The sequence below is a fragment of the Kitasatospora sp. NPDC058190 genome, from assembly GCF_042883685.1.
Lineage (GTDB): Bacteria > Actinomycetota > Actinomycetes > Streptomycetales > Streptomycetaceae > Kitasatospora.
In genome coordinates, this window is record NZ_JBHVVI010000022.1 from 1 (window position 1) to 44,029 (window position 44,029).

Consider the following 44,029-nt stretch of genomic DNA (forward strand, 5'->3'; position numbering starts at 1 on the left):
GGACGGGCTCGGCCCCGAAGCGGTCCTGGTGCTCGTCGATGAGCTTCAGTACCGTCGCCGGGTCGGGTCGAGCTCCTGGGCGAAAAAAGCCGAGGCGGCCTTGAGGATCTCGCAGGACCGGCGGAGCTCGGCGTTCTCCTTGCGCAGGCGGGCCAGTTCCTCCTTCTCGGCGGTGGTGAGCCTGTCGTCACGCTCGCCCCGATCTGCCTCGTCCTGGCGGATCCAGTTCCGCAGGGCCTCGTGGTGCACCCCAAGATCGCGGGCCATCTGCCGGATAACCGGCTTCGGATCGGCGACCCGGTACATCTCCACCGCGCGCCGGCGCAACTCGGGCGGGTACTTCATCTGAGCAGCCATCACAAAGGCTCCCTTCTCATGACCCATCAGGCCATCTCGGGCAACCTTCCGCACCTCGGGGGAACCTCACTGCGTCGGAACCGGCAGCACCAGACGGGCCCCAGTCCCTTGCGGCACGGGCCTGCACACACTTCGGGCACTCCGGCCGGAGGAAAGCGGGGCTGGATGCGTGGCACTCCACCTGCCAGGATCGCGTCATGGTCGACTGGGAGAACCTGACGCCCTTGAACGCGGACGGATCGCGGCTGGGCCATGCGAGCCGGCACCCCGGGTTCGCGGACCCCGCCTACGTGCGCCGCCGGAGCAGGATCACGGCGACGGCCGCCGGGCACCGGGTGGGAGACCCGTACGGGCCCGTCGCCTACACCCCGGCCGAGCACGCCACCTGGCGTACGGTCCACACCGCGGTGCGGGCCGGTCAGGACGAGTGGGCCTGCCGGGAGGTCCTCGCCGCGCGGGCGAGCGCCCCGGTACCTGCCGACGCCGTACCGCAGCACGCCGAGGTCTCCGACGCCCTGCAGGCCCTTACAGGGTTCCGCTTCACCCTGGCGGGCGGCATCGTTGCGAACAAGCGCTTCCTGGGAGCGATGGCCGAGGGCTTCTTCCACGCCGTGCAGTACGTGCGCCACCCCGCGATGCCCCTCTACACCCCCGAACCCGACGTCCTGCACGACGTGTTCGGCCACGGCATCCACCTCGCCGACCCGTTCTTCGCCGACCTCTACCGCACGGTCGGCGCCGCGGCCGCACGCGTCGACTCCGCCGACGCCCTCGACCTGATCAGCCGCGTGTACTGGTTCACCCTCGAATACGGCGTCCTGCTCGAAGCCGGCAACCCGAAGGCCTACGGAGCGGCGTTACTGTCCTCCTCCGGCGAACTCGCCCGCTTCACTCGCGCCGACCTGCGCCCGTGGAACCTCACCGAGGCCGTACACCTCCCCTACCAGGTCGCCGGCTACCAACCGGTCCTGTTCACCGTCGAGTCCCTCACCCACCTAGCCGACGTCCTCCACGGCTTCCTCGACGACTTCGACGAGAACACCCGCGACCGCCACCGCCTGCCCGCACTACCCGACCGCGGCTTCATGGCGCGCCCCCAGAACCGGTGAACCCGGAACACGAACCGACGCCACTCGCCACCGGCCCGACAACGGCAAGGCCCCAGCACAACAGCCGCCCGTACAGGGCAACACCAGCCAGGCACCCGCGCCACGCCCGCCAACACATCACGCCTTCCGGTCCTTCGCTGGGTAGAGCTTCGCGTGGACCACCCGCACCTCCCACCACGGATCAGCCGGAACGGACACCAGCGCGGCCACCAACTCCCGCTTCGACGGGACCGGCAACACCGCGGCCACCGGACCGGCAACGGGCCCCTGGCGGCCCTGGGAGAATCGGGCAGGCCGTGCGCCGCACTCCATTGCCCGTGGCGCGCACCCCCCATCGGCGTCTACGCCACACCACCGGCGCATGCCCTCGCGGGTAGTCGGCCTGGGTTCCTGGTCTGACGATCAGAATGACGGGTTCTCCAGGTGCCAGCCGCCGCCCCAGGACCGGCCAGTGACGTACGGGCTGCGGTCCTCGTCGCCGGGCCGGGCAAGGCCGGTGGTGTCGTGACCCCAGGTGTTCAGGGCATCGAGAGCCTGCCGGTGTCGCCACCGAATGTCGCAGGTGAGCAGAACGCGGCGGGCACGCTCGGCCAGGCGGGCAGCGAGAGCGCCTCGTACAACACCCGGGACTTCTCCATCCAGGTCCGCTCGAAGACCACCGACCCCTGGACGACGGTCGCCACCGTGACCGGCAACACGGCGGGCACCACCACCCATCCGGTGAACACCACCGCCCGCTACGTCCGGCCGGCGGTCACCAAGCCCACCCGGACCACCGATCCGGCCGCCCGCATCTACGAGTTCGAGGCCTGGGGCCGGTAGCCCCCTTCGTGCGAGGGGACCCTTCCCCGTGCCGGTCACCGCCCTGTTCATCGGTCCCGAGGACGCCCCGCGCCAGCTGCTGCGGGTCACGATCGAGGCCCGGCCGCCCGGATCGCCGTCGGCGGCCCGGGCGTTCGCGGCGAGGCGACCGATGAAATCGCGGCCGCTTCCGAGGTGGGTGCAAAGGGGCCATGCCGTGGTATCGACGCCGTGAGTGCGGACCCGGTTCCGGGTCGAACGGTCCGGGCATTGGCCCCCTACGCCCGGCCCGGGACCGGTAGCGTGCCGGTATGAGAAACGAGTACACACCAGTGACGGTGGAGCAGATCGGTGCGGCCCTGACCGCATTGGGATTCCTCGGCGACCTCACAGCGGCCGAGCACGCCGAGTACGCCGCACAGTTCAGCGACCCCGGCATCGCCCGGGTACGGCTGGTCAACGCCCTGCTGGGCTTGGCGCAGAGGGAGGCGATGCTCGCTGACGTGATCGAGCTGGACGACGAGAACAGGTTCGCCGCGTTGGGCGAGCAGCTGAAGGCCGTCGACGGCTGGGACAACGACCTTGCGGTGCGGATGGCCTTCATAGGCTGGCAGGTCTACCGGGCGAGCATCCCGTTGCAGCTGGTCGCCAGGGACCCGAACTCCGGGCCGATACCGGTCGCCGCCCTGAACGCCGCCGAGGGGATGCACAGCCTGCTGAGCATGATCGGCGCAACCCACGAGGCGGCCGCGACCGGCGACATCGGCGCCTTCGCCCCCTATGCCGAGGAGCTGAAGAGGGGCCGGGAATTGATGCGGGCCGCCATCGAGAACATCGAGATCGTGCTGAACATGCTCGACTCGGCCGGCCTGTAGCCGCCCCGGCTGGCTACCGTCTGTTTGTGGTCGATCGCGAGACGGCGTTCCGCTCCCTGGGCGGGGCCGCGCTGTTCGGCAGGGTCTGCTCGGCGCAGACGCCGGCATCGCCCGCCAGGCTCTGGAACAACCCCGCAGGCAAGCGAAGCGCCGCCTCCAACGACCCCGGGCCGGGAGTTGCACCGCCGGCACAGCGCACCTTCTCCGAACTAGCGAGTGGTAGCGGTCCTCGAACTGCCTGCCGAAGTCCGCGCAGCCGGGCGCGGCGAAAGCGCTGCAGGAGATCTACAACGCTGAGGACCGCGCCCACGCCGAGAAGGCCATCGAAAAGTTCGCCCGCACCTATGGCGCCAAGTGGCCTAAGGCCGTCGCGAAGATCATCAACGACCGGGACGAGTTGCTGGCGTTCTATGACTTCCCGGCCGAGCACTGGGTCCACCTACGGACCACGAACCCCATCGAGTCCACGTTCTCCACCGTCAAGCTCCGCACCAAGGTCACCCGCGGCGCAGGGAACCCGGCCGCGGCGCTGGCCATGGTGTTCAAGCTGGTGGAGTCCGCACAGGCCCGCTGGCGCGATCACCAGAGCCCATCTCCTCGCACTGGTCCGGGCTGGCGCCAGGTTCGACAACGGTGTCCTCGTCGAACGCTCCTCGGACCTCGTGGCATGAATGACGAGGTTGTGTGCGATCGTCGGGCCGTCACACAATGGCTGGGAGGAAACATGCTGGTCACCCTCACCGGAGGAGCCGGAGCAGGGAAGACAACACTCGCCGCGGTACTGGCGGCAACTACCTCCCAGGCACCCGCGCGGGTTCTCCACGGCGACGACTACTACTTCCAGACTCCGGAGCACGGGGTGTGGGCACCCGATGAGTCCGGGATTCCGCGACTGGATGTCGGCGACCCCCGCTCCCTGGACCTCGAAGACCTCGCCCAGGACACGGATGCGGCCCTGGCCGACTCGTCCGTCGTCATCGTCGACGGGCTGTTCGCCCGCCACGTCGCACCGCAGACCGCAAGGGCGCGCTTCGATGTCTTGGTCGACCTGCCTGCCGATCTCCGCCTGGCCCGGAAGATCGAGCGCAAGTGCCTACGGGATGGCTTCCCCCTCGATGTGCTCCTCCGGAACTATCTAAACCACCGACGCGCCGCCCACGACCAGCACGTCGAACCCCTGCGCGACGACTGCGACCTGGTCGTGGACGGAAGCCTCCCCGCCGAGGTGCTTGCTCAACTGGTCTGGACGGCGATCGCGGACAAAGAACTGATCCACAACTCTTGACGATTACTCCCATCAGCGGGTTCCGGGCGAGCTGGGTCACCCACTTTCCTGTGGGGTGTGCGGTGACGCCGAGAACGTGGACGCGCCGGGTCTTGATCTCCATGACGAAGAAGACGTAGAGGCGACTGAGAAAGACGGTGTCCACGTGCAGGAAGTCGCATGCGGGGAGCGTGTGGTCCTGGGCGCGGAGGAAGGTGCTCCACGTCTGCTGAGAGGCGCGCTGGGGTGCTGGTGGCAGACCGGAGCGGCGCAGGATACGCCGGATGGTGGCGGCGGCGATCCGGTGGCCGAGCTGCCGCAGCTCACCTTGGATTCTGACATACCCCCAGGTCGGATTTTCCTTCGCGAGGCGCCGGATGAGCGCGGCAAGCTCCTCGGGCAGTGGTGGTCGGCCAGACCTGGCCTGTGGCTGACGCCATTTCCAGCGCACCAGACACCGGTGCCAGGCCAGCAGCGTGCCCGGGGTGACCAGCCGATGGCGACGCAAGGGGAACGACAGATGCCGTGCGAGAGCGGAGAGCACGGCCCGGTCGGGCCACGACATCCGCGGCCGCCCGACATGCCGTCGGAGGACGGCGACCTCATGGCGCAGAGCGAGGATCTCGGCCTTGTGCGCGGCCGAGGAGCGACCCAGCAGCGTCAGCCAGCCCAGCAGCCGACAGAAGATCAAGTACAGCAATCGCAAACCCACGAACCACGATCACGCCCGGGAGACGACCGCTTGCAAAGCCGCTGCTCAGCCGCCGTGTGGCAGTAAAGACACCCTTCAGGGCCTTCGCGCCTCATCCGTCGGCGAGGCGCTGGATGGTGGCGCTCAGCCAGGCTTGGAGGGCGGCTCGGTCGCCGAGTTCGGATCGCAGCACGCGGCGGCGGGTCGAGACGCCGAGGACGAAGGCGTCGATCGCCGCGGCGCGGCTGTGGGCGTCCGCGTCCGGCAGGCCGGTCTCGCGCAGGTAGTGGTGCAGCGGTTCGAGTGAGTTGGTGTCGAGGAAGTCGGCGAGTGCTTCGGCGGCCTGTGGGCGTTCGCCGGAGGCGCGCTGCAGCACGAGCAGCGGGTCCTGGCCGGGGGTGGCGAACCATCGCTCCACGATGCCGGCCGCCAGGCGCGCGCCCAGGGTGGAGCGGTCGCCGTCGAAGGTGTCCGAGACGGGGATCCGCACCTGGGTCGCCGCCAGGAACAGGCCGTCCTTGCCGCCGAAGTAGCGGGTGATCAGGTTGGGCGAGACTCCGGCCGCGTCGGCCACGGCTTTGACCGTGACCGCCGTGTACCCGTGCTGGGCGAACTGGTGTTGCGCGTGTTCCAGGATCCGCTGCTTGGTGGCGTCGGCATTCCGCTCCATCATGTGTACGAGAATACACATCATGTGTACGCTCATACACATGGATGAGGAGACCCGAGAACGAATCCGGCGGACCCGGCGCGTCGCGAGCCCGTGGAGTAACGACACGACACGCGGTATCACCGGCACCCGCCTCGACTTACTGCTCGACCGCTGGGCGAACGGATACGACTGGGACGTACACCGGCGCCGCATCGACGCACTGCCCTGGGAGACGGTGAAGACGGACGGTACCGACCTGCGCGTGATCCACCAGCGCTGCGCCGATCCCGGCGCCCCGGTGGTCGTCCTGCTGCACGGCTGGCCGGACTCCGTGCTTCGCTTCGAGCGCATCCTGCCCCTGCTCACCGACCTGCACGTGGTGGTCCCCGCGCTGCCGGGCTTCCCGTTCGCACCCCCGCTCACCACACCCGGCATGTCGGCCGACAAGATCGCAGGCATCGTCGGGGACGGTCTCGCCGAGCTCGGCTACACGCGGTACACGGTCTCCGGCGGAGACGTGGGTGGCACCGTCGCGGAACTCCTCGCTGTCCAGCATCCGAACCAGGTCGCCGCTCTGCACCTGACGAATGTCGCCCCGCAGCACGCGCTCAGCGCCGACCCGGCCAAACTGGCGCCCGACGCGGCGGCCTACCTCGGCCGAGCGGCCCAGTGGTTCCGTACCGAGGGCGCGTACATCGCCGCCCAGTCCACGCGACCCACCACGCTCGCCGTGGCGCTCGGCGACTCACCCGCCGGACTGGCGGCCTGGATCACCGAGAAACTCCTGTCCTGGTCGGACCAGTCGGACGGGCCGGCCTTCACCACCGACGAACTGCTGACCTGGGTCACCGCCTACTGGACCACCGGCACGATCGGCACCTCGTTCGCCACCTACACCGAACCGGTCACCCTCCCCCACCGGATCGAGACCCCGACCGTGCTCTCGGTCTTCCCGCACGACAGCAAACCCGAACCGCGAAGCTACGCCGAGGCGTTCCTCGACGTCCGCGCGTACGTGGAACACCATGCCGGCGGCCACTTCGCCGCTTGGGAGCAACCCGAGGCCTACGCCACCGATCTGCGCCGCGCGGTCGGACTCGGCAATTGAGACGGTCCCGCAGAGGCACGACACGACGTGCTTCGACATGGCCTCCAGTGAACTCCCTAGGCAGGGGCGGAGTCACCGCTTCTGCCCCGGCCGTCAGCCATCGAGCGGCCGGCGGGCCGGGGCCTTGTTCAGTTGGAGGAGCGGTCGGGGTGGCGGTTGACAGCCCCAGAGATGCTGGAGAAATCCCCAGGTCAAACGGCTAGTGCAGCGTCATGCCACACCCACGGAAGCCCGAGAGAACGACGTGGAGGATGCGCGTCTTGGCGCCGCTGGGTGAAGGCGCAGCGGGCCGGCTGGCCCGGGCTGGAGGAAGACCAGCGGGACCTGCTCGCGGCGCTCGGCATCGAGGAGGACGCCGAGCTGGCGGCCGCGCGGGCGGCGGCCGCAGCCAAGCCCAAGTTGTCGCGGGCGGACCGCTTCCAGCAGGGTCTGGCCGCGCTCGCGGTTCGCAGAACGGGAAGGGCACGCCCGGGTGCCCCGCCCGCACAAGGAGCCGCTGGAGATCGTGGTGTCGGGGACCGGCGGGGAGGCGAACGTTGAGGTCGTCTCCGTGGGGCTGGGTGCCTTCCTGAACAACACGAAGGCCCGCCGGGCCAAGCTCACCGCAGCAGCTCGCGCACCTCGCCGAGCATGGCGACTCGGTCGCCGCTGCGGCGTTGTTCGTGATCGGCGCGACGCCGCTTCGCCCCGAGAAGGCGCCGGGAGGGAGTGCCGCTGTTCTCGGCCCGTTTCCGGGTCAGGGCTGGCTGGGGCCCGATCCGGTGTGCAGGCCCCGGGTGGAGTTGGCAGCCCCGGATCGTGTCCGGCGTGGTGGTGTCCCACCCCGAGTCCATGCGTCCACGAGTGTGACTGGTTATTTCAGTTGGCCAGATGAGCAACGCCCGCCAGGATTCGGCGCATGACACGCGACGACCTCGCCGAGATGCTCGCCGACCAGACGCCGGCCTGCGGCCCCGCACGCGACGCCCTGCTCTCCGGAGGCACCTTCGATGTCTGGGACGGCCTGGTCCCCGCCAACTGGCACCTCAACACCTACTCGCGGAGGCTCCGGCACACCCAGAAGCGCGGGATCGCGACACTCGGCCTCACCGAGACCGTCGGGATCCTCAGGCAAGCAGGAGACGAAGCCTTGCGCATCGGCATGATCAGGACGGCGGATCGAGCCTGGACATTCATTCTCTTCTTCAACGCCGCAGCCACGACGGTGCTGGCCTGCGCCCGCGGCGGCCGCGTCCAGCCCGAGGACGACTGACAGCGAGCCGAACGCTCAACTGGCCGGGCCGGCTGGGCGCAGCTGCCGGCGGACACGGCCTTCGAGGGCGAGCAGCTCGGCCGGTGGGTGCGGGCGCAGCGGGCCGCGTGGCCGGGAGCAGCGGGACCTGCTGCTCGCGATCGGGATCGAGGAGGACGCCCAGCTGGTGGCCGCGCGGACGGCGGTCGCGGCCAGGCCTCGGGCGTCGCGGGCGGACCCGTTCCAGCAGGGCCTGGCGGCGCTGGCGGCGTTCGTCGAGCGGGAGGGGAATGCCCGTGTCCCGCGCACGCACAAGACCGCGGAGGGGCTGTCGCTGGGCACCTGGCTCAACAACACCCGGGCCGGCCTTCTCCCGCAGCTCCAGCCTCGAACCCGCCTTCCCACCGACCGCCCCGGGCAACCTCGCGCCGAGAAGATGACGGGGTTGCTCTGGAAGGCGGACATCGTACACGAGAAAACCAACACTTCGTTACGGGCTGTCAGGTCGGCGGCGGTGAGTGCTGACACCGGGAGTGACAGCGGACACTCTTATCTTTCGCTTAGAACGTTCTCTTAGCCTCTTGTTCATGATGATGCAACGTGGTGCGGTCGGATCTGTTGTCCTCACGGCCATGACCTTGGCGGCCACCGTCGGGGTGGCCGCCGCGGCTCCCGCCCCCGACCAGGACGCCGCCTCGGTGTCCCGCGGAAAGGTGACGGACAATCTGTACATGTCGCTCGGCGCATTTGAGGATGCGACGTCCGGCAATGACCCCAAGGTCAAGGCCATGATTGACCGTACGGACATCGGCGGCGTACAGGTGGTGGTGCCCTGGAAGGCCCTTGAGGGGAAGAAGGGGGAGTACAAGTGGTCGCGGCTGGACATTGCCCTGAAGTATCTCCAGGAACGCCACAAGAAACTGTTCGTCCAGGTTCAGGATCGGTTCTTCGATGTAGCCATGAAGGACGCCGGCGTTCCCCAATATGTGAAGGACGAGGGCGGGGTCGCGCCGACGGTCGACGAGAACCCTGACAACCCCACCACCCATGGGGCCATGGCCGCGCAGTGGAACAAAGAGGTACGCGCAGACTTCCAGGCCATGCTGAAGGCGATGGCGGAGAAGTTCGACGGCAAGCTCGCCGGGGTGAACCTTCCGGAGACCGCGGTCGAGGTGGACACCAAGAATGATCAGACCAAGTACACCTCGAAGTCCTACATCGATGCCGAGATCGACAACATGCGCTACGGCAAGAAGGTCTTCACCAGGACACAGTTCATCCAGTACATCAACTTCCTGCCGGATGACGACGACCACAAGCGCATGAAGGAGATGTTCGACCTCGCCAGGGGCCAGAAGATCGGCATAGGAGGACCGGACACCCTGCCGGACCGGCAGTACCAGATGGAGAACTCCTACAAGTTCCTCCACGAATACAAGGATTCCTTTCCCCTCGTCGCGATGGCCGTTCAGGAACCCGACATCAACGCCAAAGACCCCATGACCGGTGAGCCGTACACCCGCGAACGGTTCACGGACTTCGCCCACGGCTACCTCGGTGCGCGCCAAATGTTCTGGACCACCGAAGCAGACTGGCTGCAGAAGCCCCAGGCATGACACGTGCACGGGTGCGGCCACTCAGACCGCGTTTGAGATCTGGGTCGGTGGCCTCTCGGAGGGTGCTCTAGGCTCGGCCAGGTGATCTTCGACAGGTTTCCCATCGTCGGCGGCTTCAAGGAACTGGAGTACGGCAGTCCCGACGGGCCGTCGATCCGGGCCGCGGTGCGGACGGCTGCGCCGGAGCATGAAGGCGATCTGGTTCGGTACCTGCGCGCCGGCACGACCCTGGTCGCCACGCCTTCGGCTGTGCCTGACGTGCTGAGCGAGAGTGGCGCCTTCATCGGAGGGCTGCACCTGCTCACGGATGGCCACTGGCTGTGGTACTCCGACCTGGCCCACTATGTGGGGCGCTACCACGTGGAGCTCGACCCAGCGTTCATCGAGCACGCGCGCAGCAATAACTGGACTGTTCCGCAGGTCAGCGACGAGCGTCTCGATACGATGGTGACGTTGCTCATCGGAGACGAAGACGAGCTGGACTGATGTTGCTGCCCACGCCTCGTTATCAGGCCGAAGTTCGCGTCAATGGGCGCCGACCCGCCCGGGAAGCCGGCCCCACACGGGTCAGGCGGCGGACCATGATGCCGATCACCGCCCAGCGGATCATCGTCTCGGAGCGGGCGGGACTGGTCTCGTAATCACGGGCCAGGCGCCGGTGGGCGGTGAGCCACGAAAAGGTACGTTCTACCGCCCACCGCTTCGACTGGACTTGGAAGCCCCGTTGGTCGGGGTCCTTGCGGACTATCTCCAGCTCGCGGCCGAGCACGGTGGTGGTCCAGTCGACCAGGCGGCCGAAGCCCTGGTCTGCCCAGATCTTCTTGACGCTCGGGTGGTCGAGGCGGGTCCACAGCAGCGGTCGGCGAGCGCCGTCTCGGTCCTGGACACTGGCCGCAACGACGTGCACGGCCAGCAGCAGGCCGAGGGTGTCGGTGACGATGAACCGCTTGCGGCCCTTGACCTTCTTGCCTGCGTCGAATCCCCTGGTGGTGGCGGGAACAGTGTCGGCAGTACGCACCGACTGCGAATCGCGCCCAGGCCCGGAACCACCCCGAAGGAGCCGACTCCTACGCGGCCTCCGCCGTCGCCGGACTGCTCGCCGACGCCGGGCGCACCGAGGAGGCCGTCACCGTCCTTCGGCAGCAAGGCCACGCCAACAGTCACGCTCTGGCCGGCTACCTCATCGACCTCGACCGTATCGACGAGGCCCTGGCCATCCTTCAGCGACCCCGCCCCCAGACACCCACTGCCCTGGCCTACGGCCCGTGGCACGACGGTCCCCCGTTCTGAGGTTCTGCCGATCCATTGGGTACCGTCCCGTCACCTGGCGAACAACACGCCGATTGTCCGGGCGTTGACCTGCGTCTTCATGAGACGGGCCGGCAGCAGCAGCGGACCCAAGTCCAGTGCCGTGCGGGCCTGTTCTCCACTCCGGGCGGTCCAGCCAGTCAGGGCCGACCTTCTCCCGCAGCTCCAGCACCGACCACCCCGGCCCACCCGACGCATACAGGGCTCTCATCCAGACTGCGGAAATCCTCACTACATCTCACGCGATCCGCAAGTTCTCAACCAACCACCAAGCCATACAGGTCAAACCGCTCCGACACCCAGCCGGCAACACCACCACACCCGGCCACCGAACACCGAACACCGAACACAACCCCACCACAGCCCGGGCCTTCTCAACCAACCCGTAAACCCCCAGCCCACCAACAACACCCACCAGCGAACCACCCACCCGCCACAACACCAACAGGTCATCGGCGGTCCTTCGCCGGGTTGAGCTTCGCGTGCAGCACCCGCACCTCCCACCACGGATCGTCCAGGGCGGACACCAGCGCGGCCACCAGCTCCCGCTTGGTCGGGGTGGGCAGCACCAGCGGGCCCAGCCCCTCCACCTCCCGATCACCCGCGCACTGCGGGCACTCCAGCCGGTCCGGACCGGCCTTCTCGTGGAGTCCAGCGGGGAGCCCGCCCTCCCGCCGATCGAGCCCCGGCACGTCCAGCACGGGCGCAGCGCGGCGTTCGCCGCCCGGGCGGCCTCCAGCTGCTCTTCGGCCTCCCGTTGCCCCGAGCTCGCCTGTCAGCCCGGTGGTCACGCCCGGGAGGCCCGGCCGCACGGCTGTCAGTGGGGAGCGCTATGTTCACGAACGTCGATCAGACCTGGTGGAGGGGGCATCGTGACGGATCTCAAGAGCGGGACGATCAGTTGGGAGGAGGTGCGCGCCCTCATCGCCGCGCGGGTTCCGCAGGGGGTGATCAAGCGGCTTTCCCCCGTGCCCGCCGCCGAGCTGAGCCATCTGCGTACTCCGCTGCGCAAGCTCCGCGCCGAGCTCTCGCGCGAGCTCTCCTCGGGCGACATGAACCGGTATTCCGCCGCCTACGACCAGCTCGCCGCACTGCAGTTCGCCGGGATCCACTGCGCCGCCACTGCCGCCCAGGCCCTGGAGTGGCTGACGACCCGCCCACTCCTCGACATCACCTGGCCCCTGCCCGGCGGTGGTTCCACCAACCCGGACCACCACGTCCTGCTGATGGCGCTGCTCTCACCGCACCGTGACCAGGCATTCCACCGTGAACTCGCAGTCCGGCTCGCCGAGTGGCTGCCCGCGCGGGGCAACCACGACCGGTGGCTGATCACCCACGGCCTCGCCATCTGGTCGGGCGCCGAACTCCCCACCACCGACGGCTACCTGATCGGCTGGGTGCGCGAGGGCAGCTCGATTCGCTACCCCTACCACCGCGAGATCGGCGAGTGGTTCGCCAAGCAGGGCCTGCGCGAGCCGGTGCCGCACCACGACACCCTGCTCTCCTGGCTGCGCGCCCAGCCCAGGCTGGCCGAGTTCGTCCGCCGTCTGTTCGAAGTCCCGGACGTCGGCGCCGAGTTCACCGATCCCTACGCCGCCCGCTTCGGGCCGGACAACGAATGGCCCAAGGCGCTCACCACCCTGGCGCGCGAGGGCGTGCTCGACCGCGCCGAGCTGATCGACCTCTGCCTCGGAAAACTCCTGCGCGGCGACCGGCCCGGCAACCTGCGAGGGTTCCTCCAGTTGTACGCGGCGCTGGCGCTCGACTCCGAGGAGGTCCTCGCCTGGGCCCGCGATCACGTCCGGCTGGCCGCCAACGGCACACCGACCGCCGCCAAGGCCGCCCAGGCGGCGCTGGTGCCCGTGGACCACCGGCTCTCCGCCGAGGTGTTCACCGAGCTGACGGCCGCCGTTCTGGCCCGCCCGGAGAAGACCCTCGCCACAATCCAGCTGAGCCGCGCCGCCGCCGCCCTGCGCCGCGACCCCACCACGGCGGACGGCCTGCTGCCCGCCGTCAGCGTGGCCTTCGCCCACCCGGCTCCGGCCGTCCAGGAGCGCGCCCTGCGCCTCGCCGCCCAGCACCTGTCCGGCGTCGCTCCGGCCACCGCCGAGGCCGTGCGCAGCGCCGCCGTCGTCCTCGGCCCGGCTCTGCGGCCCGAGGCCCACCGTTTGCTGGCCATCCAGGCCCCGGCGGAGAAGGAAGCCGCCGAACCGCACGCCGTCGCACCGCCCATGGGCCAGGCCGCGCTGCCCGCCGCGCCCGCCGGCCCGCTCGACCTCGCCGAGCGGCTGGCGGCCGTGATGGCCGATCAGGTGCCCGACCCGGGCGAGTTCGAGGTGGTCCTCGCCGCCCTCGTCGCCGAGCACCACCATGACGCCGCGGCCCTCCACGCTGCCCTCGCTCCGCTCACCGCGGGCCGCGACGACGAACCGATCACGATCTGGCAGGCCCACCGCCTCGAGGAAGCACTCGGCTGCCTGCTCGACGCCCTGACCGGCCGCAGCCACCTGGCGGCGCAGCACGCCCCCGAAATACTCGACTGGCCCGCTCACCTTCGTAGTCCAGGGACCATTCCCGTGCTGCGCGTGTTGGAGGTCGCGTCCCAGATCGGGCAGGCGCCGGTGCCGCTGCTGCTCGCCACCCCGACCGCCGCCGATGGCGCCGTCGATCCGGCGGTGTTCACCGAGCGGCTGGCGGCTCACCGAGCCGCCGGGGCCTTGCCCTGGCCCGCCGACCTGGCCCAGTCCCTGCTCCGGCTGCCTCCGGACGCGTTGTCAGCCGCCCGCTCGGCCGCCGCCGAACTCGGCTGCGAGCTCCCGGCCGACACCCCGCCGCCCACGCCGGACGCCTTTCACACCCAGCTGCCGGGGCAGCTCGAGCGGGCCGCCCCGTACGGGGTACTCGACACAATTCCTCGTATCGCGCCGTTCGTCCACGCCGCCGGGCCTGCCCCTGAAGGCATCACCGGACTGCTCCACGCCCTGCCTGACCCGGCCGAAGCCGGTCTGTTCATCGGCATGGCGGCGCCGCGCCCCAGTGTGCTCGCCCAGCTGCCCTGGGTGGCGCCCTGGCATCCGGAGACCGTCGCCGCGCACGGCCTGCCCTCCCTGGTGTCCCAGGCGAACTCCTCCAGCCATCACGTCCTCAACCCCTGGCTGCCCCGGCTCGCCGAGGTCCCGGGTCAGCCCGCAGCGGCGTACCACCTGGCGCTCGTGTACGGGCTCACCGCCGCCCGCGCGGAGAACCGCACCGTGGCGCTGGACGCCCTGCTGGTCCTGAACGCGCGCGGACGGTTGCGTCCCGAGGTGCTCGGCGAGTGGATCGCGGGGCTGTGGCGGCTGACGGCGGCCAAGCCGAACCGGTTCCTGCCCGTCCTGGCCGACGCCGCGCGCAGCGGTGCGGGCCGGCCGGTCTGGGAGGTACTCGCTGCCCTGATCACCGTGCTCGCCGCCGAAGAACCGGGCGTGCGCGGACTGGCGGACGCCCTCGCGCTGGCCGCCGAATGCGCGGCGGCGGACGGCATCCGGACTGCAATGCCCGCCCTCAACGCCCTCACGGCTTCGACCGCGCCCCGGCGTGTCCGGACGGAGGCGGCCCGGCTGACCCGAATACTCGCCTCGTGACGCGCGGGGGCCCCGCACCTAGTTGCACGCCGTTGCCCGACAGCAGCAGCGCTGCCAGGGTGAACCACCTGGGCGGCCGCTGACTCCGCACTGTCGGCGCAGGCGGCACGCAACGGGCCCGAGCACGGCTTCGTCAGGCCCGGACCGTCAGAACCGGCTGCGGCGTACGACGGGCCGGATGGACTGGACCTGCTCGCCGCGCGGCGCGAGGGCCCCGGCACGCCCAGCACGGGCGCAGCGCGGCGTTGGCCGTGCGGGCGGCTTCCAGCTGCTCTTCGGCCTCTTGTTCCAGCCGTTCCTTTCGTTCCTGGTGGCAGGGCCAGCAACGGCTGCCGGGGCGGCGGGTCCACTGTCCGTGGAGCCCGTACTCGTAGGTGCTCTCCTGTTTCGGGACCTGACCGCGATCGGCGCAGGCCAGGGTCTGCATCAGCTCGTGGTGGGCTGGCGGGCCTTCTTCTCGCGGGCCTTCTGGCGCAGGTCGTGCAGCCCTGAAGGTGTCAAAACTCCGATCAGGCCACTGATCTGGGGGCTTCCTGCGGCGGCGGAGAAGGCGTGATCGGCGCGGGACGGTACTCGTTGAGCAGTCCGCCGACTACTCGGCGGCGCCGAATTGCCGCAGCAGGCAGCTGGATGACGTTCGGGCTGTCGTCCGGGGCCCGCAGCTCGGGCACCAGCCGGTGCCAGAACCAGGCCCGGCCGTCGGCACCGGGAACGAGCGTGAAGGTCGCCATCGTCGTCCTCCTCCTGCACGTGTCTTCCGCGCTCTGCCCGACGCTAGCGCTCGGCACCGACACTGCGCCGCCACGAGCCAGGGCGCGCCGGAAAGAAACCGGAGGGAGCGCCGGAGGGAAGACCGGCCGTCCCCGGCGCACCCCGTCAGCCCCGGGTGAACACCCCGCCGTTGCGGTCGTAGAGCCGCTCGGCCTGCGCCGGGTCGGTGTGGTGCCAGAGGCGGTCCCAACCCGGGAACCGGTCGTCCTCGGGCGTCATCGACCAGTTGATGAAGCCGGGCGCGTCGTCGGCCTGCGCCAGCGCCGCCCACAACTCGTGGTCCCGGCAGACGAATCCGTGCTGGAGGGCCTCGCCGATCGGGTCGAGCGTCCCTGCCCGGAAGAGGACGCCGCTGTCCCCGCGGTGGAACTGCCACCACTCGGCCCGCACGTGTCCGCCCTCGTCTCCGTCCTCGTCGCACACCTCGAAGCACTCCAGGACCAGGCCCTCCTCGGCCAGGGCCTCGAACGTCGGGTACTCGTCCAGGTTGTAGGAGGCCGAATAGTAGATCGCCTGGGTGCGCCGGTGTCCCGCCAGCCGGTCGACCGGCGGAAGGTCGACGGCAGCGAATCGAAGCTTCACGGTCGGTGCCCGCCCGAGGTGAGGCAGGAGCCGTTCCAGTCGTCCGCGACGCTCATGGTCTCCGTCGAGGACAGGCCCTTGGCCCGGACGGCGATCTCGACGACGCCCGGCTCGACGTGGCCGGCCCGACCGGCCTTGGGGGTGAGCAGCCAGATGATGCCGCGCTCTCCCAGCAGGTCGAGGGCGTAGTCGAGCGTGTCGGCGAGGTCCTCGTCGTCCTCGTCGCGGAACCAGAGGAGCACGGCGTCGGCCAGGCCGTCCCAGTCCAGGTCGAGGAGGGCCTGGCCGGCGATCACGTCGACACTGTCGTGGAGGCCCTGGTCGATGTGGTCGTCGTAGCCGACCTCCCGCACGACCATGCCGTGCTCGAACCCGAGCCGCAGAGCGCGCTCGGCGAGCTCTTCCTCCGATACGGCCATCGTGTGCCGTCCCCTCCGTCCCGGGGCGCCGATCACCCCGCACACGAGTAGCCAACCAGACACCTACGACAGCGGCCCCGTGCCCTGTCCGGGGAGTGGAATTCCGCCCGCGGCGGGCGGTGCGCGCGACACCGTGGGCAGCGTGATCCTGCAACCCGAGACCGACGACCTCGCCGCCTACCTCGCGGCGGACCAGGCGATCGACCACCGGCACCCCGAACTGCGGCGGATGGCCGCCGAGTTGGCCACGCCCGAGGCGGCGTTCCACCACGTGCGCGACCAGGTGGCACACTCCGCCGACGCGGGCGCGTACAGCGGGGCGGCGACACCCTGAAGGAGCAGCTCGCCGGCTTCCGGTCCATTCAGGACCGGCTCGACGGCAAGTTCGACGATGGTGCGGGCGGGCCGCACTACGACCCACCCCTGGGCCGACGCCCACTGGGCCACGCTGTCCAGCGAGGACCGCGTCGCCGCCCGCAGCCAGCTCAAGCACATCGACGACCCGGCCGAGGAACAGGCCGCGGCAGCGTAGGGGCGAACCTGGCGTAGCGAGGAAGCGGAAAGCGCCGGTCCACCGAACGGTGGACCGCCGCTTCGTTCGCTTCGCTCAGCGCGCCGCAGGCCGGGGCGGTCTCCGCAGGTCGATGCTGTCCCCATTGCCCTGGCTACGCGGAGGTGCACGCAGCCAGATGCGAAAACCTGGGGTGACCTGCCATCACGGGCGCCTACGGTGGTCGGCATGACCGGCGCAGGAGACACGCAGCGGCAGCAGTCGCGGCCCACCCAGGAGGAACTGTCCGAGGCGACCAGCCGGCTGCTGGCCGAGATCGACGCGGCCTTCGCCAGCGACCGCCGGGCGATCCTGGACACGCGAACGCCGCAGGTGACGTGGCGTCTGTACGACGGCGCGGCCCTGCGCTCCTGCGCGGAGCTCCTGCGGGAACTGGCGGCGGCGGTCGACAGCGGGCTCGAGTACGCAGTCCGCTCGCTGGCACGCAGCCTGATCGAGGCGACAGTGTTCTCGCTCTACATCCACTTCGGCGGGTACGAGGCCGTCGTCGCGGTCGGCCAGGTGGCCCGGCACAGCGCCGAAGGCGTCCAGAACGAGCGCGACAGGATCAACCAGGAGCTCGCCGCCAGCCAGAAGGACGCGCAGCGCCGCCTCCGGAAGGTCCGGGCGCGCAACGCCGACATCGCGCGCCGCAACACAAGCCGCCCCGATCTGCCGCCGCAGGAGTTGATCCAGCCGCCGCACGTCCCGCAGCTGTAGCCCAGCCGCGTGGACCTGACCGAGCTCATCTCCGCGTTCGGGCCGATCCAGGCCCAGCACTCCCGGTCTCCGTCATGGTCGACAAGCTGTCCGAGTGGGCGCCGACGCGGGGCCTCGGGCAGGAGAACCTTCGCTGGATCTACCTGGGCTACCGGCAGCTTTCCATGGTCGGCACCCACGCCTCCGTGCATCTACTGGACGAGCTCTTCGAACCGGGCCACTACATACGGATCGCCGCCCGGCCGGTGCCCGACGATGTCGGTCTGATGCTGTGGGACGTCGGCCTGTACTACACGGCCTTCACCGCCGAGTGGGGCGCGGCCGGGTGCGCCACACCGGAAAGCACCCGGATCCGCATCTGGACCCAGCCTGAGCCCAACGGCCGCGCCCCCTGGCGCCAGGACAACTGATCCGCAGGGCGGGTGACAGAAACGTCAGCCAGGCCCTGCGGAGCGACCGTCCCGCGCCGCAGGCCCGCGCGGGACCGCCTGGCCCTACCGCCCGCCGATCGACCGGATGACCCCCGCTGTGTCCCGGTCGCTCCGTAGGGCCATCTCGGTCGCGAGAATCGGTCCCGGCCCCCGGCCCCCGGCCCGGGCCCTGGCACCGTCCTCGCGGGGCCCGTCCTGGGTCCGCTGCCTGTGGCGGGTGCTTTCCGGCCCCGCCCCGCAGGCTCTCCCCGCCCCCTCCGGGAGAGTGTTGGGGGTGGGGCCGCGGTCGTTGCCGGGCCCGGCAATAGCCGTGCCGGCCCGGCCCGGTCCGGTGGCTGGCGCGGCCGCCCCCCCCTGGGTCCCCGCGCCCCGGTCCGGTGGCCGTGAGCGGTCCGTGCGTGGTGGTGGGTGTCCGGGCGGGGCGGCGCCGGGGTGTGGACGTGAGAGCCCGTGGTGCTGGCGTGGGCTGTGTCTACTCGACCGTGGCGGCGATGACGGTCCACGCGTTGGCCGATGTGTCGTCCAGGCGCAGGTCGAAGGTGAAGGTGATGGGCCTGCGTTTGTGCGGGTCACCGCGCAGTACCTGTTCGCTGCGGCGGTCGACTTCGTAGTAGACGCCCTCGGTGCCGACCGTGACGCGGAAGACGACCGGGTCGCGGGAGACCAGCGAGCGCACCGTGACGCGGGTGACGGTGGCCTGGCGCATGACGGTCCGGTGGGCGGTGCGTACGGGCGTGAAGTCGAGGCTGCCGTCGTTCATGGCCCATTCCTCGAGGAACCGCTCGACGGCGACCTCGAGGACGGACTTGTCGAACCGGCCGTCGAGGACGCTCAGGTCGCCGGCGGCGGTGTCGGCGTCGGTGCTCCACGAGATGTTGGTGAGCGACAGGATGTCGCTCGCCTTGGTGACCGTGCTCTTGGCGGCCACCTCGAGCACGGCCTCACGGGCGACCTCTTTCTGGTCCCAGCCGTCCGTCTCGATGGCGCCGCTCAGGTGGTGCGCGCCCTCGGCGGCCTGTTCCAGTGACGACACGATCCACTGCCCGGCCGTGTTCTTGCGCAGTGTCCAGTACTCGACCGGGCGCGTCGAGCCGTCCTTGCGCACGGCCTGCCCGCCGTCGGCGCGGCGTACGTAGTCGTTGAGCGTCGCGGTGATCCGGAAGGTGACGGTGTCGTTCACCTCGCCCGCGCGGTTGGCGACGTCGACCAGTTCGACGACCGGGCCGGAGACGATCTCCACGACGTTGACCTCGCCGCGTGAGGCGTAGTCGTGCAGCTCCTCGGCCCACTTGCCGTACAGCACCGGGGACAGGATCCGCTGCAACGTGGCGTGATCGTGCCCGCTCCAGGCACGTTGGGCCGTCTCGTACAACCACACGGCGCGTTGCTCGAGCGCCGCGCGCTCGAAGGTCGCATCCGTGTCGGCGATGGCGTCGACGCGGGCCGAGATGCGGGCGGCGCGCTCGCGCGCCTGCGCGTCCGCGCGGTGCGCCGTGCGGTCGGAGACGGTGTTCAGGCCCTGTGCCAGTTTTGCCCTGCGGCGCCGGGACCACAGCCACAGGATCAGGAGGAGGACGGCCACGATCACCAGCACGGTGAGGAGCCCGCCGCTCCCGGCCCCGACGCCCGCTCCGAAGCCGCCGCCGAAGCCGCCGCCCGACCCGTGGAAGCCGCCGCCATGGCCGCCCCCACTGCCCCCACTGCCCCCGCCGCCACCGTGGCCACCGAAGCCGTGACCGCCGCCCCCGCCGCGGGCATAGGCGGCCGTCGGGCTGCTCAGCGCGACGGCTCCCGCGAGCACACATATCCACCGGCGGACGCGCACCGGGCCCTCCCTCAACGAACCGGAGATTTTCCGCGCCAGCCTACAAGCCTGGGGTGTTCGGGAGGGTTGGAGGTCAGCGGGCCGCCCGGCACGGGGGGACGGCGGCGTCGGTGCGGTGCGGGTCAGCCGGTGACGGTCTCGGCGCGTGGGTGGAGCGCGTCCAGGAGCGCGGTCTGGTGGTCGGTCAGCTTGCTGGCGGTGCGGGCCGTTGCTTGCTTGCGCAGCCAGGTGCCGGGCCGGAACGCCGGGTCGTCGCCGAGGCCGGTGCGGTTGGCCGGGCCGTCGAGGGTTCCGCCGGCGGCGAGGTAGGCGAGCAGGCGGCGGTAGGAGCGGTTCCAGTCCGGCTCCATCCGCCACAGCTCGTCCAGGGCGTCGAGCTTGGCGACCTGGTCGGGGGTGAGGCCCGCGGCCTTGCGCTGGCGGCGTATCCACGCCCCGACCGCGTAGTCGTCGAGCTTCGCGGTCGCCGGGATCGCCAGGTGGCCGTGCTGGTGGTGGAACGCCGCGGCATAGGCGGCCCCGCGCTCCCAGGCGTTGGCAAGCTTCGACCAGATCATGCCGAGCGCCTCCAACTCCGAGATGCGGGCTGAGTCGAGCAGGCCCTGGCCGCCCAGGTGACGCTGGCGGGTGAGCCAGGAGATCAGCTCCGCGTGGCGGGTCCTGTCGGTGGGGTCGAGGTGGCCGTGCCGGAGGTGGAAGACCGCCGCGACGGCGTGCATCCGCTGCCACTCGACCGCGCGCGGGTTGAACGCGCGCAGCCTCACGGTCTGGAGGATCTGCGCCGCGTGGTGCCGGGCGTTGATCTTCAGCCACTCGATCGGCGACTCCACCGGGGGCGGCTTCTGCTCGCCCTCCCCGGCCTCGGCGACGTCGCCCTCGGCCGGCTTGGCCGCGGTGGTGTGCGCGGTGCCCTGGGAGCGGTGGGCGCGCAGTTCGGTGATCCGGCCGACGACCCGGGCGTCGTGCGCCGCCAGCGCCCGCAGCACTCGCCAGATGGTGCGGAAGCTGGAGGCCTCGATCTCGGTGTCGGCTTCGGCCTTCACGGCCTCGCCGGCGTCGTGACTCCACGGGGACGCGTGTGTACTATCCTCCGACGCGCTCGGTGCCCGGCCGTGCCACGCCACCTCCGCCGGAGGGCGGGCCACCGCGAAAGCGCTGAAACCGTGGTGACATCGCGTCGAACAGGCGTTGTCGTCGAACGTGGAGTGGTCGAATGCCATCACCGGGGCGCCGCAAGGCCCTCCGCGCCGTGTACACCGTCGTCGCGCTCGCGGCTCTGTCCGCGGCGGTGCGCTACGCTGCGGACCGCGAGCCCGGCGCTGACGCAGGGCTGTTCAGCCAGGTGCTCGTCAGCGCCGACGGCCGCACCCTCACGACACCGGTCATGTGGACACCGTGCCAGGAGGCCGAACCGCGGCTGTTCGCGCGCGAGACGTCGCAGGCGGTCGCCGCGGATCTGAAGGCCGGGAACACGGTGGACCTGACCCACGAGTGCCCCTCAGCGGGCCGACTGGTCAGTTTCACGCTCCACGCGCCTCTGGGGACCAGACAGCTGTCGGAGGCCAACACGAGAAAGCCCTTCGTCCCGTTCCCCGCTGCACGGCTCGCCGACGTCGGCTACCTCCCCCCGGGCTTCACAGCGACACCGGACGTCCCCCTGGTCTTCGGTTCCGTGGCCGGACCGTGGACGCCCAATCCGTACAACCGCAGCGACACCGTGCCCTCCTGGACCCGCTACTACGCGACCGCCGGCAGGCCCGCGTTGAGCATCACCCAAGTCCTCCCCGCGGCCGGCGCCCAGGACCCGGCATCGGGCACGCATGCCGGTGCACCGATGTCCGTCAACGGCCACAGCGCGTCCCTCGTGTGCGACACGGATTCCGAACGCGCCCTCACCTGGTCCGACGGCGTCAGCACGTTCACCGTGGTGAGCTTCGACCCGCAACACGCGGCGCTGTCGCCCGACGAGCTCCTTCGGGTGGCCGACGGCCTGCGGAACCCCTGAGGAGCACGAGCAGCCCGCGTCCGTCCTCGATCGGCGGCCCGGGCTGCGGCAGGTTGGGGGCATGAGCGAGCCGACCACACCGCCGCGCCGAACGCTGATTGTGCTGCGCCACGCGAAGTCCGCGTGGCCGCCGGACGTCCCGGACCGGGAACGGCCGCTGGGCCCGCGAGGACGACGCGACGCGCCCGAGGCCGGACGGTGGCGGCGATCACCGGTCCGGTGGCGGCGCGGGCCACCCCGGCGGTCAGGGCGGAGCCGAGCAGGGCGCCGGTGTGTGGGACCCGCGTGCTCGGCTTCGGGCGGATCAGCCACGAGGTGGCCCGCGTCCTGGAGAGCTGCCGGGTGCGGGTCGCGGTGTTCGACTCCGACATCACCCGCCCGGTCGCCGCGCACGAGGAGGGCTTCCTCACCGGCCGCTCACTCGACGATCTAGTGGAGGCCCACCGGCCCCAGCTGGTGTTCGGCTGTGTCGGCAGCCGCAGCTTCGGCCTCGCGCAGGCTCGACTCCTGCCCCCGAGATCGGTCCTGGTCAGCACCACCAGCAGGAACTATGAGTCCGGACCGGACGAGCTACGCGCGGGCAGCACCACCGAAACAGACCGGGGCGTGCTCGGCACCGGCTACCAGCTGGCCGGCGGCCCGGAAGTCTGCGTGCTCAGGCGTGGGATGCCGATCAACTTCCACTACGCCGAGTCTCTGTCGAACCGGTACGTCGACTTGGTCCTGGCCTCACTCGCGGTCGGCGCCGTGGCCCTGGCCAGCAGGGACAAGCGGCTGCGGCCGGGCCACAACCTGGCCGCCAGCAACGAAATCCTCGCCGAGGCGGGCATCGTCGACGACTACTACCGCCTCTACGGCCCGGACACGGGCGGGCGCCGTGGTTGAGCGGATCTTCACGCTCGACGACGTCACCGGCGCGCAAACGTCGTGCAGGTGCCTGAGCTGCCGGCTCGGCGCCGTGTTCGCCGGCCACCTGCGCGCCCTGCGCACCGACTTCCCCGGCCCGGTCACCGTGCCGGGCCACCACGAGGCCGAGCCCAGGACCACCGCGGTGCCGCACCTGCGTGCCGTACGTCTGGGCAAGGAGCTCGTGGACGTCGTGCTGTGGGAGCAGATACGCCCCAACCAGCTGGCCGCCTGGCTTCCGCCCGCCGAGACACAGGCCCGGGTGCCACAGATGGCCGTGCGAGTACCGCTCCTGGTGAGCATCCGCCAGGCCATCAGAACTGGCTCGTTCACTCCATCGGGCAGAGCGGGCGCCGACCTGGCCGCAGGCCGTTACCCATCGTTCCGTTTCCTCGTCGAGCACTGGCACCATCTTGAGAAGGAGTTCACCATGACCGCTTCCTCCTCCGACTTCGCCACCGTCGGCGGCGCCTACGCCGCCTACTCCAGCGGCGGCCGCGGCCGCCTGCGGCACGACATCACCGTCCGCCGCGTGCTGGCCGAGCTCGGCAACCGGCCAGCCCGGGTCCTGGACGTCGGCTGCGGTGACGGGGAGATGGTGCTGCGCCTGGCGGCCGCCGGCCACCAGGTTGTCGGCGTGGAGAAGTCCTCCGGCATGCTCGCCGCTGCGGCCTGGCGGGTCACCGCCGTTCCCGGGATCGCCGAGCGGGTGACGCTCATCGAGGGCGACATCTACACCCTGCTGTTCGAGGACGCGTCGTTCGACGCGGTGGTCTGCCACGGCGTTGTGATGTACCTGCCCGACTCCGCCGCCCCCTTCGCCCACCTGACGCGGCTCGTCGCCGACGGCGGCATCCTCAGCGTCCTGACGAAGAACCAGTTGGCCGTGGGAGTGCGCGAGGCCATGACCGGCCTGTACGCCTCGGCCCGGGCTCAGATCGAGAGCGGGCAGGCCGCCAGCGTAGGCAACCTCGGCATCACCACCCGCGGTGACACCCCCGCCCACCTGGACGACCTCGCCCGGGCCAACGGACTCACGCCGCTCCCCTGGCAGGGCGTGCGGATCTTCCACGATCACCGCACCGACTGGACGTCCACCGAGACGGAGTACCAGGAGGCGCTCGAGACCGAGTGGGCCGCCTCCACCCGCAGCCCCTACCGCGAGCTGGGCCGCCTGGTGCACGCCGTGGCCCGCCGAGAGGCCGCCGCGTGAGCATGCCGGCGGCCATCAGGCCGGTCACCATTACTGACTTCGGCTCGTCAGGGTGACTGTCCCGGTTTGCCTGACGGGCTCGTTGAGGTGGCTGTAGCCGATGGTGTGTGAGATATGCGGATAGGGGCGGGCTGACCGCCGCGGAACGGCTGCGCCGGGAGACGGTGCGGATGCAGGCTACCGAGCCGTTCGAGCAGGAGGTCAAGCCGACGGAAGTGGCCCGACGTCTGCGGGTGAGTTCGAAGTCGGCCTACCAGTGGTACCGGTTGTGGCGCGAGGGCGGGGTCCAGGCGCTGGCGTCACGCGGGCCGGGCGGGTCGCGGTGCCGGCTGTCGCCGCGCTGCCTGGAGAAGCTCGCCGCGTATCTGGACCAGGGCCCGGCGTGCAGAGAGACCCCCGCCCACACGTCGGCCGGCGGGGAGGGCCGCCCTCGGCCGGCCAATCCCCCGTTCGGCGACAGCCCGCATCATCCCGGGCGCCTGACCCGGGCGGGGAGCTGCGACTCGGGCCCTGCCCTACGGCATCCGGATCCGGCGTCGGGATCCGCGTACCCCGGCGTGGAGACAGCCCGGGCCGGCAGCCGTCCGAGATCCTGCGAAGTACCGGGTCGCAGCCGGTGAACACCCGTGGCGCTGCGGCCTCGCGGCGCTCTGCCCTGCCATCTTTGATCCGTGAAGGGAGGTGGTCCGGATGGCCCGTACCGAAGGACCCGCTACGGCCGTGTCGGTGCCGTTGTGTCTGATCGGTACCGACGCGGGGGTGCTCTCGCCCGAGCGCTCCACGGCCTGGCGCCGGATCAGGGAGGCGGCTGTCGGCGGCGAGCTCGCCGAGGCTGGACGGCTCGCTGCCGAGCTGCATCAGGCGGTGCTGGACACCGAGGGTCCCGACCACTTCGGCGCTCCGGCCGTTCAGGAGGTCCGGGCCTATCTGGCCCACCGCGCCGGGGACCACCGGGGTGCCGCCGACCTCTACGAGCGGACGGCTGCGGCATGGGCCTTCACCGGCGCCGGCGCTGTTCGGCCTGCGATCATCAACGCCCGCGCGTGCTGGGCGCTCGCCGGGCACGCCGCCGCCGGCCGACCTACCGCGCGATCACGGGCCGCCGCCCTGCTGACCGGCCGGGCTGCGCGTCGGTGCGCGGTGGTGGCGGTCGCAGGGGTGCTGTCCTGCGGCGCGGTGGAGCCGACGGCCGAGGACCGGCCCCGGCCCGCGCCCGCCGCCGAGTGGATGGAGCTCGCCGCGGCCCCGGTGTTCCAGCTCCTGGTCGAGACGCCGAGCGCCGCGCCCGTCCGTCCCTCCGCCGCCCGGGCGCAGGAGCCCTCCCCGGCCCAGCCGTCCGGCCAGCCGCCGGAGCAGGACCGGGAGCCCGATGGCGCGGCCGCCGACGAGCCCCTTCTTCACCCGCCCGGACGGCCGACAGTCCCAACCGTCCCGTCCCGGCCAGGGCCTGCGCGGACCCCGGCCGGCGTGTCCCCTCGGCCGCCGGTCCGGCCCGCCGAGCAGCCGCCTCCCGCCGGGCCGCCGCCGACGGTGACAGTCGATGTCTGCGCGGAGAGCGGCAAGGTCGGCCTGCCGCCGAGCCTGGTTGAGATCTGCCGCAAGGCGTACGGGCGCTGAACCAGCAGAACACCTGTGGCCCGGTGTGGAGCCTGTGCGTGCCGAAAGCCTGTGTCGCCCTATGCGACCTGCGAGTATCCGTGGATGAGGCCGCCGAGGAGAACCAGGCCGTCGCCGAGATGCTGGCGGCCGTCCCGGTCGGCGCCGGACCTGCTGCAGCGCAGGCCGGCCGCGCCGATCTAGCACCAGCTCAGCGGCCGGGGCGGGCGGGCCTGCGGGGTGGACGGCGCTGTAGAGCGGTCCGGCTGCGGCCGAGAACGTGCGAAAGGGGGCGGGCCGTGCGGCCCCGCCCCCTTTTGTCAGCGGTCACGTAATTCGGCTCTGTCGAAGATCTTGTGATCAGAGTCATGCTGAACCCCGATAGGCAAGGTGCTGCTGTGATCAGCGGATCTTGACGGACCCGCAGGTGAATGTGGTTGTCTCAAGGAACTCTGGCGTCCGGGCGGACCAGCAACACAAGACGCCGCAGCCTGTCGGCGGGGAGGTGGTGGAGCAGCCCCGCGAGGACCGCGCGGTCCGTGTCGGTGAACACCGGCCGCGGCCAGGTGACAAGGCCGCGACCAGGCCGGATGATCTATCGGCAGCCACACCGCCCCAAGGTCCTCACCGATGCCAAGGGCAACACGGCCACCAACACCTACGACCAGTTCGGCAACCTCGTCGAGAAGGACCTGCCGAGCGTCGGCGGGATCACCTGGAAGTGGCTCTACACCTACGACCTCGACGGTGAGAAGCAGTCCATCACCGACCCGGCCGGCGCCCAGACCCTCTCCAGCTACGACGAGCGGAAGCCTCGCCCGCGTCACCGACAAGCCCGGCCACGGCGCGCCGATGGCAGCCCTGCGCCCGAGCCTGGGAAGAATGACCTCCGGGTCCGAGGAGCGGTCCTTCCCGCGGAGTCCGACGTGGTATCGATCACACCCCCACCTCAACCGGAGCGGGTCACGACGTGGGACGTCCCGATGACCGCTCCCTTCGCGTTCAGCGCCCTCACCTGGAAGTACGGTCCCGGGTTGTCCGTCGTGACGGCCGTCTCGAAGCCGGTCCGGTCGGCGTGATCGACGACCACCGACAGGGAACGGGCGTCCGGTCCGGCGAGCACCTGCCAGGCTCTGGTCTCCGTTGAACCGTTCCAGGAGGCGTAGACGATGCTCCGCCCGCCGCTGCCGCCGCGCGCCGCCGCGCTGGGCGGATACCACGGCTTTCCGACCCACTCATGGCGGAACGCCCGGTACGAGATGTCGGAGCCCGGCATCATGGCGTCGTAGAGCAGGTTCTTCGAGCCGTCTCCCTCGGTGTTCCCGGCACCGCTGTACTCCGAGTAGTACGACTCCTGCCCCCACCCGACGAACTCGTTGCCGTTGGTGAGCGCCTGGGTGTCTCCCTGGGACGCGGCGTACAACCCCGGTGCGTGGTAATAGGTCCGAGTCGCGGTCGCGCGGTGGTTGGGGAAGTCGAGATTGAGGATCAGGCCATGTGACTGCTGTTCGGGGGTGCCGTTCGGCTGGTTGCAGCAGCCGTCGTCGAACATGCTGATCCGGTTTCCCGGCCGGAACCGGGCGTGGTGCTGCCAGTAGAAGTCCGCGTTCGGGCCGAAGCTGAAGTCGCTTCTCTTGCCGCCGAGTTGCCAGCGGATGTCACCTGTCTGCCGCGCGACGTCGTAGACCGCCCAGAGGTTCCGGGCCGAGATCAGCAGCTGGCCGTCGGGGCCCTCATCGATCGAGTTCACATGATAGGCGTCCCACACCCCGCCGGACGAGGACGCCGAGGAGGCCGACACCTCGGAGTCCGCCGGATTCACATGGTCCAGGATGTCCCACGAGAAGACGAGCTTCCCGGTCGCGAGATCGACCTCCTGGACCTCGCTGTCCTCGATGGCTCCGTCCTTCGGCCCCCCGTACGGGGTGAGGTCCATCGGAACCGGCTTGGACGCGATGAACAGCGCGGTCCCCCGGCGCGTCAGGAGGAACTCGTGGAAGTCCGGGTAGAAGCCGTGCCGGGCGAAGACGGTGCTGAGCAGGCGGTAGTGGTCGTCGAAGATGTAGAAGCAGCCGCCCGGCTCGGGGGCGCCGCCGGGAAGGTTGGTGTAGTACGGCGGAATCGCGATGGTTCCCTGCCAGAACGTCAGCACCGGCTGTGTGACGCGGGTCCGGGGGTTGTGGTACGTCTGCACCCGGAAGTCGCCGTTCTCGAGGTTCGCGACGGGAAGCGGGCGGAACCAGACCGGATCGCCGGAGTCTTCGAGCATCAGCGCCCCGGTCTGGCCGACCGGCTGGGTGAGGTTGTACGGGGCGACGAAGACGTCCCCCGGGGCCGTGCCCGGTTGTCGCGTGGTCACGGTGACCCGCATGGGATGCAGCTTCGGCGCGGACACGAAGCTCCACACATCGCTGCCGGAGGTGATCGGTGGCGGCACGCTCGTCGCTGGCGGGGCGGGCTGCGTCGCGCACTGGGCACGGTCCCATCCCATCAGGTCGGACGCCGCGGACGTGCCTGCCCCTAGCGAACCGAGTGCCCCAGCCGTCACCATCGCCGTCGCGGCCGCCATCCAGCGCTGCCGGGCACTCATAGCTGCAGGCACGTCCCTCCTCCTTCTGTTGCTCACCCTCACGGAATCGGAGCGATGGCCTCACCGACCTGGCCGTCCTGCCCGGAAGCCGCAGGAAGCCGGCGCCCCACACGAGGTTGTACGGGCCTGCGGCATCCGCCTCGGAGGCCCTCGCCCTCGGTGACCGGTATGGCCCACAGATCGCACCCGAACAGGCCAGACGACCGGCCGGTGGCCGAGCGGTCCCGCTCGGTCGGCTGGATGATGCCCCGCAGTGTCCTCATCCGGCAGGTGGCCAAGGACGTCGACGGGGACGGCTCACCGATCCCCGTGAAGGCCGACGGAGAGGGAATCTGAGACGGGATACGACGAAGGCCCCGACCGAACCTTAGAACGTAACAGGATCTTGAGTGGTCGCGCCTTGGCCTGCCCGAAAGCCCACGGTGCGCGCGGAGTCTCGGGAGATGGTGCACGTGGGGCCCGAGCCGGGCAGGGCTGGCACTGGCTCTTGGTGGAGCGGGCCACGATCAGCGGGGCGGCGGTCGGCGAGGAGGTCGGGTAGGAGCCGTGCCAGCCAGCGCTGGTCTGCCCCTGCGGGCAGGTGACCTCCTTACGGTCGAAGTCTGTGTGGAAGTCGTCGCGGGCGAAGCACTCGCCCCGGCGGTGCTGACGGGTGGGGTTGCCCGGCAACGGTCCGACGGCTGTGGTCCGGTGTTCGCGTTCGGCCTGTTCCAGACGGGGAAGGGAGGTGTAGCCGCCGTCGACCAAGTGCTGGTCGGGCCGCAGGCTCCGACGTTCCAGTCGGGCGTGGATGCCGGGCAGGACCTCGGTGTCGACGCTGGTGGCTGGCGTCGTGGTCACGTCTGTGATCACGATGAGGCCCTCTCCCGAGCAGGTCTCGGTCACATGGGCGAGGTACCCCGTCCACCGGGTGGCCTGCCCGCGGCGTGCGTAGCGGGCCGTCGGGTCGTAGGGCGAGACGATCCGGCTGGCTGAGGGCGGCAGACCGCTGCCGCCGTCCTCATCGCACCAGCGCGCCCGGCCGGCGGGGTCCCAGTAGTGGTTCTGCACCGTGACCTGCCGTAGGACCTGGACTTGGGACTTGGGGGGGCCGCCGAGCACGGGTGGATGGTTCCGGCCGAGATGTTCGAGCAGGCGGCGGGCGTCTTCGCCGGTGGTGTTGACCACGGTCTTGGGTCGGGTGCGGAGGTTACTGCGCGCCAGCCCGGCCACAGTCGCCCTGGTGCTGACCGGGTATCCGGAATCGTAGGTGTGTCGGACTACGCCAGGGGCGGGTCAGCGCGGGAGCGAACGCACCCAATTCGGCCGCTTCCTGGACCGGCCGGACAGAAATTGCATGTACATGGCCGAAAATTGGCCCACAGAAATGCCCCTTGCGGCGCCTTTCGGGATGCGGCCGGTGCGTCGGGCTTGCCGTTCGGTCAACAGGCCGCCAGAGGGCCCTTCTGGGCATTTTGATCACGGCGGTGATCGCTCTGCTGGCGAAACCCTCCCCTTCAGCGGCATGCAGACCACGGCGGCCGGCCGTCCCGCGCCGGGAATCGTCGTCACCGACGCCGCCATCGCGCGCCACCTGGCCGCGGAAGCGGGCAGGCTGTGACGTTGACGCGCTAGCGAGATGCCCGGTGTGAGGGCTTCTGCCGAGGATCCTCCTGGCGCATTTGTCGGGTTACGAGCAGCTGGCGCACCATCTGCTGCAAGGACACCACAGCTGTCACGGGCGGAAGGCCCGCGACCACGGCCGCAGGCATTGTTCTGGACGTGTCGACGATACACAGGAGACTGGCGATACCTGCGAACACCAGGATGACCGTCCAGGAATTCGCCACCTTTCGTCCTCCCAGAGCGGCCCGCAGAACGGAGAGGGAAGCGGCTATCCACGGCCCGTAGACGACGACAGGCCAGTACTGGGACAGACTCCTCGGCAGCTGGGAAAGGGCCACGTCCCGCAGAGGGTGATAGGAGATTATCCATCCGAGGATGCACACCGAAGTGACGATCGTCGCAGTCAGGAATCCGATGACGGATCCCACGATGTCGGACCGGCGGCGCGCCGGGCGTGCGTGACGCTCCCGGCGGTCAGCGATCAGCTGCGGGCGGAAGCCCATGGCCTGCAAGCCGGCTTCCTCTTCGAGCGCTTCCGCATCCGAAGGGTACGACTGCAGGCCTGGATCTACCCAGCCATTGACGGCCGGACAAGCCAGGTCGGCGGACAGCTGCCCGGCGGGCGGCCAGAGGGCGTGGTTGTGCATCACTCCGTCATCGGGGATGAATCCACCTGCGTAATAGGGGTTGAATGCGGTGTTCGTTGACTCGTACAAAGCAACCCTCCTGTTCGCGTCATTGTGGATCTCGGCCGGCGGTATCGATCAGTCTTTCTCTGATCGGTATATCCGCATCGAGAATTCAAACTCGAGCCGACGCAGGACGCGGAACAGTTCGGCCAGCTGGCGTGAGCAATGCGTCAGCGCCACGCGTTCGCCGTTCTTCACGAGATAACCAACTTCCAGATCACCCACGACGTTCCTCCGGCCTGGAACGAATAGCCAGTTGTCGCCGGCAGTACAGATCCTGTCTCGCTCCAGCAGCAATGGAAGAGGCGGCTTGGCTGGTGGACTCATGCCCCGACAACGATGGGCTAACCACCGAGAAATGTACGGCATCCGGGTGTCCTGAAATATGCTCATGCTGCCCGCGCTCAGATCTTTTACGCAGGTCACCGAGCTCCTTGTTCAGGCGTGCAGCGGTCCTGCGGCTGGCCTTGGAGGGGAGCGATCGAAGCGAGCGCCACCATCTCCGCTCGCTCGGCCTCCCCACTGTCCAGGCGTAGTGGTCGCGAAGGGTGCCAGATACTCTGCGATTCTCCCCAACATGGCGCGCCGGCGCGCGGAGCCACAGGCGGCCGGGCATCGGTCGGACGCATCCGTTGCGGCCTTTGCCGTTCAGCCGTCAGATTGACGGAAGCTCAGATTGTCCGAGCGGCACGTCAGTTGTGTGCTCATTCGGGTGACCAATGACAAGACCGTTTGATGCCGCGCCGTGGCCGTCGACATGGGCCATGGTGGCGATCGACGCGGCCGCACCCCCCTTGGTGATCAACTGGCAGCCCCCGTGTCGGCCCGTGGATGACTGGCTGCGGTGTCCCACCGCGACCGCGAAATCTTCGGCTGACCGTGGGTTTCGACCGTCGCGCCCGAAACCCACCCCGGCAACGGGAACGGGAGCGTTCGAGCCGTCCGTCGACCGACTCGAACGAACTTTCCCGCAAGCAGGCGCAGTGGACCCCGAAGATGAGTCGTGTACGAGAGTATTCACACTCTGTTATGGAACGGGTACTCTTGGTCAGGCCATGGCCCAGTCATGGATCAGCCGCCCGGACTCTGGAAGGTCCGGACGGCTCCAGGGGCAGTCGGCGCGACGTCGCTGTGCCAGATCACCCCTCAGGCATCTGGACGCGAAACCGCGCCTGGCAGAAGCGACCGCTCATGATCGCTTCTCATTGTTCGTTCGGCCTTCTTCAACCACCCTGCTCCCCTACGGGGAGGTCTTGACATGACCTAGCAGCAACGAGACGGCTCGGTCCGCACCACCGGACCTTCACCGTCTTCGCGCCAAGCACATGCCTCGGCGTCTGAACGCTTTGCTTCCGCCGTCACTGAGCGCTGCCCAAGTCGACGACGGAATCCACCGCTGCCTCGGCCCATCGGCACACCTGGGATCCTGCGAGAACCTGTGTCCTGACGGGTTGTTGCCTCCTCACACGTCCGTAAGTAGGCAATGCCATTTTGCATCACCGAATCAAAATCTGCCAGCTGCCCCCTGCCTGTGTCCTGGGTCGTCGCTCCATCCGGCTAGGAGAAGGGCACAGAGTCCTCAATGAGCGAAACCTCCAAGGACCTCTCCGATCAGGCTCTCGAGCACGAGTGATCACCGCTCAAATGGAGCCGACCGCGGAAAAAGTCGCCTCGACGACTTTGGGACGGCCGGCGCATCGCTCCCCGGCCAATCCGGGTGTCGATGGGCGGTCGGCCGGGCGGGCCAGGGAAGTGAGCGAGCGTCGGACTTTCGGCGGTGCTCCGTGAGTCCGCGGTACTCGGGCGCCGTCCACACGGAACCGGCCGGGGGGCTCGGGCCTGCTCAAGGGCAGGCGCGTGCGACCGAGCAGGTTCGCCTGCCCGCTACCCGGTTCCCAGCGGCGTGGCTCCGTGACAGGGACTTGACCGGTGACCTGATCCGGGTCGTGACGCTGCTGCAGGACTACGGATGGAAGTCCGGATTGTGCTTCGCCGCTGACGAGACGATCGGGAGACAGCTGGGGCTTTCCCGGGGTGGTGTAAACCGCCTAATCGCCAAGGCGATGGCCAAGAATCTGGTTCGGGCGTCTCGAAATCCTGCCACCCGAACCATGAACCGGCGTGTTCGCCCACCGGCCGACGATGAGCTGGCCGTGTGCGTCGGCTCATATGCTCGGGCGCATCTGGCCGGTACTCGGTTCAAGGTTTATGCATTGCTCTCCCTGCGGCAGCAGTTCACCGAATCGACTCCCGTCGCGCGAATCGCACGCGAGTGCCAGATGAAGGAGGACACGGCCCGCGAAGCGGTGGCCGAACTCCTGGTCCAGGGCTGGGTGAGCAGAAGACGGGGCGAGAAGAGGGGGTACAGATACGTCGTCCATCCCATGCCCGTCCGCGTACCGAGCGGGCAGAGCGAGTCCCTCCCGAGCGGGTCCGTTCCCGCGCTGCGATCCGCGGACGGATCCGCAGGCGGTGGTGTCGAGGTCTTCGACTCCGGTCCGGATTCCCGTCGCGGCGCCTCGCTCGGCATGTGCCGGGAGGCCCCCGGTCCGGTGACAGCCGACTCCCCCGGTCCGGTGACACTGAGCCCCCCCGATTCGGTGACAGAAACACGATCCCCCCAACATGACCTGCTGAACATGCCAGCCGTCGTGGGTGGTTGCTCGTCCCGCGAACCGGAAACCGTGCGCCCGCGCGCGCGAGGACGCGCGGCAGGAGCCACGGGGGACGGAGCAGGCCCGGCAGGGCACAGCAGATGGCAAACCGACCAGAAGATGATCCAGTCGATGACCGACGAGCAGAGGCGATGGGGACAGCAAGCCGCGTCATCGGCTCTTGGGCGCCTGCCGAGGCAACTCGCCGACCGGCTGACCGAGCGACAGCTCGACCTCCTCGCTCAGCACATTGCCGCAACATTCGCCGACTACGGCACATCCCCTGAGGTCCATGGCGCCGTGATCCTCGAAGCTCTCGAATCCGCGTGCGAGTTCGCGCGACGCAGGGAGCCGGTCGGCGCTGTGCCGTGGGCTTCGGTGCTCTCCCCGCTTCCCTGGCTGATCAGGGTCGTCGACCGGGCAAGCGAGACGGTCACAGGGACCAGGTCGGTCCGAAGCCCCGAGTGCGCACTCTGCCGCGGGCCCCTGGTCGTCCGCGACGCCGAGGACCCGGAGACCTGCCGATCCTGCGGTCCCGCCGCCGCCGCTGCCGCCTGCCGTCGGCTTCGGGAGCAGTGGGAGCTATCCGGTCACCAGCGGGACGCGCCACCCCCGACAGACCCGCTCACGGCGCGGGCCGCGCCCGTCCACCGACGGAGTACGCCAACAGCCGCCCCGAGCGGACTCTCGGACCGGATGGCGACAGAGGGCGACGAGTCGGAAGGAACCGTCCTTCGTCGGCGGCTTGCCGCTCGCCGACTTGAGCGGGAACAAGCCCGTGCCCGGGCCGGCGAGGATCTGGCGGCGGCTCGCACCGCCTTTGCCGGTCAGCGTCGGCAGGGCACCACCGAAGCCGCCCGTCAGGAGGGCACCGGTCGAGGAAGCGCCGACCAGGCGCGCGGGCACGACGCCGGGTTTCGCGACGTGCCACTGGAGGCCGTCCCGGCGTCCGGTCCTGCTCCACGGCAGGACGGCCGACCTGATGCGGGGAAGACCCGCGTGGTCGCCCCAGCGCGACCGGGGCCCGCGAGACGCCGCCGTGGGACCTCTCGTCATGTCCACCTTTCCGGTGGTCCGCCAGTTGCCCCCCTGGGGCCAAGGGCCGACCGGGCGCAGGGACCTGCGCGGGCGTCCCCGCGCCCGGACCGGAGGCCGGACACCGCCTGGCGAGTCCGCCGTGATCGCCGCCGATTGCAGGCCCATCGCGGGCGCCGTCTCGGGTGTGCCACGAGTAGTCGGCCGCCTGCGTTCGTCTGGAAGTCAGTTCTCCCTGGGCAAGGTGCCCGGAGGAGATGGAGGCATCGCCGCACCAATTCATTTGCGCGCGGGAGGGATAGAAAGAGGTCCGGCGTGCGGCGATCCGGGATCGCACTGATGACCAGCGACGGACGGCGAGATCGTGATGGGCTGGCGACTCTTCCCCGCCTCGCCCAGCTGCTTCTGTACGGCGAAGCCCCGGTATGCGCCGGAGTCGACCCCCTGTGCAATCGGGCTGGTCGACGCTCACGGCGCAAGTAGTCCGCTGAGCGCCCCGTCGAGTCCGCAAGCATCACGGGCGTCCACGGAGAGTAGCCGGCTCGCCGCCGTCTCGCAGTCGGGTTCTCGGGCGCCGACACGCACCTGGTGCTCGAAGAGCCTTCAGTAGGGAAACGGCGCCGGATTCCGGCCAGTCAGCGCAGTTCCTCGGAACCGACGGTGCTGTTGGTGGCCGCCTGCCCGTCGGCGATGGCGCCGGCTTCGACGCAACGTCTGGCTGACTGGCCGCACGGCCCCGGCTCCTCCTCGTCGGCCAGCCGCTTGGGCGGGACCGGCCCGGAAGGCGGTCGGCGGGCCCGGCGCCGTCCCGGTCATGACGCGCACAAGCGGAACGGCTGATTTCGGCCAGGTCGGTGCGGAATTCCATGAGCGAGTCACCGGTCGCCCTCGGGCACATGCAAGAAAACTTACCCAAATGGCTTCATCGAAGACCAAGGTCAATGGCCCTGGCCATCCTCCATTCGTCGCGAAACCCGGACTCGAGTGAACGAAACAAGCCAAGTTCATTCCGCCGGATCCCCAGCGGAGCGAACAACTATTCTTACCGTCACACTAGGCGCCCGCATTACATAAACACGCCCCCTTTTTTTGGAACGGATCACTCCCGCGGATAATCTATTTCTGATTTACTTCGACCAGTCCGGCGCCCGCTCGGCGGGGGGAATGGTCCCTCCTGGACCGGGTGCGGCCTGAGCCGCGAAGCCGCGAGCAGTCGTACCGGCAGCCGCTTTCGGCTCGTGAGCCGAGAAGCGACCCCGCCGTTCACCGAGGAGGAGATTTCACTGACCATCGCAGAGATCAACGAACGGCCGACGGGAGCTCTCGCCGAGGATGTCCTGAGCCACTGGGTCAGGGGCCGTCCGCTGTCCTTCAGGCTGCCGTCTCTCGGTCGCGCGGTACCGATCTCCCGGCGGTTGGCGGGCCTGTGGCTGGACGCCGAGGACGTTCGGGCCGACCACGCCCGGGACGCGGCCTTGCTCGTGATCTCCGAACTGGTCACCAATGCCCTCGAGCACTCCAACAGTGCACACATCACCGGTTGGTTGCGCCGGACCGCGGACCGGCTCCTGCTGGAGGTCCGTGATCAGGGAAAGACTTCCACGGTGCCGCGGCTGCACCGCGCCACGCCGGACGAGGACCACGGCAGAGGCCTGGCGCTCGTTGCGGGCTACTCGCAGGAGTGGGGAATGCGGCTGAGCGTGGACGGCAGCTGCTCGGTGTGGGCCGCCGTCCCGCTGTCCAGTCGGAGCACTGCCTCGTGGTGACCTCTCACGGGCGGTCGGCGGCCACGCGCCGCAGTCGCTCGATGCCCGGCGGGCCGGCCGTGCTCCGGGGCGCGACGCGGTTTCCCCTGCCCCCGCCACCGGTTGCGTCCACCGGCGTGCGGGCGCCCACGATCCGACCAGGCCGGACGGCACATCGAGCGTCGAACCTCAATCATCCACCGCGCACATCGTGAGGAGAACCCATGCCCAGCTCAAGCACCGAGAGCCGTGAAGTCGTCAACAGCATCATCGACTCGGTGACGCAGCTCGACCGCGACGCCCTGCGTCGCCTCGATCCCGAACGGCTCAGCGCGCAGTTCGACGCGCGTCTGGAGCTCGAGGACTACTTCCACGCGCTTTGGGAGCGTTTGAAGGCCTGTGGTGAGCACCCGGCCATCCGCGTGGAATATCAGCCGCTTGCCGCCGTCCTCGATCTGCTCACGGGTCTGAGCGAAAATGCCATGTTCGCGGACTGCGCGAAACAGCGGGATCTGCACCATTTGCTCCGGCGGTGACGTCCGGCCTGGCTGCCTTCGGGGTGCATCATCGCGCCTCCTCGGCCACGCTCGACCACGGAGGTCACCGCTCCCGCGCCGTCCTTCCTTGCCAGTCACTGTGCCATGTGCTGCGCGTTGCGGCGGGACGCGGGGTCGTCGAGCACGCTGCCGCCGAAGCCGACGAACACCGGTGGCCGCCCGGTCTCGAGGAACGCGAGCAGTTCCACGGGAGGCTGCCCAGGGGTGCGCCCTGGGAGACGTGGAGGATGTCGGCGTCTTGGCGGGCCACCTGGAGAACGCGCTCAGCGTACCCGGGGATCCGGGGAGAACACCGTGCGGGTCAGCGCGGTCTTGCCTCGTAGGCCGGTTCCCAGGTAGGCACTACGCGCCTGGCGGGATAGGTGGTTGCTGCCGACCCCCTCGCGTTGGCGCCGGCACCAGCCCGGCTGCGGGCGCCGCCGGCGCCTGCACCGATCGATCGGCGCCCGTCCGCTGGGTGGCTGCTCACACTGCCGGCTCTGTCAGGGCGTCACCGTTCCGATCCGGCTTGCGGAGTTCTCGGTAAACCAGAGGTTGCCGTCGTTTCCGGTGGTGCGGGCCCACACCCGAGCAGGTCGACAACGAGCACCCGCGTGCCGTGAGACCTCACACCTCGGCATACCGGACAACCTCCAGGGCGTCCGTCAACTCGGCCGCCACGGCGTCCTCGTCGTTCAGGGCAGCGGCGGAATCGCCGATCGCGTTGGACACCGCCGCATGGATGCTGTCGGTCGCCGCGGCGACGATGTCCGCGTGGACCCGGGCCGGCCGGCGGAAACAGTCGAGCCCCGCTCCGGCCAGGATGACGAGGGTGCGGAGGTTGTCGGCGCGGGCGTCGGCGGTGTCGCCGACGGAGTCGGCGTCGATGGCGGCCGCGTTGCTGTCGAGCGCGGCCGTGAGATCGGCGGCACACGTCGACACCTGGAGCCTGGGAGCTTCCGCCGCCTGCGCCGCGGGAGCGATGGCGAGGGCAGCGCCGGATGCGATGGCGACGGCGACGACGCTGGCGGCGAGACGAGAACGGGTCATCCGAATCCCCTCCGAAAGAAGCGTTCCTGCTGGTGGGACTCCAGCAGGAACGGAACGTAATTCACGGCCAAGGGCGGGCGGCAGGGCGCGCAGACCGGCAGAGTGGTGCGAAGAATTGACGCTCCAGCAAGCGAAGGTGAATTCAGTAGTCTTCATACAACTTGGCGCCCCTCCATCCGAGCCACTGCAGGGAAGACCGGTATCCGAGGCCTGGAAGGGCGGGATGGGGAATTAGGTTAGCAATTTCCGGCGTTTCACTTGTCGCCGGTCTCTGAAATTACCCGGCTCCGGTCAGCCGCCGCCGACCACGCGCAGGACGGGGGCGCGACCCTACGCGTCTTCGGGCCCGACGTGCCGAACCCTGTGCTGGACGTGCTCATGCCCGGCGTAGGGGCGCAGGTCGTCCGTTGTGCGCGTTATCCCCCCTCAGAGGCTTCTTGCCAGGTCCGTGCTGTCCGATTCAGGTGGCACACCAGGGTGGTGTGGCCTCGCCGGTAGGGCGTCGGGTCATGCTGTCGATGCATCGTGGGGTGGATCACGGCTTCGGAACGGACGGGTTCATTGCCCTCGGTCGGTTCCTTCCGGATCCGATCGAGAACGCCCGCCCACCGCCAGGATCGGCCGGTCCGCCCCGGCGAACCGTCAGCCCGTTGGCCGGGCTCTAATCCGTCCTCCTGACGGGCGTCCTGCCGGAGCGCTTCGGCCTCCGCGAGCGCTTCGGGGGACGGCGGACTGTACATCTTGCTGTGGCAGACCGGCCTCGGTACCGCGAGCGGGCGTTCGAGACTGATCCGGTGCCGGTGGCCGATAACCGACAGGCTGGCACCGTCGGGCGCCAGTGAATGCTGAACGATCACCCTTCCGCGAGGAGTCGCGATCGCCAGAAGGGGATCACCGAGCCTTCGGCGCACTTCCACGGTGTGGCCGTGCAGATGCCGTGGAACCGCGTAGAGGTTGCCCCGGTAGGACACCATGCTGTTGGCCGAGACCGCGCGGGCCACGCTGAGCTTGGCAGGGTACGGGTCGTGGGGGAGGTCGAGCAGGACCGTCGCAGCGGGCACGTTGTACCCGTCGTGGCCGCCCCTTGCCGAGGTCCGGCGAGCGTCCATGAGTCCGGCCAGCCGGTCGAGGCTCCCCTGCGCCTCCAGCAGGCCGGTGTCCGCGTCGATGGTCCGCCACCACAGAACGAGCGCTTGCCCGATCGCCTCGTCGTCGGCGTCTCGCCGCGCCGGACTGAGATCCGCGACGACACCGTAGTGCCTCGCGACCTTGCCCAGCGCCGTGGTCAGTCTGCCGCCTCCCGGGCCGTGGATCGGCTGCGTCCGGTCGAAGCACCAGCGCCAGCCGGTTCCGCCGAACTGGCGCAGGATCCGGTCGACGGAGTCGACCAGGTGGCCGAGATCGATCTGCTCTGCGAGCACCGCGCTCCATCGCTGGGAGGGGGCCAGGCGTCCCACCAGGATGCAGGCATGAGTGCTGCCCCAGTCCGCAGGGGGGTCGGGGAGGACGAACCAGCGGAAGTGCACCTCCTCCGCATTGTCCGGCCGGCCGGGGCGGGTGCGGGGGGGACGCTGGCACAGCGGGCACCGGGGACGCAGCTGATGGGTCCGCAGAGCGCGGGTGAAGGTCGAGTAGCCGCCGCTGTAGCCGAGATCGACGAGTTCGGCGAACAGCGTCGACGCCTGGAAGTGGGCATCGTCCTGCAACCGCCGGCGACAGTAGGGGATGAACCGCTCGAACTCGTCCCTGCCGGAGCTGCGGACTCCGACGATGCGCTTCCCGCTCAGATAGGAGCTCACGGTCTTGCGGTCGCGGCCGAGGAGACGGGCGATTGCGGCGATGGACAACCCTCGGGATCGGAGGGCGCAGATGTTGATGTATTCCTCTCCGGTCAGCATTCCACTCCTAGCAGGCTTCGATATGGCGTACGGATTCCTCATGAAACCCATGGGAAGCCAGGAAATATACAGGAAGCCTCGGAGTGGAAGAAGAAAGGTTTCTGCAAGACATCTCCGATTGCTGCGCAATTTGAGTGAGCGAATCACCCGGCAATCAATTGGCAAAGACCCCATGCGCGCCATGTCAAGTCACGTGCGGAGATCGGCCAAACAGTGGCCGGATCCTGACCGTTGAGCACTTGACAATTTTCGTAAGCGTGCAGTGGAGGGTGACTGGAGTAGACCTCTGCGGGTGCAAGAGCGCTCGCGGTTCTCCCCGGAATTTCAGGCCGCATATGCGTCTGGCCGCCCGTCACACAACTGTGCTCAGCGCGCCGGCGTTCGCATGGCACGGATCCCCGGACGGTTGCCCTGCCGTGCCGCCGCTCAGCAAAGTGGCCACTGGCATATGCCGGTGTACACACTCACCCGCGCGCCCCCCGTCTGCTCCCATGCCCGACCCTGACCAGGGCCGACGTCAGCAACGGTTGACACTTCGCAGGGTTCCGCGCCGCACACCGGAAGCGCGCGGCCGCTCCGGGCGCTCGGCGTCGGACAGCAACTCCGAGGCCATGCGCGGGGTGGCGGTGAAGTACAGGCGGCGGGCGGCCGTGACCTGGTCGTCGTCGCGGGCGGCGGCCCAGGCCTTGCCCTCGGAGCGGGCGGTGCGGTGGGCCTCGTCGACGGCGATCGGGTCCCGGCCGCCGCACGACGGAGCCGATTCCTTCCGACGGGACCGGCACCGGCGGCCCGCACCCGCACCGAAGGGCCGACCGCTACTCGGGGAGGAAGCCCCGCTCCCCGCGCCAGGTCCGTCCGCGGGACGGCCCTGGGTCGGTTCACGACACTGACGCGGGCTCCGCCGTTCCGTCGCCATCGGCGTCGTGCGAACCGGCGCGACCGACCGGGAGGACGCCCTGGCGCTACCGGCGAGAAGTGAGACCGATCGCCGGAGACGGACCACGCCCCCCAACCAGCACGTGCCGCCAATCGGGTGATCTGGCGTCAAGTATCTTGCCCGCTTGTCACCTCAATGGGTTACTAGGAGTGTCCAATCCGGTGGGTCGCCCATCCTCTCCGGGGGAGTGGGGCGTCGGCCTGCCGTACGGCCGGTCACTACCGGTGGCGCCGTGGGCTCTCCTGGCAGGGGCGTGAACGATCCGCCCGCCACCGCGACCGGCGACAGTCATCCAGGGCCCTCTCGCCCTCACGCCCGGAAAGCGGCCCGGCCACACCCGTGGACCGGCCGCCGGCGCCCGGTTCACCGCCTCGGCCGTCCGTTTCGCCCTCGCCGGGGCCTGGTCCGACCGCACCGTGCTTGGCCTGCGGCTCTTCCTGGACACGCCGCCGCGCGCTTCACCTCACCTCGTCTAGGAGGCAGTCGTGCCCATCTCCCCCAACCAGGGATCGACCGGCGGCGGTACCACGGTGACCATCACCGGCAGCAACCTCGGTGGGGCCACGGCCGTGCACTTCGGCTCCAAGCTGGCCACCATCACCGCCAACACGCCCACCTCGGTCACCGTCACCTCGCCCTCCGGCAGCGGAGTGGTCCAGGTGGTCGTGACCACCCCGGGCGGTAACAGCAACCCGCTGAACTTCTACTACGTCGGTGCGCCGTTCAAGGCCGCGCTCAGCGACACCTCCGGGCCGCTCGTGGGTGGCAACGTCATCACCATCACCGGTTCGGGGCTGTCGACCGCTACCGCCGTGCACTTCGGTCCCAACACCGCCACGCCGACCGTCGTCAGCGACGGCGTGATCACCGTCACCGTGCCCGCGGGCGCGGCGGTCGGATCGGTCGGGGTGAGCGTGACCACCGCGGGCGGAACCAACAACGGCTTCACCTACACCTACGTGGACGTGCCCACCGTGACCGCGTTCACCCCCGCCTCGGGCCCGGCCTCCGGCGGCACCGCGGTGACCATCACCGGCACCTCCCTGAGCAGCACCCAGTCGGTCACCTTCGGCGGCCAGTCGGCCCCGTTCGTGGTCATCAGCGACACCACCATCACCGCCGTCGCGCCGCCCACCCTCGACGGCGCCCCCGGGCCCGCCAACATCACGGTCACCAACACGGCCGGCAGCGCGACCGCCGCGACCCCGTTCCAGTACCTCGCGAGCCCGGGGATCTGAGTCAGGAGTCAGGCACTGACCACCTGAACCGCACGGCCGACGAGGCCGTCTGCCCGGGCGGGACCGTCAATCGGTCTCGTCCGGGCAGTTCCCGTCCCACCGCACCTGGTGCCCGATTCCTCGGCCGGCCCCGGAAGGACGGGGTGGCCGCCTGATCGCGCGACACGAGCAGCGCGATCGCAGGGCGTGACCTGCGTCGCATCATGGAAGCGATCCGGTACGTCGACCGCACTGGCGTCCCCTCCCGCACGACTTCGGTCCATGGGAGACGTCTACGGAGACCTCGCCGCCCGGCAGAAGGACGGGGACGCGGGGACACGCATTCGGCTGTGGTCCGACGGACTGCCTGACGACGTTCCTGGCACGCCGGGCCATGACGAACCCCAGTCATACGCGCCGTGCCAGCAGCCACGGCAACGGCCTGGTGGCCGCTGATCGCTGTGGTGGCACGGGTAGGCCGGCGACTCGGCCGGTACCGGGCTGCTGAGGACTCCGACACGCCTGTGAGACTGATCGACCCGGCCGGACCGTGAAACAGCGCACGGACCGCCCAGGCCGCGGATCGCCGTGCGCCACGTGGGGCGCGACTCCAGAACTTCACTTCCAGCGAGAGCGGAGACGGCGTCCACTCGGGTGGGAGCGTCGGTCGTGCCCGGCCGCCGGGCCCCCGGCTGGACGCTTCGCGCGGTGCATCCCGGCTGGGATGAGCAATTCCGAACGGCGGAAGGTGGGGAATTTGTCCATCCGTGGCCGCTCCGTCTCTTGGGCCGCGGGCAGGGAATTCGCGATCTTGCCGGGTGGGGAATAAGCATGCAATCCCGTGCGGACAGTCCTGTTTTCGCTGATCAGCGTCGGTTGCGCGCTGCGGCGCAGGCCATTTTCCGGATTGCGGGAGATGGCCGGACGCTGCGCCAAGCGGGTGAAAGCGGGCCGGAAGTCTTGTCACCGATTTCACGACTCTGGATTACTTTTCTGTATCCAACCGGCGGGCCGCCCATCCCTCCCGGGGGAACGTGCAGCCGGCGCCCGCTGTGCTTCAGGCGGCGGTGGCGTGCGGCTCGCGATGGGCACCCCCGTGGAGGATCTGGATCCATCTGCCGGCGCCGTCTCAGCGGTGCCGGCAGATGCGGCGGCTTACATACGCCAGGAGGCGTCATGCAAGCACTCCAAAGGTTCCGAAGCGTGCTGGCCTGTGCGGCGACCGGGTGGTCTGCCGGTTCCTCTCCCTCGTACCGTCGAACGACGACCTCAGCGCTGTGGTACTGGGGGATTCTGTTGGGATGGTACGTACCCACGGTGTTGGCAGGAAGTCGATCCGCGCGCGAACCGTCGGCGACGGAAAGCGCGACCGCAGCCGCCTACGACCAGGTTTTTGAGCGGGACTCCGGCAGGATGCGCTCGGCTGGGTCCGCCCGTGGAAAGCACAGGCGGCGCCGAGGGCGGATCGGCCGAAGACGGCGTTTCGGCCGCACGGACGAGCGTCCCGACGACAACCACCCGGGCAAACGGCGGTGAGCTCCGTCCCGGGACAAACCGGCCCTTTCATATCGGCCCATGTGAGTCAACGGCACTACCGGGCCACAGTTCATGGCGTCGGAGCACGTCGCACCTCGACTGCCTACGAGTCGGACAACGAGCTCGCCGGTCGGCCAAGCGCCGTCGTGCCGGTCATGTGGGCCCGACCTCGGGACCCGCCGGCGAGGGCTTTCCGGAGCGAATCCGGCGACCTCTCAGCCGAATCTGACCGGAGATGAGCCCGCGTCGCTCGCGGACGTCTCGGACGCCGGGCCGATGGTCGTCACTGTACCCGGGGCGGCCGATGCCCAGGACATTCACCACTGGTGAGACCCAGGCGAGCGCGCTCACCCGCACCTCGCCGCCGGGGACTCCGATGGCCGGCGGCCCGAGCTCGCGCTCGACACGGCGGTCGGGAGTCGGCACAAGCCCCGGTTCGGGCGGGGCTGTCCCGCCGCCCAGCAGCTCACCACCCCTGACGAGCCCCGGTCGATGTTCCCTCCGTCGACCGGGGCTCCCCGTCTCGGCGCCCGTCGCATCCCCGCGCAAATAGCCGACGCTTCAGGCGCGTTGCACACGCACGACATCCTTCGACTCGGAGACTGAACAACCCATGGGGGTAAGTCATGGTTGATCACAACATTCCGGTGCTTGCTTCGGTCAGTCCGGTGTCGGGGGCGGCGGGGTCGGTGGTGACGCTGACGGGCAGCGGGTTCACGGGGGCGACGGCGGTGCGGTTCGGTGCCGTCGCCGTTACGGCGTACTTGGTGCTGTCGGACACGCGGATCGCCGCGACGGTGCCGGCGGGCTCGGGCACGGTGCAGGTGACGGTGACCACCCCCGGCGGCACCAGCAACGGTGTCGCGTTCACGTATGCGGTGGCC

Annotated in this window: 37 protein-coding genes and 4 pseudogenes; 25 read left to right on the forward strand and 16 right to left on the reverse strand. The window is 69.8% G+C overall.

Translation table 11 applies throughout. The annotated features are described in order from the left end of the window. Positions 1–45: 45 nt before the first annotated feature. Positions 46–357, reverse strand: coding sequence for a transposase (locus tag ACFVWU_RS13235; RefSeq protein ID WP_380616737.1), 312 nt, complete (start codon positions 355–357; stop codon positions 46–48). 197 nt (positions 358–554) lie between these two features. Between ACFVWU_RS13235 and ACFVWU_RS13240 the strand changes: the two genes are divergently transcribed. From ACFVWU_RS13240 to ACFVWU_RS13260, 5 genes and pseudogenes are all read left to right on the forward strand, one after another. Then, complete coding sequence (locus ACFVWU_RS13240) at positions 555–1,466, forward strand: phenylalanine 4-monooxygenase (protein WP_387619140.1); 912 nt, start codon at positions 555–557, stop codon at positions 1,464–1,466. Positions 1,467–1,970: 504 nt separating this feature from the next. Further along, positions 1,971–2,288, forward strand: a complete 318-nt coding sequence (locus tag ACFVWU_RS13245; protein WP_387619143.1) for a hypothetical protein — start codon at positions 1,971–1,973, stop codon at positions 2,286–2,288. Between the two features lie 290 nt (positions 2,289–2,578). Next, on the forward strand, positions 2,579–3,142 hold the full coding sequence (locus tag ACFVWU_RS13250; RefSeq protein WP_387619146.1) for a DUF6245 family protein: 564 nt from the start codon (positions 2,579–2,581) through the stop codon (positions 3,140–3,142). Between the two features lie 238 nt (positions 3,143–3,380). Further along, positions 3,381–3,813: pseudogene (locus tag ACFVWU_RS13255) on the forward strand (transposase); the annotation flags it as partial. A gap of 53 nt (positions 3,814–3,866) precedes the next feature. After that, on the forward strand, positions 3,867–4,427 hold the full coding sequence (locus ACFVWU_RS13260; protein WP_387619149.1) for a uridine kinase: 561 nt from the start codon (positions 3,867–3,869) through the stop codon (positions 4,425–4,427). Positions 4,428–4,722: 295 nt separating this feature from the next. On the opposite strand, the pseudogene ACFVWU_RS13265 reads toward ACFVWU_RS13260, so the two are convergent. Continuing rightward, positions 4,723–4,971 (reverse strand): annotated as a pseudogene (locus ACFVWU_RS13265) (integrase); the annotation flags it as partial. 238 nt (positions 4,972–5,209) lie between these two features. Beyond that, complete coding sequence (locus ACFVWU_RS13270; RefSeq protein WP_387619152.1) at positions 5,210–5,770, reverse strand: TetR/AcrR family transcriptional regulator; 561 nt, start codon at positions 5,768–5,770, stop codon at positions 5,210–5,212. Positions 5,771–5,807: 37 nt separating this feature from the next. Between ACFVWU_RS13270 and ACFVWU_RS13275 the strand changes: the two genes are divergently transcribed. The 5 genes from ACFVWU_RS13275 to ACFVWU_RS13295 all read left to right on the forward strand — a co-directional run bounded on the left by ACFVWU_RS13275 (position 5,808) and on the right by ACFVWU_RS13295 (position 10,190). Next, positions 5,808–6,857 carry an alpha/beta fold hydrolase gene (locus ACFVWU_RS13275; RefSeq protein WP_387619154.1) on the forward strand — a complete coding sequence of 350 codons (1,050 nt, stop codon included), beginning with the start codon at positions 5,808–5,810 and terminating at the stop codon, positions 6,855–6,857. Between the two features lie 898 nt (positions 6,858–7,755). Then, a complete protein-coding gene (locus ACFVWU_RS13280; RefSeq protein WP_387619157.1) occupies positions 7,756–8,109 on the forward strand; it encodes a hypothetical protein in 354 nt (117 codons plus the stop codon). Positions 8,110–8,275: 166 nt separating this feature from the next. Continuing rightward, positions 8,276–8,665, forward strand: coding sequence for a helicase associated domain-containing protein (locus ACFVWU_RS13285; RefSeq protein ID WP_387619159.1), 390 nt, complete (start codon positions 8,276–8,278; stop codon positions 8,663–8,665). A 10-nt stretch (positions 8,666–8,675) separates the two neighbouring features. Then, a complete protein-coding gene (locus tag ACFVWU_RS13290; protein ID WP_387619162.1) occupies positions 8,676–9,704 on the forward strand; it encodes a hypothetical protein in 1,029 nt (342 codons plus the stop codon). Positions 9,705–9,785: 81 nt separating this feature from the next. Further along, the gene (locus ACFVWU_RS13295; protein WP_387619165.1) at positions 9,786–10,190 is read left to right on the forward strand and encodes a hypothetical protein; all 405 of its coding nucleotides are present in this window, start codon (positions 9,786–9,788) and stop codon (positions 10,188–10,190) included. A gap of 22 nt (positions 10,191–10,212) precedes the next feature. Here the strand turns inward: ACFVWU_RS13295 and ACFVWU_RS13300 are convergent. Continuing rightward, positions 10,213–10,734 (reverse strand): annotated as a pseudogene (locus ACFVWU_RS13300) (transposase); the annotation flags it as partial. Between the two features lie 727 nt (positions 10,735–11,461). After that, positions 11,462–11,713, reverse strand: a complete 252-nt coding sequence (locus ACFVWU_RS13305) for a hypothetical protein (protein ID WP_387619168.1) — start codon at positions 11,711–11,713, stop codon at positions 11,462–11,464. Between the two features lie 171 nt (positions 11,714–11,884). Between ACFVWU_RS13305 and ACFVWU_RS13310 the strand changes: the two genes are divergently transcribed. Then, a complete protein-coding gene (locus tag ACFVWU_RS13310; RefSeq protein WP_387619170.1) occupies positions 11,885–14,635 on the forward strand; it encodes a DUF6493 family protein in 2,751 nt (916 codons plus the stop codon). A gap of 509 nt (positions 14,636–15,144) precedes the next feature. On the opposite strand, the gene ACFVWU_RS13315 is transcribed toward ACFVWU_RS13310, so the two are convergent. The 3 genes from ACFVWU_RS13315 to ACFVWU_RS13325 all read right to left on the reverse strand — a co-directional run bounded on the left by ACFVWU_RS13315 (position 15,145) and on the right by ACFVWU_RS13325 (position 16,407). Further along, positions 15,145–15,366 (reverse strand): hypothetical protein, encoded by a 222-nt coding sequence (locus ACFVWU_RS13315; RefSeq protein ID WP_387619173.1) that lies wholly within the window; start codon positions 15,364–15,366, stop codon positions 15,145–15,147. 145 nt (positions 15,367–15,511) lie between these two features. Further along, positions 15,512–15,988, reverse strand: a complete 477-nt coding sequence (locus tag ACFVWU_RS13320) for a hypothetical protein (protein ID WP_387619176.1) — start codon at positions 15,986–15,988, stop codon at positions 15,512–15,514. Further along, positions 15,985–16,407, reverse strand: coding sequence for a DUF3052 domain-containing protein (locus ACFVWU_RS13325; protein WP_387619178.1), 423 nt, complete (start codon positions 16,405–16,407; stop codon positions 15,985–15,987). Before ACFVWU_RS13325 ends, ACFVWU_RS13320 begins: the two co-directional genes overlap by 4 nt. 142 nt (positions 16,408–16,549) lie before the next feature. Between ACFVWU_RS13325 and ACFVWU_RS13330 the strand changes: the two genes are divergently transcribed. The 4 genes from ACFVWU_RS13330 to ACFVWU_RS13345 all read left to right on the forward strand — a co-directional run bounded on the left by ACFVWU_RS13330 (position 16,550) and on the right by ACFVWU_RS13345 (position 18,087). Further along, positions 16,550–16,741 carry a hypothetical protein gene (locus ACFVWU_RS13330; protein WP_387619181.1) on the forward strand — a complete coding sequence of 64 codons (192 nt, stop codon included), beginning with the start codon at positions 16,550–16,552 and terminating at the stop codon, positions 16,739–16,741. A gap of 57 nt (positions 16,742–16,798) precedes the next feature. Beyond that, positions 16,799–16,939, forward strand: a complete 141-nt coding sequence (locus ACFVWU_RS13335; protein ID WP_387619184.1) for a hypothetical protein — start codon at positions 16,799–16,801, stop codon at positions 16,937–16,939. 207 nt (positions 16,940–17,146) lie between these two features. After that, positions 17,147–17,677 (forward strand): hypothetical protein, encoded by a 531-nt coding sequence (locus tag ACFVWU_RS13340; RefSeq protein ID WP_387619187.1) that lies wholly within the window; start codon positions 17,147–17,149, stop codon positions 17,675–17,677. Between the two features lie 74 nt (positions 17,678–17,751). Continuing rightward, positions 17,752–18,087 (forward strand): hypothetical protein, encoded by a 336-nt coding sequence (locus tag ACFVWU_RS13345; RefSeq protein ID WP_387619190.1) that lies wholly within the window; start codon positions 17,752–17,754, stop codon positions 18,085–18,087. A gap of 493 nt (positions 18,088–18,580) precedes the next feature. On the opposite strand, the gene ACFVWU_RS13350 is transcribed toward ACFVWU_RS13345, so the two are convergent. Both ACFVWU_RS13350 and ACFVWU_RS13355 read right to left on the reverse strand, forming a co-directional pair. Then, positions 18,581–19,933, reverse strand: coding sequence for a Tim44-like domain-containing protein (locus ACFVWU_RS13350; protein WP_387619192.1), 1,353 nt, complete (start codon positions 19,931–19,933; stop codon positions 18,581–18,583). 122 nt (positions 19,934–20,055) lie between these two features. Further along, positions 20,056–20,976 carry a helicase associated domain-containing protein gene (locus ACFVWU_RS13355; RefSeq protein ID WP_387619193.1) on the reverse strand — a complete coding sequence of 307 codons (921 nt, stop codon included), beginning with the start codon at positions 20,974–20,976 and terminating at the stop codon, positions 20,056–20,058. Positions 20,977–21,146: 170 nt separating this feature from the next. On the opposite strand from ACFVWU_RS13355, the gene ACFVWU_RS13360 reads away from it, so the two are divergent. The 6 genes and pseudogenes from ACFVWU_RS13360 (at position 21,147) to ACFVWU_RS13385 (ending at position 25,674) form a co-directional block, all read left to right on the forward strand. Then, entirely contained in the window at positions 21,147–21,938 is a 792-nt protein-coding gene (locus tag ACFVWU_RS13360) for a hypothetical protein (protein ID WP_387619196.1), read from the forward strand. Positions 21,939–21,999: 61 nt separating this feature from the next. Further along, positions 22,000–22,137, forward strand: a pseudogene (locus ACFVWU_RS13365) (histidine phosphatase family protein); the annotation flags it as partial. Positions 22,138–22,208: 71 nt separating this feature from the next. Continuing rightward, entirely contained in the window at positions 22,209–22,823 is a 615-nt protein-coding gene (locus ACFVWU_RS13370) for a hypothetical protein (protein ID WP_387619327.1), read from the forward strand. Next, a complete protein-coding gene (locus ACFVWU_RS13375; protein ID WP_387619199.1) occupies positions 22,816–24,057 on the forward strand; it encodes a class I SAM-dependent methyltransferase in 1,242 nt (413 codons plus the stop codon). Before ACFVWU_RS13370 ends, ACFVWU_RS13375 begins: the two co-directional genes overlap by 8 nt. Positions 24,058–24,221: 164 nt before the next feature. After that, complete coding sequence (locus tag ACFVWU_RS13380; protein WP_387619318.1) at positions 24,222–24,677, forward strand: helix-turn-helix domain-containing protein; 456 nt, start codon at positions 24,222–24,224, stop codon at positions 24,675–24,677. 70 nt (positions 24,678–24,747) lie between these two features. Then, on the forward strand, positions 24,748–25,674 hold the full coding sequence (locus ACFVWU_RS13385; RefSeq protein WP_387619201.1) for a hypothetical protein: 927 nt from the start codon (positions 24,748–24,750) through the stop codon (positions 25,672–25,674). Positions 25,675–26,602: 928 nt separating this feature from the next. Here ACFVWU_RS13385 and ACFVWU_RS13390 read toward each other — a convergent pair. From ACFVWU_RS13390 to ACFVWU_RS13405, 4 genes are all read right to left on the reverse strand, one after another. Then, positions 26,603–28,024 (reverse strand): arylsulfotransferase family protein, encoded by a 1,422-nt coding sequence (locus ACFVWU_RS13390; RefSeq protein ID WP_387619204.1) that lies wholly within the window; start codon positions 28,022–28,024, stop codon positions 26,603–26,605. 516 nt (positions 28,025–28,540) lie between these two features. Further along, a complete protein-coding gene (locus tag ACFVWU_RS13395; protein ID WP_387619207.1) occupies positions 28,541–29,410 on the reverse strand; it encodes a hypothetical protein in 870 nt (289 codons plus the stop codon). A 443-nt stretch (positions 29,411–29,853) separates the two neighbouring features. Then, positions 29,854–30,564 carry a DUF2637 domain-containing protein gene (locus ACFVWU_RS13400; RefSeq protein WP_387619210.1) on the reverse strand — a complete coding sequence of 237 codons (711 nt, stop codon included), beginning with the start codon at positions 30,562–30,564 and terminating at the stop codon, positions 29,854–29,856. A gap of 48 nt (positions 30,565–30,612) precedes the next feature. Continuing rightward, a complete protein-coding gene (locus ACFVWU_RS13405; RefSeq protein ID WP_387619213.1) occupies positions 30,613–30,762 on the reverse strand; it encodes a hypothetical protein in 150 nt (49 codons plus the stop codon). 4,702 nt (positions 30,763–35,464) lie between these two features. Between ACFVWU_RS13405 and ACFVWU_RS13410 the strand changes: the two genes are divergently transcribed. Together ACFVWU_RS13410 and ACFVWU_RS13415 are read left to right on the forward strand one after the other, a co-directional pair. Continuing rightward, on the forward strand, positions 35,465–35,992 hold the full coding sequence (locus ACFVWU_RS13410) for an ATP-binding protein (RefSeq protein WP_387619216.1): 528 nt from the start codon (positions 35,465–35,467) through the stop codon (positions 35,990–35,992). A 203-nt stretch (positions 35,993–36,195) separates the two neighbouring features. Continuing rightward, positions 36,196–36,507 carry a hypothetical protein gene (locus tag ACFVWU_RS13415; protein ID WP_387619219.1) on the forward strand — a complete coding sequence of 104 codons (312 nt, stop codon included), beginning with the start codon at positions 36,196–36,198 and terminating at the stop codon, positions 36,505–36,507. 627 nt (positions 36,508–37,134) lie between these two features. Here the strand turns inward: ACFVWU_RS13415 and ACFVWU_RS13420 are convergent. Both ACFVWU_RS13420 and ACFVWU_RS13425 read right to left on the reverse strand, forming a co-directional pair. Beyond that, positions 37,135–37,557 (reverse strand): hypothetical protein, encoded by a 423-nt coding sequence (locus tag ACFVWU_RS13420; protein WP_387619221.1) that lies wholly within the window; start codon positions 37,555–37,557, stop codon positions 37,135–37,137. 416 nt (positions 37,558–37,973) lie between these two features. Beyond that, positions 37,974–39,455 carry an IS21 family transposase gene (locus tag ACFVWU_RS13425; protein ID WP_387619224.1) on the reverse strand — a complete coding sequence of 494 codons (1,482 nt, stop codon included), beginning with the start codon at positions 39,453–39,455 and terminating at the stop codon, positions 37,974–37,976. Between the two features lie 1,422 nt (positions 39,456–40,877). On the opposite strand from ACFVWU_RS13425, the gene ACFVWU_RS13430 reads away from it, so the two are divergent. Together ACFVWU_RS13430 and ACFVWU_RS13435 are read left to right on the forward strand one after the other, a co-directional pair. Next, positions 40,878–41,630 carry an IPT/TIG domain-containing protein gene (locus ACFVWU_RS13430; RefSeq protein WP_387619227.1) on the forward strand — a complete coding sequence of 251 codons (753 nt, stop codon included), beginning with the start codon at positions 40,878–40,880 and terminating at the stop codon, positions 41,628–41,630. A 2,141-nt stretch (positions 41,631–43,771) separates the two neighbouring features. Next, positions 43,772–44,029 (forward strand): IPT/TIG domain-containing protein (locus ACFVWU_RS13435; protein ID WP_387619230.1); only part of this gene is annotated, 258 nt, incomplete at its 3' end.

What these genes read in the sequence shown, in the direction of transcription:
- ACFVWU_RS13235 (WP_380616737.1), bottom strand. Translation starts at nt 357, where the DNA reads ATGGCTGCTCAGATGAAGTACCCGCCCGAGTTGCGCCGGCGCGCGGTG.
- ACFVWU_RS13240 (WP_387619140.1), top strand. Translation starts at nt 555, where the DNA reads ATGGTCGACTGGGAGAACCTGACGCCCTTGAACGCGGACGGATCGCGG.
- ACFVWU_RS13250 (WP_387619146.1), top strand. Translation starts at nt 2,579, where the DNA reads ATGAGAAACGAGTACACACCAGTGACGGTGGAGCAGATCGGTGCGGCC.
- ACFVWU_RS13260 (WP_387619149.1), top strand. Translation starts at nt 3,867, where the DNA reads ATGCTGGTCACCCTCACCGGAGGAGCCGGAGCAGGGAAGACAACACTC.
- ACFVWU_RS13270 (WP_387619152.1), bottom strand. Translation starts at nt 5,770, where the DNA reads ATGATGGAGCGGAATGCCGACGCCACCAAGCAGCGGATCCTGGAACAC.
- ACFVWU_RS13275 (WP_387619154.1), top strand. Translation starts at nt 5,808, where the DNA reads ATGGATGAGGAGACCCGAGAACGAATCCGGCGGACCCGGCGCGTCGCG.
- ACFVWU_RS13280 (WP_387619157.1), top strand. Translation starts at nt 7,756, where the DNA reads ATGACACGCGACGACCTCGCCGAGATGCTCGCCGACCAGACGCCGGCC.
- ACFVWU_RS13290 (WP_387619162.1), top strand. Translation starts at nt 8,676, where the DNA reads ATGATGATGCAACGTGGTGCGGTCGGATCTGTTGTCCTCACGGCCATG.
- ACFVWU_RS13315 (WP_387619173.1), bottom strand. Translation starts at nt 15,366, where the DNA reads ATGGCGACCTTCACGCTCGTTCCCGGTGCCGACGGCCGGGCCTGGTTC.
- ACFVWU_RS13325 (WP_387619178.1), bottom strand. Translation starts at nt 16,407, where the DNA reads ATGGCCGTATCGGAGGAAGAGCTCGCCGAGCGCGCTCTGCGGCTCGGG.
- ACFVWU_RS13335 (WP_387619184.1), top strand. Translation starts at nt 16,799, where the DNA reads ATGGTGCGGGCGGGCCGCACTACGACCCACCCCTGGGCCGACGCCCAC.
- ACFVWU_RS13340 (WP_387619187.1), top strand. Translation starts at nt 17,147, where the DNA reads ATGACCGGCGCAGGAGACACGCAGCGGCAGCAGTCGCGGCCCACCCAG.
- ACFVWU_RS13345 (WP_387619190.1), top strand. Translation starts at nt 17,752, where the DNA reads ATGGTCGACAAGCTGTCCGAGTGGGCGCCGACGCGGGGCCTCGGGCAG.
- ACFVWU_RS13360 (WP_387619196.1), top strand. Translation starts at nt 21,147, where the DNA reads ATGCCATCACCGGGGCGCCGCAAGGCCCTCCGCGCCGTGTACACCGTC.
- ACFVWU_RS13385 (WP_387619201.1), top strand. Translation starts at nt 24,748, where the DNA reads ATGGCCCGTACCGAAGGACCCGCTACGGCCGTGTCGGTGCCGTTGTGT.
- ACFVWU_RS13390 (WP_387619204.1), bottom strand. Translation starts at nt 28,024, where the DNA reads ATGCGGGTCACCGTGACCACGCGACAACCGGGCACGGCCCCGGGGGAC.
- ACFVWU_RS13415 (WP_387619219.1), top strand. Translation starts at nt 36,196, where the DNA reads ATGCCCAGCTCAAGCACCGAGAGCCGTGAAGTCGTCAACAGCATCATC.
- ACFVWU_RS13420 (WP_387619221.1), bottom strand. Translation starts at nt 37,557, where the DNA reads ATGACCCGTTCTCGTCTCGCCGCCAGCGTCGTCGCCGTCGCCATCGCA.
- ACFVWU_RS13425 (WP_387619224.1), bottom strand. Translation starts at nt 39,455, where the DNA reads ATGCTGACCGGAGAGGAATACATCAACATCTGCGCCCTCCGATCCCGA.